Genomic DNA, 48001 nt, shown 5'->3' on the forward strand with positions numbered 1-48001 from the left:
GTGCGGGGTTTTTTGCTTTGTACGTGGAAAACATGCCGGATGGCGGCTTCCCCTTATCCGGCCTACAATTGTTAAAACAATTTTAACAATGGTGCCGCTTTGACTCGTCCCTTTGATTATCAACAAGATTTTGCCAATATTAATTTTCGCGAACATCCCGAATGGTATCAGGTTGGCCGGGGTGAGCAGGGCGTATTGATGGTCGAGCCTTATAAAAGCGAAATCCTGCCGCACTGGCGTTATAAAAATGCTGAAGTCGCAGCGCGTTCGGCAGAAGAGATCTACGCCCTTTTTGAAGAATACCGCAGGAAAAACGATTTTGTCGGCATGGATATGGCGCGTAAATTCATACAGATGGGATACACCCGTGCCCGGCGATACGCCAATCATAAAGGCGGTAAAAAGTATGATGAGAAGCGCCAGGTCAAACCCCTCGATCACGATCCAGTAAAAGCAGAAGCCGCTGCGGTGTTCAAAACGTGGTGGGATAAAATTCGTGCTGATGAAGATTATTTGCAGCGAAAAAAGGCTCACCAGCAAGCGTGGGGATAATTACTACGTCCGCTAATAATTCGATACCTGATCGAGTTCACAAAATCCAATGAAACATATTGGAAACATTTTATTTACCTAACGATTCGTTTTAAATCCGGTTTTACTGTTTGTGGGCAATGGCCCGCAATGTGAGACAGGGGATTTTAAAATGACAGAAACCGTAGCCAGTGCAGATACGGATAACACAAGTTTAGCAGGCAAGGATACTCGCCGTCGGGTTTGGGCAATCGTTGGAGCTTCATCGGGGAACCTTGTAGAGTGGTTTGATTTTTACGTCTATTCATTTTGTTCACTCTACTTTGCACATATCTTCTTCCCGTCAGGGAACACCACAACGCAGCTTCTGCAAACCGCAGGCGTTTTTGCCGCCGGGTTCCTGATGCGTCCCATTGGCGGATGGCTGTTCGGCAGGATCGCGGACAGGAAAGGGCGCAAGACATCCATGCTCATCTCCGTGTGCATGATGTGCGTCGGCTCGCTGGTGATTGCCTGCCTTCCCGGATATGACACTATCGGAACATGGGCACCGGCGTTGTTGCTGCTGGCACGCCTGTTCCAGGGGCTGTCAGTGGGTGGCGAATATGGCACCAGCGCGACATACATGAGCGAAGTAGCTGTTGAAGGGCGCAAAGGTTTCTATGCATCATTCCAGTATGTAACCCTCATTGGCGGTCAGCTGCTGGCGTTACTGGTTGTGGTGATCCTTCAACAAATCCTTAGCGATGAAGATTTACGCGCCTGGGGCTGGCGCATCCCGTTTGCCCTGGGGGCTGCCCTGGCGGTTGTGGCGCTGTGGTTACGCCGTCAGCTTGATGAAACCTCCCAGCAGGAGGTCAGGGCGCTGAAAGAAGCCGGTTCGATGAAAGGGCTGTGGCGAAACCGCAAAGCGTTTTTGATGGTATTAGGCTTTACCGCCGCAGGCTCGCTAAGCTTCTATACCTTCACCACCTATATGCAAAAATATCTGGTCAACACCACGGGCATGCATGCTAACGTTGCGAGTGTCGTCATGACGGTGGCGTTACTGGTCTTTATGCTCATCCAGCCGATTGTTGGCGCGCTGTCGGACAAAATAGGTCGCCGCACCTCCATGCTGATCTTTGGTGGCATGCTCACCCTGGGGACTGTTCCGCTTTTGACGGCGCTACAGCATACAACCTCTCCGTATGCCGCTTTCGCTTTGATTATGGTGGCACTTATTATTATTAGTTTTTACACGGCAATCAGTGGCATTTTGAAAGCAGAAATGTTTCCCGCACAGGTGAGGGCGCTGGGCGTAGGCCTCTCTTATGCGGTCGCTAACGCCCTGTTCGGCGGTTCGGCAGAGTATGTCGCGCTATCCCTTAAGTCATGGGGCAGTGAATCGACCTTTTTCTGGTATGTCACCATCATGGGGGCGCTGGCGTTTATTGTCTCCCTGATGCTGCATCGTAAAGGAAAAGGGATCCGCCTTTAATAATGCGCCATCTGCCAGACGGCGTAGCCGGTTGTTGCCCCGGCTACGTCCCAGGCAAAATCTTTCCAGCTCCAGCCGCTTCCCGAGGGGCGGCTATCCCAAAGTTCTTTTGATGCCCCCAGGCTGATGGAGAACATCAGCCCCATTGTGGCACTTCGATCCCGGCTATAACCCTGGTGCAGCGCATATTCATTACCCGCAGCGGACAACATTGCAGACGCCAGAAAGTGTTGAGCTTTATCCTGACCCGACCAGTTATCATTAGCCATATGGCTGCAACCGGTCAGGAAAAGAGGGATTATCAGGAAAGGCGTACGCATTAACAGACTCCATAAAAAAGCCCCGTCGATGACAGGGCTCGTGTATTACAGAATGCGGCTGATGAGGCGGTCGATACGGATCCGACGTAGACGGCGAATCAGCTTGCGAACTTTCACCGGATAATCAGCGATGCTTTGCAGATTGCGATAATGACGAACCACTGTGGTATGCGTGCGTATAAGCTCCAGCTCACGATCGCGTTTCGCGGCTAACGCATGCTGAGGATCGTGAATAAGGATGGCGTTTTCCAGATCCAGACGCCAGGCGCGTGGGTTGAGATTATTACCGGTCAGCAGCATCCAATCATCATCCACCCACATTCCTTTGAGGTGATAGCTGTTATCTTCATCTTTCCAGAGACGCACAACCAGCTGGTCCGTGTTCACATAGTACTGTAAACGGCTCAGGAAGCGGCGCAGGTTAATCTCATAGAGATAAGGCAGTGCGCCGATGATCTTGAAAGGTTGATCTTCCGGAATGAAAAAGTCATTTGCCGTTTTATCCCCGACAATAATTTCCACCTTTTTACCATCACGCAGCAGCTGAATGATATTACGCACCAGAACGGCTGGAAGGTTGAAGTACGGGGTGCAGATGGTGAGCTTATGCTCCGCGCACGGCATCAAATGGAAGATGGTCTTGTTCAGCAGGCTGGATTTTCCCAGGCCTACCAGAGGCGTAACGGACAGTTCTTCATTACTGGCATCCCCCTGAAAACGATAAACCGCATCGCGCAGTTCCTGGCGGAAGGAGCGAACGTCGTTTTTGATTTCCGGGCTTTTCGGACGATGAGGATCGTCAAGACGGTGCACACCCCGGCCATGAACCAGGTTTTTATCAACCCAGTTGAACATGATGTCGGCCATCTGCGGATTGCGGATCAGATGGTAGCGATCGTAGCGGTATTTATCGAGCTGATGGAGATACACATCATTCAGGCTGGCACCGCTATAAAGGACGCTGTCATCAATGATAAATCCTTTAAAATGAAGAACGCCAAGCGCTTCACGGGTATTCACCGGTACGCCATACACCGGGATATCAATACCCCGATTTTCCTGGGCCGTGCGGCAATACCAGTCAGCATTGGTATTCGAGGCAGCCGCTCCAATACGGCCGCGCTGAGCACGGTGCCAGTCAACCAGCACGCGAACATCCAGTTCCGGACGCTGACGTTTCGCTTCATAGAGCGCGTTAAGGATCGCACGCCCACCTTCATCTTGTTCAAGATAGAGCGCCACAATACAAATACGTCGCGTAGCGCTGGCAATCTTTTCAAGAAGCGTCTCCCGGAAATGAGCGGGAGCATAAAAGAACTCTACATCATCAACTGACTGAGAAATCTTCGGTAGTTGAGCAAGGTGTTGTTGATGTTTATTACGCTTAAATTTTGACAACATCACAGTGCGTTTCTTCTCTGTTCATTGAAGGGTTGTCTGTACCAGGCAAACAACATAAGCGGACAATGATACCCCAGTGCCGCGAAAAGTGGGTAACATTTCCAGCAGCTTACTCTTGTTTATCCGTCGAAATCAGGCTGAGGGACAGAGAGACAATGCCTTCATCCAGCTGGATATCAACGTCAAAACCGAGCTTCCGCGCCAGGGTCACCATACCCCGATTGTTTGGCATAGTAATGCCATTCAGGCGTGACAATCCGTGATCGCGCGTATAACCAATGAGTTTTTCGAGCAGCCGTCTGCCCAACCCCAAACCCTTAAGATCGGAACGCACCAGTACGGCAAACTCCGCATCCACGTTATCCGGGTCGGAAATGGCACGCGTCACGCCGAGGATCTCCTCTCCCGCTCCGGAACGGCGGACCGCCACAATCGCCATTTCTCGATCGTAGTCGATCTGGGTCATATTGGCTAAATCATCGTGGGTAAATTCATTGATTTCGCTGAAATAGCGATAGTACAAATCTTCCTTCGTCACCTGCGAGATGAACGCCCGCAGCAGCGGCTCGTCTTCCGGCAGGATAGGGCGAAACAGCGCCCGTTCCCCATTTTTCATCTCCACCCACTCTTCCAGATGAAGAGGATAAGGACGAATGGCGAGACGGCTTTCCCGATCACCGATAAAGGGCGCAATATCCAGCGTCACGTCCAGCGCGGTAAATTCATTTCCGGAGGCAAGAAGGGGGTGGATATCCAGGCGCTGGATCTCCGCACAGTCAACAATGAGGTTGGAGACCTTCACCAGAAACTGGCTTAACCCAGCGATATCAAGCGGCCGCAGAGCGCTTCTCCCGCGGATTTTTTTGCTTTTGATGGCCTGAATAATCAAATAACGCGCCAGGTTCATGTTTAGAGGAGGAAGCGCGACAACCGCCTGTTCTTCTGGCCGCCACTCAACGCCGCCTTCACCCAGCATAATGAGCGGACCAAAAACCGGATCGTGTTCGACAACCACGCGTAGCTCCTGCGCACCTGCACGGTTGGCCATGCTCTGCACCAGCAGGCCGTGGATCCGGGCCTGTGGCCACGTCATTTTTACGCGATCGATAATGGCATCCGCGGCCTGTTGTACTTCTGTCGCGGTGCGCAGATACAGCATGACGCCCTGCACATCCGATTTGTGCGGAATATCGGGAGAGCGCAGCTTCAGCGCGACCGGATAACCAATCTGCTCAGCGATATGTACCGCCTCAGCGCTGTCGCCGGCAATCCAGGTGGGCAGGGTTTGCATCCCATAGCTGCCAAGAATGGGTTGCACCTCATGTGTGTCAAGAGAAGCGGCGCCCTCTTCGATGGCCTGCTGCAAAAGCCTGTGCACATCCACCGAATTTGCGGTGAGATTGCCCGGCAGGGCAGGCGTTTCACGCAGCTGCTTCTGGTTGCGGCGGTATTCAACCATATGCATAAACGCGGTAATGGTGCCCTCCGGGGTACGGTAGGTTGGCAACCCGGCTTCACTAAACAGACGCCGTGCCTCCTGGGAGGAGAACTCGCCGCACCAGTTGGTCAGCAGGGTAACGTATTTGCCGCGGGGATGTTTTCGGACTGCCTCAATCAGCGCACGCGCACTTTCGCTGCCTGGCGCAACCGCGCTGGGCGAATGGATAATCATCAGCGCATCAAAGTCCTGGCTATCGAGCAAAATCGTGATCGCCTTAATGTAACGATCGCTGCTGGCATCATCGCGCAAATCGAGGGGATTATCGGGAACAACGCTTCCCGGTAACGCGTCCCGCAGGCGCTGTAGCGTCTCTTCACCCAGCGTGGCCAGCTTGCCGTTGCGTAGCCAGAGCTCGTCCAGCGCCAGGGCGGCGGGAGCGGCACCGTTGCTGACAATCATCAGCTTTTCACCGCGCAGGGGGCGCATGTGGCTTAACGTTTCGACGGCGGAAAAAAGCTCGTGCGTATCCTGTACCCGCAGTAAACCGGCGCGCTGGATCGCTGCATCCCATGCGGGATCCATCCCTGAACGGGAATGTAGCAGGCGCTGAGCCGCAGGGCTGCGCCCGCTTTTGATGACCAGTATCGGTTTATTTCGCGATGCGCTACGTGACGCCGACACAAAACGACGGGCGTCGCTCAGGTGTTCAAGGTAGAGCAGGATAGCGCTGGTTTTGCTGTCACGCGCCAGGAAATCCAGCAGCTCATCGACGTCAATGTCCAGGCTGTCGCCCAAAGCGATGAAGTAGGAAAAACCCATCTCACGCTGCTGCGCCCAGTCGAGGATGGTATTGGATACCGCAGCCGACTGCGAAATAAAGGCCAGTTTGCCTTTGCGGATCGGAACCGGGGAAAAACTGGCATTCAGCCCCTGCCAGGGCGCAAGCAGACCGAGGCTGTTTGGACCAAGAATGCGCATCTGGTAGCGGCTGGCGCAGGCCAGCAGTTCGGGCTGCTGTTCAGGAGGCGAGGAAAGAATAATGCAGGTTTTACAGCCTTTCTGACCGAGCGACTCAAGCAGTTCGAGGTTTCGTTTCGCATGCGTACAGAGCACGGCGAGGTCGGGAACGAAAGGCAGGCTCTGCACATCCGGCCACGCCAGTACCCCCTGTACCGCCTTATAAGCGGGCGTAACGGGCATGACCGGGCCGTTAAACCCGCCAGCCAGCAGGTTACGCATCATCAGATACCCTGCGCGGTCCGGTTTCATCGAGGCGCCAATAACAGCAATGGATTTCGGACGGAGTAGCGCTTCTAACCCTCTCTGGCTCATGCAGGCCTCCTGTGAATGCAAGCGACCTGATGATTTTAAACGCTTTCTGCCTCAGTTGCTGTGACGCTACCCTTATGAACGGTTTTTCCCGCAAGATAACGTTCGCGGAAGCAGGAGAAGTGGGAGCCCAGCGCGCCGGCCGCCTGGGTATCGCCCGCCAGATCCAGTAGCGCAATAGCGACTTCAGCGGTGCAATATTGACCGTCGGCATGCGCTTCACGTAAGCGATAGGCCGAGACGCGCGACAGATCGACGGAAATCACCGGCAGCGCATCAAGATAAGGGCTTTTGCGAAACATCTTTCTCGCTTCGGTCCAGGTGCCGTCGAGCATAATAAACAGCGGCGGCTTACCAGATGGTGGCGCCGTAAGCACCTGACGTTGTTCGCCTGCATATGATGCCGGGAAAACGACCATAGGCTGATAGTCCGGGCTTGCCACCAGGTCGAGCAGAGCCTTAGGTGGCTCAGTGCGCGACCACTGAAACGCTGCGGTGTTAGGCAGAATATCGGCGATCAAACGCCCCGTGTTGCTGGGCTTCATCGGTTCGGTATCGAACATGACCAGACAAAAGCGGCTTTTCGCCTCGCTCGGTACAAGCGTTTCGCACAGACACACTTTCAGCGGTAAAAGGCAGCGCTGGCAGCGGCGAATACGATTGCCTCGGGCCAGAAAAGGGCGGGTGGCGCGCGCAAGGCGCTCGGCGCGTAATTGGAGTACAGCGTTATCAGTCATGGGCGAAAAGGCAGGAAAAACCCCATTTTCGCAGAGGAGAGAACGGGGCACAAGATATGCCCCGCGAATGTTACAGGGATTCGTTTAACCAGCTGTCGAAAGGCGCTTTCGGTACTGCGCCATTGAGCATGTCGATCACTTCACCATTTTTGAAAATCATAATGGTTGGAATGCTGCGAATGCGAAAACGGGCGCTGAGTTCACGTTCCGCTTCGGTATTCACTTTGACAAAACGCATTTTCCCGCTGCGCTCTTCAGCCACGTCTTCGAAGATGGGCGCAAAGTTACGGCAGGGGCCGCACCACGGTGCCCAGAAATCGACCACAACAGGCAGATCGTCCTTGAGGAGTTTGTCCAGCGTAGCACCCGTCGCGTTAATGACATCGCCATCAAATAATTCGTGGCCACAACGCCCGCATTTCGCACCGTCATCCATCCGATCGTCCGGAATGCGGTTTACAGCCTGACAGTTGGCACATACGGTATTCATAACTAACCTCTGATAGAGCCGTGGAACAACGGCAGAACGTCGATAATGTTTCTGATATGTTACATATTATCAGTGAGCCTGTATGAAACGACAACGCGTTTTATTCAATGGGAACAATAGTCACAGGCTTTTGTACGAAATTATGGCTATGAGCTTGCACATCGGGTAATCTGCGCGCTTCGCGCAGCGCTGGTGGAGAAAAGCATGAACGACGAAATGAAAAACAAAAGCGGCAAGGTCAAAGTGATGTATGTCCGCAGTGATGATGACTCTGATAAACGCACCCAAAATCCGCGTACCGGAAAAGGTGGCGGGCGTCCGGCGTCTTCTCGTGCAGACGGTGGCCGTCGCCCCGCCCGCGATGACAGAAATAACCGCGGCGATGACCGCAAACGTGATGACCGTAAGCGTGACGATCGCAAACGCGATGATGTTGTCCGTGACGGTGGATCGCCATGGCGTACCGTTTCTCGCGCGCCCGGTGAAGAGGCGACCGAAAAAGCCGATCACGGCGGTATCAGCGGAAAAAGCTTTATCGATCCGGAAGTGCTGCGTCGTCAGCGTGCGGAAGAGACCCGTGTCTACGGTGAGAACGCCTGTCAGGCCCTGTTCCAGAGCCGCCCGGAGTGTATCGTTCGTGCATGGTTTATTCAGAGCGTGACCCCGCGCTTCAAAGAAGCGCTGCGCTGGATGGCGGCGAACCGTAAAGCCTATCACGTGGTTGACGATGCCGAGCTGACAAAAGCGTCCGGGACTGAACACCACGGCGGCGTCTGCTTCCTGATCAAAAAACGTAACGGCACTACCGTGCAGCAGTGGGTCAGCCAGGCGGATGCCGATGACTGCGTGCTGGCGCTGGAAGATGTGGGTAACCCGCATAACCTGGGCGCTATGATGCGTAGCTGCGCGCACTTTGGCGTGAAAGGCGTTCTGTTGCAGGATGCCGCGCTGCTGGAATCCGGTGCGGCGATTCGTACCGCGGAAGGCGGTGCAGAGCATGTTCAGCCGATCACCGGCGACAGCGTGCTGGAAGCCCTGGAGCAGTTCCGTAAAGCGGGCTACACCATTGTCACCACCTCAAGCCGTGCCGCTACGCCGCTGTTTAAAGCGACGCTGCCGCGCAAAATGGTGCTGGTGTTAGGTCAGGAGCGTGATGGTCTGTCTGATGCGGCACTCTCCAGCGCTGACCTGAGCGTCTCTATCGACGGCACAGGCAACGTTGAAAGCCTGAACGTATCCGTTGCGACCGGCGTGCTGCTGGCGGAATGGTGGCGTCAGAACAAGGCATAAGCCTTTTATGTGCCGGGCCCGACCCGGCACATTCAAACCCTACTCGCTCTCTGCCGGTAACACAGGCATCCAGTCAATCGGCTTTTCGCCACGCTTTTCCAGCCACTCATTCGTCAGAACAAAATGATTACTGCCAAAGAAACCGCGATGCGCAGACAGCGGCGACGGGTGCGGTGCCTTCAGCACGTGATGACGCTGACGATCGATAATCGCCCCTTTCTTTTGGGCATGCGAACCCCAGAGTAAAAACACGACGCCTTCACGATGCTCATTGATCAGGCTGATAACCTTATCGGTAAAGGTTTCCCATCCCAGACTGGCGTGGGAGTGTGCCTGACCCGCCCGGACAGTTAATACGGTATTCAGCAACAGCACGCCCTGGCGCGCCCAGCTTTCCAGATAACCGTGATTAGGGCGGGTGAAACCAGGAATCGTTACTTCCAGCTCTTTATACATATTCAGCAGAGAAGGGGGGATGGCCACGCCCGGACGCACGGAAAATGCCAGTCCGTGAGCCTGCCCGGGGCCGTGGTACGGATCCTGCCCCAGGATAACCACCTTTACATCACTCAGTTCGGTGTAGCGGAAGGCGTTAAACACATCTTTCTGCGGCGGATAAATTGTCTGGCCGGCCTGCCGTTCAGCCGCAACGGTACTGAGGGTGTTAATAAAATAGGGTTGCTGCTTCTCTTCTGCCAGCACGTCATGCCAGGTTAAAGGTGTTGTCATCTCGCTCTCCTGCGAATCTCATTCTGTGTCTAGCTTACCTGCTAAACCCCAATGAGCAAAATTACCCGCGGAAAAGCAGGCTAAGTGTCTCAATTTATGTTGAAAACCAGGCAGGATAAGTTGAATTGGTAAACCTTTAAAATTGATCTAAAACAAAAAATACAGACCACACTCTTTGTGTGGTTGGTGGTTTTGTTGATTTAAATCAATAAATCACCCGGGTCTGAATGTTATATATACACACAACAAACAATGGTTTTACCAATTGGCCGCAAAAGGCCAGCATCAGTTAATGTAGCCTAAGGGAGGCAACACATGATTACAGGTATCCAGATTACTAAAGCTGCAAATGACGATCTGCTGAACTCTTTCTGGCTGCTGGACAGCGAGAAAAACGAAGCGCGCTGTGTAGTAGCGAAAGCAGGTTTTGCGGAAGACGAAATCGTTCCGGTGAGCAAACTGGGCGAAATTGAATACCGTGAAATTCCAATGCAAGTGCAACCAGAAGTACGCGTGGAAGGCGGTCAGCACCTGAACGTTAACGTCCTGCGTCGCGAAACGCTGATGGATGCCGTTGAGCACCCGGAAAAATACCCGCAGCTGACCATCCGTGTGTCTGGCTATGCGGTGCGTTTCAACTCTCTGACCCCGGAACAGCAGCGCGACGTTATCGCGCGTACCTTTACTGAAAGCCTGTAAAGTTCAGCTTCGGGGGTGGAATAAAAAAGCCGGGAATGTCCCGGCTTTTTTTACTCTTCCGTTTTTGTCTCTGGCGCAGCAGAACTTGGCTTACGGCGCTTACCAATATTTTTGGTATCGCGGTGGCGCTGTTTAACGCGCGGCTTCTCTTTTTCTTTCTCTTTTCTCTCAGCACGTTTCGCGAGCGCTTTCTTGGACGGTTTACCCGTCATTTTTTCACTCGGCGCACGTGTGGTCGGACGAAGCCCGTCAATCACGCGAGCTTTCAGCGGCTCCTCAACGTAGCGGCCAATTTTCTGTAGCAGCAGATGGTCGTGCGCTTCTACCAGAGAGATAGCAATACCTTTGCGGCCCGCACGGCCGGTACGACCAATACGGTGCAGGTAAGTATCACCGCTGCGCGGCATATCAAAGTTGATTACGTGGCTCACGTCCGGGATGTCGATCCCGCGCGCGGCAACATCGGTGGCAACCAGCACATTCACGCGGCCATCGGTCAGGCGCTTAATCCCTTCGGTACGCTTAACCTGCGCCATTTCACCTTCGAGATAGCAGTTGTTGATACCGGCATTGCGCAGCATTTCTGCCAGCTCATGCACGCGCTCACGTTTGCGTACGAAGACGATGGTACGGGTTGCCTCTTCCTGCTTCAGCAGGTGTTTCAACAACTCAACCTTATGCTCAAGGTTATCTGCGCGGTAGTACCACTGGTGGATCTTCTTACGCTCACGGGTCGATGGCGTAGCGGACACTTCCACCGGATCTTCCAGCAGACGTTCGGCGAAATCTTTAATGGCATCCCCTTCAAGGGTTGCCGAGAACAGCATTGTCTGATTACGCCAGCGCGTTTCACCCGCGATGTGTTCGATATCCTGGGCAAAGCCCATGTCCAGCATGCGGTCAGCTTCATCGAGAATCAGCGTTTCCACCGCGCGGCAGTCGAAGTTCTCTTCTTTTATGTATTGCAGCAGACGGCCCGTCGTCGCGACAACGATATCCTGGTTTTCGCTGAACACTTCGGCGTGGTTCATATACGCTACGCCACCGGTGATGGTCGCGATATCCAGATGGGTGTTCGCCGCCAGCTCACGCGCGTGTTCGGCAACCTGCATCGCCAGTTCACGGGTCGGGGTCAGGATCAAAATGCGCGGCGGGCCTGATTTTTTACGCGGAAAGTCGAGCAAATGCTGCAACACAGGCAGCAAGTAGGCTGCTGTCTTCCCCGTGCCGGTTGGCGCAGAACCGAGCACATCGCGGCCCTCAAGCGCAGGCGGAATGGCCGCGGCCTGAATGGCGGTCGGGCGTGTAAAGCCTTTGCTCTCAAGGGCATTGAGCAGGCTTTCATCGAGTTCAAGTTCGGAAAAAGTCGTTACAGTCATGTTCTACCTCTGTGTGGGGCGCTGATTATAGACGTTACGGCTGTAATCTTCATCTGTTTGTATGGATATCGCTTTTCGACCACTTCGCTTTCCCCTATGCTACTCCAGTTTCACTCAGAAGGTTGCCCTGACATGTCTCAACTCAAAGCGCAGTTGCGCCGCGATGGCTTTACGTTTAAACAGTTTTTTGTGGCGCACGATCGTTGTGCGATGAAAGTCGGCACAGACGGTATTTTACTGGGTGCATGGGCGCCTGTCGCAGGTGTAAAACGCATTCTGGATATTGGTACGGGCAGCGGACTTCAGGCGCTGATGCTGGCGCAGCGAACGGAAGAACACGTCACGATCGACGCCGTTGAGCTTGATCCTCAGGCGTCCCGGCAGGCAAGTGAAAACGCTGCCGACTCTCCGTGGGCAGATCGCATCAGGGTAGAATGCGCCGATGTCCTGACCTGGGCGCCGGAGCAAACCGCGCGTTACGATTTGATTGTCAGCAATCCGCCGTATTTCACGCCAGGCGTGGAATGTGGAACGCCAGAACGCGAGCAGGCACGTTACACCGGCTCGCTCGATCACAAGGCGCTACTGACCAGTGCGGCGGAGCTTATCTCGGAAGAGGGATTTTTCTGCGTGGTCTTGCCTGAAAGCACGGGTAATACCTTCATTGAGATCGCACGGGGGATAGGCTGGAATCTGCGTCTTCGTACCGATATTTCGGATACGGAAGGACGCTTACCGCACCGCGTGTTGCTGGCGCTCTCGCCGAAAGAGGGGGAATGCTTTATCGACAGGATGGTCATTCGTGGGCCAGACCAGCGTTATTCCGAAGATTACACTGCCCTGACCCAGGCCTTTTATCTGTTTATGTGAACCTGCGGCGTCAACACCGACGGGCCGGACATTTCAAGCGGTTCGGGATAGTCCAGCGTATAATGCAGGCCACGGCTCTCTTTGCGCATCATCGCACAGCGCACAATCAGCTCGGCAACCTGCACAAGGTTGCGCAGCTCCAGCAGATTATTAGAAACGCGGAAGTTGGCGTAATATTCATCAATTTCCTGCTGCAACATCATGATGCGGCGTAACGCGCGTTCCAGACGCTTTGTTGTGCGTACAATCCCGACATAATCCCACATGAAAAGCCGCAGCTCGTGCCAGTTATGCTGGATAACCACCAGTTCGTCCGGGTTTTCTACCCGACTTTCATCCCATGCCGGCAAGTGTGTTGTCGGACGTGCATAGGGCATGCGTTTGGTAATATCTTCCGCAGCCGACCACCCATACACCAGACACTCCAGCAGCGAGTTTGAGGCCATGCGATTCGCACCATGCAGGCCGGTGTAGCTGACCTCGCCGATCGCATACAAACCCTCCACGTCGGTACGACCATGATCGTCAACCATCACCCCGCCACAGGTATAGTGTGCGGCAGGTACAATCGGCACCGGATCGCGGGTTAAATCAATACCCAGACTCAGCAGCTTTTCATAAATCATCGGGAAGTGCTGGCGAATAAAGTCTTCCGGTTTATGGCTAATGTCCAGATACATACAGTCGACGCCAAGCCGCTTCATCTCGTGGTCAATGGCGCGGGCCACGATATCCCGCGGGGCAAGTTCACCTCGGGGGTCGAAGTCCGGCATAAACCGGGAACCGTCCGGACGCTTCAGATACGCGCCTTCGCCGCGCAACGCTTCAGTTAACAGGAAGTTACGTGCCTGCGGGTGGAAAAGGGCGGTAGGATGGAACTGATTAAACTCCATATTCGCCACGCGGCAGCCTGCGCGCCAGGCCATGGCGATACCGTCTCCGGAGGCGATATCCGGGTTAGTCGTGTACTGGTAAACCTTGGAGGCGCCGCCAGTCGCCAGCACAACGGCTTTTGCCTGGCAGGTTTCCACCTTCTCTTTATTCCGATTCCACACCCATGCGCCGACAACACGGCGCGTGCCGGGCAGGCCAATCTTATCGGAAATAATCAGGTCGACGGCGTTGCTGCGCTCCAGCACCCGAATATTAGGATGGCTGAGGGCTTTGCTGACCAGCGTGGTTTCAACCGCTTTTCCGGTTGCATCAGCAGCGTGCAGAATACGGCGGTGGCTGTGCCCGCCTTCACGGGTCAGGTGATAGCTCTCTTCACCATTAGGCTGAACATGCGTATCAAACAGCACGCCCTGATCGATAAGCCATTGCACGCAGTGGCGGGCATTGCTGGCGACAAACTCTGCCGCATGCTCATCCACGATCCCGGCGCCGGCAATCAGGGTGTCTTCTACGTGCGAGGCTATACTATCCGTTTCATCAAACACGGCGGCAATACCGCCTTGTGCATAGAAGGTGGAACCTTCGCTCATCGGCCCTTTACTCAGCACGATTACGTTCTGATGTTCCGCCAGGCGCAGCGCGAGGGAGAGGCCAGCAGCACCGCTGCCGATGATCAGTACATCACAATGAAGTTCAGGCGTCGTGTTCATGATGTTTGTTTAATTTACTAAACATGGTGTGGGGAGAATAGCATTGTGATGCGAGATATCGCACGTTTTTTTTGTTGTGTGTTGCAATGACTAAACGGAAGGCCAGAAGTTAAATCTGCGCTAAATGGCCGGAAATATTTTGCGAAGCAGATCGTTAGCTTCAGATTTTGTGGTGAAATAAAGCCTGTGTTGCGTTACTCTTCTGACGATAAAGTTGATGATTCTTGTCAGAAAGCGGGTGCGTATCGTGAACAGACTTATAATGAGAGAAAATGAACGGTCTGCGGCGCGATGAACAAAAACAAAGGCGTTACGGAACTTATTGAAGAACAGACACTCTAATTCGGTGCTTGCTCAAAGTGCAATGTTGTTAGAGTGGCGTTTCGATAACGCGTGGAATTTGGTTTGGGGAGACATTACCTCGGATGAGCGAGCAGTTAACGGACCAGGTCCTGGTTGAACGGGTCCAGAAGGGAGATCAGAAAGCTTTTAACCTACTGGTGGTGCGCTACCAGCATAAGGTAGCGAGTCTGGTTTCCCGCTATGTACCGTCAGGCGATGTTCCTGATGTGGTGCAAGAGTCTTTTATTAAGGCCTATCGCGCGCTGGATTCATTCCGGGGGGATAGTGCTTTTTATACCTGGCTGTATCGTATTGCAGTCAATACGGCTAAGAATTATTTGGTTGCTCAGGGCCGTCGTCCGCCTTCTAGTGATGTCGACGCTATCGACGCAGAAAACTTCGAAAGTGGCGGCGCGCTGAAAGAAATTTCGAACCCTGAGAACTTAATGTTGTCAGAAGAACTGAGACAAATCGTTTTTCGCACGATCGAGTCGCTCCCGGAAGATTTACGCATGGCAATTACGTTACGGGAGCTGGATGGCCTAAGCTATGAAGAGATAGCCGCCATCATGGATTGTCCGGTCGGCACGGTTCGTTCACGAATTTTCCGTGCGCGAGAAGCCATTGATAATAAAGTTCAACCGCTTATCAGGCGTTGACGATAGCGGGATACTGGAAAAGGTATTAGGCATGCAGAAAGAAAAACTTTCCGCTTTAATGGATGGTGAAACGCTGGATAATGAGCTGCTCGATGAGTTGTCTCATTCTCCCGAAATGCAACAGACCTGGGAGAGCTATCATCTTATCCGCGACTCTCTGCGCGGTGATACCAGCGAGGTTCTCCATTTCGATATCTCAGCACGCGTTATGGCGGCCATTGAGAACGAACCTGTTCATCAGACCACGCCGCTGATTCCTGAAGCGCAGCCTGCACCTCACCAATGGCAGAAAATGCCGTTCTGGCACAAGGTGCGTCCATGGGCCAGCCAGCTCACCCAAATGGGGGTCGCTGCGTGCGTATCGCTTGCAGTTATCGTTGGGGTCCAGCACTATAATACTCAGTCTGAAGCCAATCAGCAGCCTGAAGCGCCAGTGTTCAATACGCTGCCGATGATGGGTAAAGCCAGCCCGGTTAGCCTGGGCGTACCGGCAGATGCCTCCGCAAGCGGCGGACAGCAACAGCAGGTACAGGAGCAGCGCCGTCGCATTAATGCGATGTTGCAGGATTACGAGTTGCAGCGCCGTCTGCACTCCGAGCAGCTTCAGTTTGAGCAGGCCCAAACCCAGCAGGCTGCTGTGCAGGTGCCAGGAAACCAAACTTTAGGAACGCAATCGCAGTAATGAAGCAACTTTGGTTCGCCATGTCTTTGATGGCGGGTAGCCTGTTCTTCTCTGCTAACGCCTCGGCTGATGTTTCATCCGGGGCGTTGTTGCAGCAAATGAACCTGGCCAGCCAGTCACTCAATTACGAGTTGGCATTTATCAGCATCAATAAGCAGGGTGTCGAATCGTTACGCTATCGCCACGCCCGCCTTGATAACCAGCCGCTCGCCCAGCTTTTACAGATGGATGGCCCGCGTCGGGAAGTGGTCCAGCGTGGGAACGAAATCAGCTATTTCGAGCCTGGCCTTGAGCCGTTTACGCTCAATGGTGACTACATCGTTGACTCCCTGCCGTCGCTCATTTACACCGATTTTAAACGTCTCGCCCCCTACTATGATTTTATCTCGGTGGGGCGAACGCGTATTGCCGACAGGCTGTGTGAAGTGATCCGCGTTGTCGCGCGGGATGGGACACGTTACAGCTATATCGTCTGGATTGACGCAGAGACGAAGCTGCCGATGCGCGTTGATCTGCTCGATCGCGACGGTGAGACGCTGGAGCAGTTCCGCGTGATCTCCTTCGATGTGAACAGTCAGGTTGGCAACAGCATGCAGAATCTGGCCAAAGCCAGCCTGCCTCCTTTGCTTTCCGTGCCTGCCGGCGATTCTGTCAATTTTAACTGGGTACCATCCTGGATCCCGCAAGGGTTCAGCGAAGTTTCCAGCAGCCGTCGCCAGCTCCCAACCATCGAAACACCGGTTGAGTCGCGACTCTATTCCGATGGGCTGTTTAGCTTCTCGGTGAATATCAATCGCGCTACGGCGAACAGTTCCGAACAGATGCTCCGTACCGGTCGCCGGACGGTCAGCACGACGGTGCGCGATAATGCGGAAATTACCATTGTCGGTGAATTACCGCCGCCAACGGCAAAACGTATTTCAGACAGCATTAAATTCAGGGCTGCGCAATGATTAAAGAGTGGGCCACGGTCGTATCCTGGCAGGATGGCGTAGCGCTTGTCAGCTGTGACGTTAAAGCATCATGCAGCAGCTGCGCTTCGCGAGCCGGTTGCGGCAGCCGCGTGTTGAATAAGCTGGGGCCGCAAACGTCGCACACTATTGCTGTGCCGAGCGATCAGCCGCTGGTGGCAGGGCAAAAAGTGGAGCTGGGCATCGCTGAAGGTAGCCTGCTCACTTCCGCCATGCTGGTTTACCTTTCTCCGCTGGCAGGTCTGTTCGTGATGGGCGGGGTTTTCCAGATGCTGTTCGGCACAGATTTGGCCGCCATGTGCGGGGCCGCTTTGGGCGGCGTGGGCGGGTTCTGGCTTGCTAAAGGCGTTTCCCCAAGGCTTGCCGCCCGGGAAGCGTGGCAGCCCGTTATCCTCAGCGTTGCACTGGCACCCGACCAACTTCGTGTTGAGACGCTCTCTTCTGAGGCCCGGTAATCTGCCGGGCTTTATTATTATTTACATCGCAATAAAGAAAACGCCGTCTCTTCGCGCTATACCTGGCTCTAAGTGCATTTCCAGCTGACGAGGATGTAGTGTAGAATGCTGCGTTTTCGCACTGAAAAACGTCAGGCTAAGAACAGCGGCCTCCAGGAATTCGTAAGGCATAATTATTTAACTATATGAAGAACATACGTAACTTTTCGATCATTGCTCACATCGATAATTGATACCCCGCCAGCCTCCGCAAACCTCCGACAAAAACGCCTCAAGATCCCCATCAAATCAGCATTTCCAAAAATTATACTGTTTGCATGCACAGTCAACCTACGACATCATAAGTCATGGTTTTTGTGTCCACCAGTGCGTCCATATCCTATGATGGACACATAACCTCCCGTTCTGATGGACACACGCAGGGACAAATCATGGCTATTTCAGATAGTTATCTAAAGTCGTGCCTTGGGCGCGAACGAGACAAAGTTGAAGAAAAGGCAGACCGTGATGGTCTGTGGGTACGCATCTCCAAAAAGGGGGCCGTTACTTTTTTCTACCGATTCCGCTTCCTGGGCAAACAGGACAAGATGACGATCGGCAGCTATCCGGAGTTCGGATTAAAAGCCGCGCGCGATGAAGTCGCTAAGTGGGCCGCTATTCTTGCCCGTGGCGAAAACCCACGGATCAGGCAAAGCCTCGACAAAGCCAAGATTAACAGCCAGTACACCTTCGAAGAGCTGTTTCGCGAATGGCATTCAATGGTGTGCGTTCAGAAAGAAACGGCAGGACAGATTTTACGTACATTCGAATTGCACGTTTTCCCCAAGCTTGGTAAATACCCTGCGCATCAGCTCACGCTGCATAACTGGCTCACTGTGCTGGACCGATTGGCCCAGGGTTACAGCGAGATCACCCGGCGCGTAATCAGCAACGGCCGACAGTGTTATTCCTGGGCAGTGAAACGGCAGCTGCTGGAAGTTAACCCGCTGTCAGAAATGTCTGGGCGTGATTTCGGCATCCAGAAACAAATGGGTGAGCGAACCCTGGACCGTAAAGAACTGGCGATTGTCTGGCGAGCCATTGAGGATTCCCGCCTCATTGAGCGAAACAAGATCCTCTATAAATTGTCACTGATATGGGCGTGCAGGGTCGGCGAACTCCGGCAGGCTGAAGTCGCACACTTTGATTTTGAAGAAGGGATCTGGACTGTTCCATGGGAAAACCACAAGACAGGGCGGAAGACAAAGAAACCGATAATTCGACCTATCATCCCGGAAATGCTCCCGCTGATAAAACGGGCCATTGAGCTGGCGCCAGGACGCTTTGTTTTTTCAAAATATGAAGACAAGCCGATGAGTGAAGGCTTTCACATGAGCATCAGCAGCAACCTAGTTAAGTTCATGCTGAAGGCTTATAACGAGCAGGTCCCACACTTTACTATTCATGACCTACGCAGAACTGCGCGAACGAATTTCTCAGAGCTAACCGAGCCGCATATCGCCGAGATAATGCTGGGGCACAAACTGCCTGGTGTGTGGTCGGTGTACGACAAGCACACCTATGTGGAGGAAATGAGAGTGGCATATGGTAAGTGGTGGGCCCGACTTATGAGCATCGTCGAGCCCGACATTCTGGAGTTCACGCCGCGTCAGGTCGGGTGAGACGGCCTTTATCATCACGGGTTAGATTCAGGTGAGACATCGGCTTACGGGTTGAACGTGACATCTCTTTAATCTGCCAGGCAGTGACTTTAGTTCTTAGCCATTTATTGGGGCCACCCATGTAAGCGCAATCGGGCTCAGGAAAAGGGTTCTCGTTTGGGGCTCTTTTCCTGTAGCGTTCGAGCGTACGTGAGGAAATACACAGCTGCCCGCAGATGTCTTTAGTGCTCATCAGCTCAAATTTATTGGTTGCTTTGCTCATCTTCGTTCTCCAAGGGCCCCAACCGGGGCCGTTTGATAATTCTTTATCAGGACGCCTGGCCGGGAAGGGCACGCAAGCGGCGCATGCCGGTCATTGCCGTGGCCACATAGCTCGCCTTGCGGTTCACCACCTCCACCCAGACCTTCACGCCTTCAACCTTCACCGTATACGTCTCTTTCATCTTGCTGCGCCCATAGTCGCCGTATCTTTGCTGGTGGGCAGTCAGTGCGATGTCGCATGCCTGTCGCGCGATAGGAGACTGCTGATTACCGCGGTTAATCAGTTTCATGCTTCACCGCCTTCATTCTTCTCGGCTTCAACCGCCATCTGCTCAAGCCGTCGCGATAACTCGGCAGCCAGTGTCTGGAATTCTTCCTCGGTCGCCACCGGGATCGGCACAAAGCGAATCCCTATGTGCGCCAGGTGGTTGGCGATTTCGAGGCTTGTCCTCAAATCAACTGGTGAGGCTCTGTTCATGCGGCGCGATCCTCTTCCTGGAAGATAATTTCCATTTCCAGCTTCTCGGCCAGGGCATTCTCCGCGCGGGCGCCAGCGGAGTGCTCCCAGCCTTCAAGCATGTAGATAGCATCAGCACAGCGAAGCATTGACAGGCAGATGTCCATATACTCGGCCTGGGTTAATCCATCTGGTAGACGGGCAGGATTCAGAACAATATGGCCTTTCGACCAGAGATGAAAATGCGCATGGTTAAAAGCGGCACGGTTAAAATTAGGTAGGCCGCTCATCGGCCCGGCAATATAAACTTTCACGATTCCACTCCGAAGCGGCGATTAATCCGCCCTGTGTATACGACGAACTCCAGGAGGCTAACTCCCAGAGCTTCAATTTTCTTGTGATGCTTGTTGATGATGGGAGGCACTGTTTCGTTCCAGTTAGGCTTTGGCTTCTTGCGCATGGCCTGCTGGATTTCCTCGGTGCGGCGGCGGCAGGCGGCGCGGATGGCGTTGTCTGTTTCAGATGTCATAACCGCTCCATATAAGCCCGGATAAATTCAGCCGCAGCCTGTGCGTTTATGGCATTACCGTAGCCTTTGAGTCTGCCGACGCGGTTGCTGCTTGCCACTCTTGCCACCCCGGGCTCGACTCGTCCCAGGCGCGCGGCAGCCCCATCAACCAGCGGGAATGTGCCGGGTTCAACTGGACGCCATTTGCCATCTCGACAAAAGAGCCAGTCCGCATCTCTCCAAAAACCGTTAACCTCAAGGGTGCTACTAAACCCTGCTCCGCAGCGTAATCCAGTCTGTCGAACGTCCGATCCTTCCCATCGCTCCTGATTACTGTTTTCCCGCTCCCTTTGTGATCGCTCGCCGTTGGTGTTGGCCACGCTGCCAGCATTACGGTCCCTGGAAGCTTCAAGCACACTTTCGGTGACCCGTCCACATTCTTCCCGCTGTAGCAATGAGTCGATCCGGTTGAGTCGTTCGCCACCGGAGTTTGCCACCCAATAAGCCCGTTCTCTGATGTGCGGCGCACCGATGCCCGCTGACGTAAACGGCACAAGCCCGAAGGCGTATTCCATTCCTTCCAGGTCAGCTTGTACAAGGTCGAACCATGCGTTTGCGTTACCTGCTGCAACCTGTTCGCCAAAGACATGCTGAGGTCTGCGCTCGCTGATGAGGTGGAAGAAGTGTGGCCAAAGGTGCCGCTCGTCAGCAAACCCATCTCCTTTGCCTGCCGCGCTGAAAGGCTGGCACGGACAGGAACCGGTCCAGACTGGTTTATCGTCAGGCCATCCGGCGATCCGCAGGGAATGAGACCAGACGCCAATTCCGGCGAAGAAGTGGCACTGCGTGAATCCTCGCAGATCGTCAGGTGTGACATCTTCAATACTCCTTTCATCAACTTCGCCTGGGGCGATATGGCCGCCTGCGATTAAGTTCCGAAGCCACTGGGCAGCGAACGGGTCGATTTCGTTGTAATAAGCTGCTGGCGTCATGCGGCCTCCGTCTTAACAACATCGATGGCGCAGCCGGGTAGCAGTTCAACCGCGGCGGTGGCGCACTGATTTCCCCAGTGAGCCCAGCCCGGGGCCGCGCTGCGGCTGAACAACTCAATGCGAGGCACATCACCGTAAAGCAGCTCCAGCCGATGGCGCACTTCCCACGGCTTTTCGCTGTGCGCGCCGAGCGGGCTGTAGACAACCTGCTTAATCCCGGCGTGCTTACGTTCCAGCCCGGCGCCGCGGGTAGCAATCAGTAGGTCTTCGGTATTGGCCCGGGTGTGGTTTCCACCGTTCATGCGCGTCTCGGCGTTTAGCAGGTTGAGGAAGTCGTAAAAGTCGGTTACTTCACCCTCGTCCAGCGCCTTGTTGATGCGCAGCTCGGCGTTCTGGTTCAGCTTCACCCAGGTAAAGCCTTTCATTGTGCGAACGGTAAAGCCCCAGGCCTCGGCAAGTTCGATAGCCTCCTGGTTATGTGTGCCGGTGTACCACATCGCCAGCACCGCGTTATCGGCGGCAAGTTCCCACACTGGCAGGCGCTTGATGTCGATGAGCTTCATGGTGGAGTAGTGATCGGCAGCGGCGCCGTTGCTGATGGTGTTGCCGTAAGACCAGGGCGGATCTGCGTAGATAAGAGAGTATTTTCCGGTCATGCATCCTCCTGCTCCGGATCGTTAACATCCCAGCCATTACGCTCAATATTGGTTTGCAGCCGCTTATCTCCGACCTCATCAATGCTGCGGCCGGTAATATCTGCGACTTCGGCGTTTGAGTGTCGCCACAGCAGCGCAAGCTCTTCGGTAGTCCATTCAGGCATGACTTTACCTCCTGACGATCGGGCAAGTGAGTTGCGCTTGCTGCGCACGGAGTAGATAGATCGGCCGGTTGCCGCGGCGATTTCCTCGGGAGAGAACCGGCCAAACAGAAACAACTCTGCTTTGGTCCACTTCCTTAGGTTGGTGTTGGCTGGGAATTTCACATCGAGGCGAGCAGCCTGTGTGTAAACGGCGCGCTCACTTCTCTCCAGTTTTTCGGCAATCAATGAGACGGGCATCTGTCCGGCAACTTCATGCAGGAACAGGTTTTCCCATGGTTGCCAGTGATTTGCTCCAATTGTTACCTCCACTGTTCGCCAAACGTGAAGCCGATCTCCGCCAGCGCCTCGTCCATCTTCTCGATGAACTCCGGCACCATTTCGTTGAAGTCGGACATGTACCGCGGATCCCGCTCAACGACGACGTGGTGAATACCTTCGCGTTTCATGCGCGGGTCGTAGTTGGCAAAGAACCAGGCTTCTTTCCCGGTCACCCACATGCTGTACTGCACCTGGGCCATATACGCAGACTTGATGGCTTCGAAACCGCCAAGGCGGAATTTCATGAAGTCGCGGGAGGTGAACGGGCATTTCAATTCGAGGCCGAAATCGTTACTGCACAGGCCGTCCGGGGAACACGCGGTACGCATGCTCTCGTCACGGAACAAAATCGGAGACTCCGTGACTTTCACGTCAGTGGTGAACTCGAAGAGGGTACGAGCGTCTTCCTCGAACTGCTTGCCCCATGCCAGCGCCTTGGCGTTAACCTCTGGCGCTACGCCGGTGCATACCTCGGCGAGTAGGGTGTGGAAGTAGGACATTTTCATGCCCGTCCATTTGGTGCCAGATCGAGGCTTGGAAATGACGTTGTGAGCGTCAGAGGCAGTAATAACTCCGAGCCTTAATTTGGCCCATGCTTCATCACCTTGCTCTACGGTGGACACATCTATGCCGGTCCGGGCCAGGATAATTTCTGGTGTCATGCTGCCGCCTTCTTCTTGAGGAAGCCTAAGGCCTTAACTGCCTCGGCTTGGGTAAGCTCGGATGAATCGCGAATATCACGACGGAAAATTTGCGAACAGACTGGGAGCAGGTTTTCTTCCCATGTCTTATCCATTGCGATAAGGACGTCGTTAATCTCCTTGATAATTTCGTCCCCTGCTGGGGTTACATCGCGTTCTGGCTGGCGTTCTGCTGAGAAGTTGATACCTTCCTCACCCTCGGTATTAACATGGTCGATGGCGGCATCCAGGCGCTCACGTCGAGGCCAGTATTTTGCTGCCTGCTTCACGACCGTCTTTAGGATCATCTGCTCTTCATCGGTGACCCATGGACACTTCTTGCTGTTGTCAGATTTGTACTTCTTCCATGCTTCAGACCGGTCACGGATGGAGTAGATGGCATCGATGCGCATCGTATGGGTAAGGTAATCACCATCGTCAGTTTTTACCGTTACATACGCCCCTACAATGTCCCCGCGCTGCTCTTCAGTATCAAAGTCGTTGTAGATGTGGATCGGCGGCTTATCGAGCCCCTCGCGGCGGAACTGGTCGTTTCTTCGAACAATAGCCGACTGGCACCACTTAATGGCGCCAGACTGCTGCGCGATGTGCATCAGGCCCATGTAACTGATGTCGAGGCAAATAGCCCCTTTACGCGGAACCAGGTAAGCCAGCTTCTGAGCTGGGTTTAGCGAAATACCGATAGCCGCAACGTTGATGATCGCGTTCTGTGTGCTGGTCTGGTTCTGGAATGCAACTTTCGCGAGGTAGTCGTTGTTCTGAAATAGCTGGATGGCGAACTGACTTTCCTTCGCCCACACCATCCGCTCGTCAGTGGCCGCCTTAATGAAAAGCGGCTCCTGTTGTTTGACGAAATCAACAAGGGTTAAGCTCATAGTCCCTCCTTAAAATGGGCAGATTGGATGAAGGCGATCCCACTCTTCTTCGGCGCGGTCGTAACAGATGCGTGTGACATAGTCGTTATAGGCTTCCTCTGCCTTTTCACCGACTAGTGCCATTTGCGCTTCTTTTGGGAGAAACAGGCTACTCATTTGCAAAGCATATTTCGGGAACATGGCGATCAGTTCTTTCGCTCTGTCGTCGATCCACTTCTCTTTCTCGTCGGTAAGTTGCTGCTCAACCCAGCGCCGATCTTCGATTCGGTCGTAAGTGAGGTATGCGTTCATGGTTGCCTCAGTAATGGATTTTTGCGCAGGGGATCAGGTCATCTTTCAGAGCGGTAAGCACTTCGATAGCCTGCTCGCGGGTTAAGCTGGTTTGGCTGGTGAGCGCGTTAACGATGTTGGTGCCGACCGTTTTGCGGTGCTTCACATCGGCTTCACGTTTTGCCTGCTCATCGGCGATTCGCTTCTCTTCTGCCAGGCGTTTCTCTTCTGCCTGTTTTGCTTTGAGGCGCTCAGCTTCCACTGCCGCAGCTTTTTCTCTTTCCGCCCGCGCTTCTGCTTCCTGCTTCTCGCGTGCCGCACGCTGTTCAGCCTCGATGCGCTGGCGTTCTGCCAGCTCAGCACGGGCTTTCTCTTCGGCTTCACGGCGCGCTGCGGCTTCAATCTCCGCTTTGTGCTTAGCTTCGGCATCGCGGCGGGCCTGCTCTGCCGCCTCCTGCTTCAGCCGCTCGTCACGTTCACGCTGTGCCTGTTCCGCCTGGCGGCGCTGCTCTTCGCGGTCACGGTCGAAATCCTTGTTCATCAACAGAGCCATTTCGTGGTCTGCTTCTAACTTGGCCGCCAACTCCTGATCGAACTTGATGTTCATTTCCAGCGCCTCGGCGTGCAGCGCGTTCATGGCTTCTTCAGCCTTAATGCGTTCCTGCTCGGCCTCCCATTCGGTTAGAGGGCGGCGGGTCGCGTCGCGCAGGTCGTCGCAGGCATCAACGAATCGCTTAATTTCGGCCTCAGCGGGGCGCACAGCTTCTTTCAGGCGTTTTAGGTACTCTCGGCCTGGCTTTTCGATTGCAGTCTTACTGCGGGACACCTGCGCCGCCAGAGAGGCGACACGGTCACGGCCCTTCTTCGTGGACAGGTCCGGCACTTCGTTTACTGCCTGGCGGATTTGCTCGAGATAAGCGTCAAGGCCGCCCGCTACGTAAAGCACTGGCGCCTGCTCCGGCTTGATTTCGATGACTGTTAAGTCCGTTACTTCGCTCATGGTTTCTCCTGAAATTTGGATGTGCAGATCCCGCCCGCATAAGCCAGGCCGATCGGTTGAATAGGGGGTTAGGCTGTTTTTCTATGCCACGGATAACCGATGGCGACCTTCATTTCGTCGTAGGCTGCCATCCACATGGCGCCATCACCGATAAACAGGGCAATGGCTGCTTTACTCTGCGCTGCGCGCAGCAGGTGATGATTGATCATGCCTTCACCTCAACCTGTTTCATGAGGCCAGCGATATTCATCTGTTGGCGGTTCAGCGTCAGCTTGTCGCGCGGTGCCGATACCGACGTCAACTGCCACTCGTTATCGTTGAGCTTTTTGGCGGTGTACTGCTTGCTGTTGTGGGTGACTGTCATGAGGCCTCCCGAGCGAGGAGCATCGCGTCGGCAATGCTGTATGCATCGCTTGCTAAATCACTAAACGCTCCATAGTTGCATTCGCTGCTGATGATTCCCTGCATAGCCTTAGCTGCAAAGTAGTCACGGATCGTCATGTCATCTGTATTGACTGAAACTTCTTCTGGATATGGCTTGTCATCAAACCGGTAAAGCAGGTCGTAATTGCCGGCATCGTCAAAGCTGGTGACTTCGTACGCCCAGCGGTGACCCGCCCATTCAAATGACTGGCCATTTCTGGCGCCGTCGGATCGCGCTTTCAGATAAGCAGCATGGTCATCAGAGTTTTTATAAACCTTCATGGTGTATTTCATAATCATCTCCGCGCTTAAGCCGCGCCGCTGAACGTTAACAAAGACTTCTGCGCTAATGGGCGGTGGATGGCCGCCGGTTGTCATAAATTGGCAGACTCGAAAATCTGCCTATGTATGGCCGATAAAAAACCCGCCGGAGCGGGTTAGTTCGTATTCAATGAAAGAGCCGATGTTCGCGGCCAGTAGTATTTTGGTTTCGCTCTCGACCCAGGCTTTGGGCCAACGCAGACGATGTAACTTTCTTCTTTTCGCGGCAGCGTTGATGCATCGAGTTCATTGCGGAACCGGGAATGCAGAATGCTTTTCCCTGCCGGAATTACCTCAACCACAGTGCCAATCTTTACCTTCTCAGCGCCACCTGCCTGGCTAGACCAAATAACCTCGTCATCTTCCTTGAAGCGCTTAACCTGCTTTAATCCCATTGCCTTACCCTCTGTCGTTACCCGCTGATGCGGGAGAAATGCTTTGGTCGGTGTGGTGTTTCGCACCTTGCTGGCCTATGCGAATGTCTATCCAGCCGCTTCCAGGTCGTTCCGAAGAACACACCACACCCCAAAACATTCCAGTTACGCACCATTGCCGCTCTCCCTGAGCCCGCCGGGCGTCCGACGCATGGTTTACTGTCGCGCCGTTCGACTGACCGAATATCCACTTCGCCGCTGGCTAACTTCGCTCAGCTGTCGATGTTTCGTTTCGATGGGTTGATAATAGCGATGAGTATTGTTTATAGCAATGCGTATTGATATTAAATAATAGCAATTGCTATTAATACATTGATAACTAAAAGAATTTATTTTTCAAATGTGCGTGACGAAGTGCGCTGTGATAGGGTTGCGTTGTTTTTTTTGAAAAGGAGCGCGAGATGAAATACTTGAAAGCTTTATTGTTTATCTTTGGGGTGATGTTGTTCGGGGCGAGCGTGAAGATGGATGTGGGCGGTGATTCACCATTCCTGGCGTTCCTGTGCTATGGATTTTTTGCTGTGTCTATCATGATTGCGTGGTGTGAGATGAGAAAACTGCTGCTTGAGATTAAAGGCTAGGGAAGGGAAGGGAAGTAAAAAACCCGGCACGGTGGCCGGGTGGGGTGTTTAAAGTTTGGCAACCATTTTATCGATCGCTTCCAAACATGATTGTTTGTAAGGTCCATTTACTTTAACTCGGCGGTTCATAACCCTTACGCTTCCGGTCGGTAAAATGGAGAACGGGCAACCCTTAGCAAATGCCACAACCCCGGTGGTTTGAAAATCTTTAATATTTACGATTCCATCATCGACATCATTAAAATCGAATATGTGCGGGTGGCTTATTAGAAGTTGTTGAATATCATTGTCAATGGAATTCAAAACGGCAGCATAGGCGGATGCTGGACCCATATATTGAGTCAATCTATTTTTTGCAATCATATGCACTTTCGGAAGCGGCCTGTCAACGGCATTAAGCTTGTTAGCGAACGCATATGATGCATAGATGTCAGAAGGAAGTTTCAAACCGTAGATCAATGAAAAAGCGTTCTGTATAGCCCTTCTGGATGAATCATCAGCCATCACGGGAAGGATGAGCTTATCAATCGCAGCAAGAGCGATTTGAGTGTAGATTGAGAAACTTGGGTTGCAATCGACAAACAAAACATCATATTCGTCCCTGATCCCATCAATTAAATCATTTATCCAGTCAATGATACTTACCCAAGCGTTAGTCCCAGGTATTTGCTGGTTCGCCAATGTATTAATTGCATTTGCCTGAAGCTCAAGCAAAGGATCACCGCAAATTAATGAAATGTTGCTCGGTATATGGTCATTAAATGACTTTGGATGCGTAAGGTAGTCATGACTGTCGAAGTTAGGTTTCTGATATGGCGTCGGGAGGCGCATTTGGAAATATCCGCCTAAAGTGCATCTACTTGCCAGGTCATGCCTGGTGAGAAGATTGATACTGCCATTACCAATCAGCCCGCCAAGGAAAAGCTCTGAAAGATTAGCCTGTGGGCAAACATCAATAACTAACACCCTCTCTAATGGGTTGGTCTCTGCATATCTGCAAATAGCTTGGAAAGATAAACTAGTCTTGCCGGTGCCGCCTTTGTTATTCCAAATTGCATACTTCTTCATAACGCCCCCGCTGGTTAACGATGTCATTAATGGTCAACCTAATGACCAATGGTAAACGATTAACCAATGGTGACACCGTTAACCACAAAGGTCAATCTTTTGGTAAACCGTTTACCAGTGGTTACATCGGTAACCAACAAAAAGGCCGCATTTCTGCGACCTCATTGTTGGATTAGTTCCTACCAGCTATGCGCCGACCAGAACACCTTGCCGATCAGTCGGAAGTCAAAGTTTGTTATACGCAATAGACTCATGGATCAGCGCTTTACCCATGATGTACAGCTGATCCTGATTATCTTCCGTCACATACCAGTCTTTGTATGCCGGGTTATCTGAAAGCACGGCTAATTGTAACCCCTGCATTTGCAGGCGCTTAACATGGAAGTGTTGCCCGAAGACAAACGCATACACCCCATCAACTTTGAAACTTCTTACTGATACGTCGAAGAACAGGCGATCACCAGACTGGATTGTCGGGCACATGCTGTCGCCGTCAACTGTCATTACCTTCACATCATGCTGAGGGCGATTTCCGAAGAGGGAACGCGCATGCTCAGTTGTGAACTCGATAGCGTGCAGAACCTCAACAAATTCAGAAATCATAAATGAGCCGGGCCCAGCACTTACGGTCAGATCGAGAACATCCACCCTGAAAACATCTTGAACGATATTGGAAGGCGAAGCAGGTGTAGGTTGCTGCCCATCACTTCGCATCGGTCCAACTCCGGTTGAGAGCCACTCAGATCGAACGCCAAGCGCATTGGCTATCTCAACGATTTTAGTAGAGCCACGGGCATTGCCACTGGTCAGCCTCCAGATAGTGGGCTGAGCAACTCCAGACGCCTTAGCCAAAGCGCCCTGAGACATGCCAGATAGTTCCATCGCCTGATTCAGGCGTTCTGCAAGAGTTTCTTTTTTCATGAGTTTAAATTTATACGCTTGCGTATTGATGGTCAAAACACGTTTAGCTATTGCCTAAATCAATACGCATTGCTATTATCAATTCACACCAATACTCATAGGAATTGGAATATGACGAACAAAACCATCCAGCGCGCCATTGATATCGCTGGTAGCCAGAAGAAATTAGCCGACCTTTGCGGTGTGGCGCAGCCGACGGTATGGCGCTGGTTGCACGGCGGCGGCATTGATGCCCGCTACGTAATGAAGATTGTCACAGCAACCAACGGCAAGCTTAAACCAGCAGATATCCGTCCAGATCTCGCCCAGCTCCTTGGGGCAAATAACACAGCCGCTTAACGGCGGCCCTAACCACGAAAGGGAAAGCAATGCATTCACTTGCGTATCAACACAATACCGGAATACATCCGGGAGCGATGATAAACCGCGCTCAACCTAAGGCAGCGCCGGACCACGAAAAGATCCGCGATGCGGTCCGGGCATGGTCGTCGGCGCTGGACAATCAGGACGTCGTTTCGGCGCTGATCATCAACGAATACCGGGAGCAGGGCGGGGCCGCTATCAGCTTTCCGGAAGACATCAGCCGGGCGCGCCAGAAGCTGTTCCGCTTCCTTGACAACCGTTTCGACTCCGAACAGTACCGCGAGAACGTGCGCCAGCTGACACCCGCAATCATGGCGGTCCTGCCTGTTGAGTATCGCCACCGCCTTCTCCCAGAAGACAGCTTTATGTCCCGCTTAGCGCGACTTGAGAAGGAAACGAGCGAGGCGAAAGTGGCCGTTGCGATGAACGCTCCGCGTCACCAGAAGATCAAGGAAATCAGTGAGGGGATTGTAGAGATGTTCCGTGTCGACCCGGATCTGACCGCGCCGCTGATGGCTATGGTCACTTCGATGTTGGGGGTTATGTGATGGGAAGTTTCAAAAATGGCGAAAGCCAGTCTGCGCGAACAGAACTGGCCTTCAGATGCAAATCGTGTGCACTCATTGCAGGAGGAATAATGGCAAAAAATCCACGCTATTACCATACCGCTGTACATAAAAACATAACCCGCGACCGCTTCATCCGCTCGGTTAATCCGATTGTGGCCGAGAAGATGCGCGCCATCCTGGAAGAACTGAAACGCAAGGAGAGCGGTCGTGGATAACCTCGCAAAAGTAATACCTTTCAGACCGTCTGTAACGGTCGTGGAGCGTCAGGTGGCAGATATCGATGATGGGTATACCCGCATCGCTAACGAGCTGCTGGAAGCGGTTATGGCTGCTGATTTAACGGCTCGCCAGCTGAAGGTCGTTCTGGCGGTGATCCGCAAAACCTACGGGTTCGGGAAAAAGTTTGACCGCATTACCAATACCCAGATTTCGGCGATGACCGGTATTCACCATACGCATGTCTGCAAGGCCAAGAACGAGATGATTGCAATGAACATCATCGTTACCAATGGCATGGCGATCGGGGTGAATAAGGTGATTTCTGACTGGAATTTCAGCATTAGCCAAAATGGCAAATCATTAGCCGAAACAGCTAATGAAACATTAGCCAAGTCAGCTAATACCCATAAGCCAACTCAGCTAAACACAAAAGAAACTATTCAAAAGAAAGAAAGAAAAGATCCCCCTAAATCCCCCCAGGGGGAAAACTCACTCGCTCAGGAGGTGATGGATTACTTCAACGAGCTAACGGGTAGTCGTTGTGCTGCGCTGGCACCTTTCGAGAAAGCTCTCTCCACGGTGAAGAGCAAAGACCAGTGCTACACCGCTGAAGAGCTGAAACTCGTTATCCGCTGGGCCCATGTGAACTGGGGTCACAGCTTCAAGCCAGAGAACCTGTGCCGTATGACCCGCTTTGATGGATACCTGTCAGACGCCCTGATATGGGCAGATGGTCATGGAAGCAACCCGAAAGCCTGTCCGCACGAAGAGATCATCAAGCTCTGGAATGAAAAATTCCCTTCGAAGGCCGTTTCACTGCATGAGTGGAACCGCCGCCGTCCGGCCTATCGAGACCTGGAAGCTGTGTGGAACGGCAAAACCACCCAGGGCAACTGGCGAGAACTGAAGCACATGGGAATGGCCTTCGAGCTGATTAGCAAGTCTTCCCTGTTCGGCACCAGAGGCGATCAGCCATGGCTGACTCTCGACTGGATACTGAATCCGAAGAACTGGGGATCTGTCTACGAGCAGGCCATCAACGAGCACCGTGAGCGCAAGGGAGTGAAAGCATGAGCCGTTTTATTGATTTATACGTTGAGCAGGCCGTCATCGGCGGAATAATGCTTGCAGCAGGTCGCCCAGAGGGTGCGGACATGGCTACCGATGCGATTGAGGGGCTGACTGAGGACCACTTCACAGCAACGCCTCACAAGGTGGCTCTGCGGTCCTATAAGCGCCTTAACGAATCCGGTTCGAAGATAGACCTGCTTACGCTGACCAGCGACCTTGAGCGACTCGGGGTGCTTGAGAGTGCGGGCGGATTCGCTTACCTGGCTGAATGCAGCAAAAACACACCGTCGTTCGCGAACCTTGCCTCGTACTGCGAAAAGTTGCGGGAAATGCATCTCGGCCGCCGGATGACCCTGGCGCTACAGGTAGGGATCCAGAAGCTGTCCGAACCATCCAGTGAGGGTATCGCTGACATCATCGGCAACATACAGGCGGATATCTCTGGCATCGAGCACAACACCGACTACGGCACCGAGCACATCACCACCGGGATCGACATGTCCCTCGAGACTATCCAGTCGATTATCAGCGGTGATATCTGGAAGCACAAAACCGAGCTGGGCATGGCGACCATCGACAGCGCATTCGGCGGGTTCAACAACACCGATTTCATCGTTGTCGGCGGGCGCCCTGGCATGGGGAAAACTATGTTCAGCACCACCGTGACCGAGACAGTCGGCCTGAAAAACAAAAAGCCGGTGCTGTTCTTCAGTCTCGAGATGCCAGTGGAACAAATCTCTGAGCGAGTCGCGTTCCACCGGGCCCGGGTGAGCAAAGAGGATTTACTCAGCAAGCAGAGCGGCGTGATGGATGGTGCCTGGGGAAAGGTCGGCCACTGCATGAAGGATTTCATCGAAGCCCCGATCTATATCAACGACAAGCCATCCCTCAGCGTTCATCAGGTGCGAGCGGAAGCCAGGCGAATGAGCAAGAAACTGGGTGGACTTGGTGTGGTCATTGTCGATTACCTCCAGAAGATGCGCATGTCTGACCCTGAGAACATGAACCGCAGCGTAGGGGAGATCGCCACCGGCCTGAAGAACCTGGCGAAAGAGTTGCGTTGCCCGGTCATCGCACTGGCTCAGCTTAACCGTAAGGTCGAAGAACGTGCTAATAAGCGCCCGGTCGCAGCTGACCTCCGCGAGTCCGGTGTTATCGAGCAGGAAGCCGATGTGATTTTCATGATCTACCGGGATGAGAAATACAACCCGAACACCGAACTGAAAGGCATCACCGAAATCATCTGTGTGAAGTCCCGGCATGCGCCGGGGGCAGAAAAGACCTACCACTTCAGCAGCCGCTACTCCGGCCTGGACCCGGTAGATTTCACCTACAGCGGCCAGATGCAACAGGAGTCTGACTATGAGTGCTAAGACGATGAAAGGCAAACAGGCAATTCTGCGTTATCTCGAAACGCACAGGACATTTACCGCGAAGGATGTGGCCACAGAGTGCGGCATGACCATCAACTGCATCACGAAGAACGCTATCGATCTGGAGCGGGCCCGCAAGATTGTGCGCGTGAGCAAGGTCTGGCGAACGGTGACTTATCGCCTGGCTACGCCGGAAGAGCAGGCTGGTACCGCGCGCAGCTGCACCAACGGAATATTTCAGGAGTGCCGCAACAGCGCGGCTATGAAGCGAGTATTGATGGTTTTGGGGAGGGTAGGGGTATGACACGCATCCGTAACTTTGGCTGGAATCGCCTGAAGCTGGCCACCCTGTCATACGACGAACTCAATCAGCTTGAGGAGCAGGTGAAACTCGAACACGCCTGCAAAGACGGCATCCACATGTACGACAAAGCAGGTCGTGACAAGCTCGATGCTCTGAGTTGGGCCGTATACAACAAGCAGAAGCGGGAGGCCGCCCAATGAGCAACATCGACAAACTGAAATCAGCCGCAGCGAAAGCGGTCGATAACTTCGACCCGAATATGTTCGTTGAAACTCGCGACGTGCTGGCGCTGCTGGATGAGCTGGAAGCCAAAGACAAGCAGATCGACGATCTGAAAGCAACGGCGGCACATTCCAATGCTGGATGGACGGAGGCGCATAGACAGGAAGCCAGGGCTGAAGCCGCAGAGAAACGGATTGCTGACCAGTGCGGAATCATCGCATCGGCGAGGAAGTTCATCAGCGAGTACGCTGGTCTTGGTGATGTTGGCGCTGCTGAGTTCATAAAAATAATCGACCGCGCCGCAGTCGGTAAAGGAGAGGCATCATGAACACTCTTACCAAAGAATGGCTACTGAAGACCATCGCGGAGCTCGAAGAAGAGCGAGATGCTGTGCCTGGCATCGTAAACGAAGATGCTGCGATGTCTCTGGCGGCGATGAAGATTGCGCTGGCATCGCTCGAAGCGGAGGCTGTTGGCGAGGTTGTCCTCGGTGAGTATGACGATTGCGGATGCCACCCGGATGCGAAGGTGGTGTGCATAGCCGCTGATGGACAGGCTGATTGGGAGAATTTCAAAGATGGCACTCGGTTATACACCGCCCCGCCAGCGCCGGTATCTGTGCCCGATGGCGTGCTTAAAAGCCTCTTACCTGATGCTGAGAAGTCCGAGTTCTGGTTTGAGCATGATGGAAAAATCTTGTTTGAAGGTGTGAAGTTTAACAATGCAGTGTTTGACGCCTGCCGCGCCGTCATGCTTCAGGGTGCCGATGGCAACTCTCCTGTGATTCCGGATGGTTGGGTGGCTTGCAGTGATCGGATGCCGGAGCAGTTTAAGGCCATCCTGGCATTCAATGAGTATGGAGAAGTTTGGTCTGGTGCGTATGACAGGTACTGGAATTTCTATTGCGATAATCTGTTAGTAGAGCATGTCACGCACTGGATGCCACTGCCAAATCCTCCTAAGGAGTAATTTATGAAATTCTTACCAGTTGTTGGCTGGGAGGGAATCTACCAGGTTAATGATGGTGGAGATGTACTAAGCATACCTAGGGTAATTTTGAGGAGAGATGGCTCTAAACAGCGATTTAAAGGAAAGAAACTAAAACCGTTTTTAAACGAGGCAGGCTATCTCGTTGTCAGGTTGAGTGATGCCTCAAATGGCCGAAGGGAAGTTGCAAGAGTGCATAGGTTAGTAGCAGAGGCGTTTATACCGAATCCAAATGCCAAGCCAGAGGTTAACCATATCGATGGGGATAAATCCAACCCATCCTTAAGCAATCTTGAGTGGGTTACACCCCATGAAAATAGGCTACACGCCTTGAATACAGGGCTAAGAAATCGGTCACACCTTCCAGCATACAAAGGGGAGATGCAGGCTAATTCGAAATTAAACGATGCAAGTATAATGGAAATAAGATCGCTTAGATGGTCTGGGGTTTCATACGGAGTGCTATCTAAACGATATGGAGTTTCTAAAAGAACCATTATCAGGGTTGTTACTGGAGAATCATGGTCTCACTTACCAATGCCAGAAGCACCGCAGCAGGAGGCATGATGTACGACAATTACACCATCAACCGCTGCGACGCCATGGAGTGGCTTGCAGGGCATTACCCAACCTTCCCGGACAGGATGCCAGATGTGCCGCTTAAGGCCGACTGGTGTAGCGCCAGCCTGTTCAGAGGGTGGAGTTTCGTTATCTTGCTCGATGGTTCACTGGTCTTTGCTGACTGCCTGTCACCTCCCATCCGGGCAGAAGACATGGCTGGCTTCAAACTGCCTGAGTTGACATAGCTACCATACAAGCGATATGGGAATCCCCATATCGAGAGCCATGGCCTCTTCGGAGGCCTTTTTCTCGCATTGATAATTCAGAATCAACCAGCCATAATATCAGTGCCGTCGGAGTTGAACGCCCGACGGTAAGACTTCTGCGCATTTAAGGGGACTTAAATGCGACCACAATCTGAACTCCTCACCCTGTCACAGATGCTTAACGGCACCTGCGATTTTCTGCATTCTGCGGTTTCCGTTAAGGAGGCCGTATGACTCTGCCAGTAGACGGCATCAAACTCCATCGCGGCAACTTCGCGGCCATAGGACAGCAAATTCAGCCATTGCTGGATGCAGGCCAGTGCTTCCGCCTTCAGGTCAAGCCGTGGCGCGAGAAGCGCAGCCTGTCTCAAAACGCACTCTTTCATCTTTGGATGGGAGAAATCAGCGAATACCTCATCAAATCCGGGCGTACCGACGCAACGCCGGAATGGGTTAAGCGCAACCTCAAAAAGACGTACCTCGGCTGCGAAGAAGTCACCTATACCGACTTCATTACCGGTGCGAAAGAAACCTCATGGGAGCCTCGACACACCTCCCTCCTCGACACTGGAGAGATGCATATCTTCATGTGCAAGGTCGAAGCCTGGTGCGCCCAGTTCGGCCTGGCGCTGACAATCCCGAACGGTTGCGAGTACCAGCAGCTGCGCGATAAGCAGGAGGCCTGATGTCAACTCCACTTTCCCGCGTCATCACAAACGAAATATTCCGCGTTCCGGCACGCCGCAAGCGCAAGCCCGCGGTTAAGCCGTCCGAAATCCCGACACTGAAGGGCTACACCGCCCGCCCGGTGGATCAGAAATGGCTGCGTCTCGCGGCGAGGAGAAAATCCGCATGAGCATGTATCAACGCATTAATGGCGGTGACTGGCGCAATATCTTCGTCGTCGGGGATCTGCATGGGTGCTACACGCTGCTGATGAATGAGCTCGAAAAAGTTTCGTTCGACCCTGCGCGTGATTTGCTGATCTCGGTTGGTGACCTTGTTGACCGCGGCGCGGAAAACGTCGAATGCCTGGATCTGATTACTATGCCGTGGTTCCGTGCTGTGCGCGGAAACCATGAGCAGATGATGATTGATGGGCTGTCGGATTATGGAAACGTCAATCACTGGCTGGTGAATGGTGGCGGCTGGTTCTTCAATCTCGACTATGACAAAGAAGTGCTGGCTAAGGCTCTGGTTCACAAAGCAGCTGAGCTGCCACTAGTCATCGAGCTGGTTACCGCTGAGCGTAAAATCGTTATCTGCCACGCTGACTACCCGCATAACGAATATGCGTTCGATAAGCCCGTCCCGAAAGATATGGTCATCTGGAATCGTGAGAGGGTTAGCGACGCTCAGGACGGCATTGTCTCGCCGATATCCGGTGCCGATCTGTTTATCTTCGGGCACACCCCAGCGCGCCAGCCCCTGAAGTATGCCAACCAGATGTACATCGATACCGGTGCCGTGTTCTGCGGAAACCTCACGTTGGTACAGGTCCAAGGTGGTGACCATGAGTAAAACCTACCGCAGCAAGAAGTGGCTCGCCGCAGTCGGCCAGATTGAGCAATGCGTCCTGTGCGGAGCCTGGGGCGTGCAGGTGGCACACCGCAACGAGGGAAAGGGTATCGGAATGAAAACAGACGACTGCGCCACCGCCGCTATCTGTGTCACCTGCCATTCAGAGATTGATAACGGGAAGGGGCTGAGTCGTGACGAGCGCCGCCAGTTAATGGATCGCGCCATCGTCCTGACCATTATCCAGATTGCCCGTCGTGGCTTGGTGGTGCCTGCATGAAAATCTACGACATCACACCAATCGGCAAGCCTCGCATGACTCAGCGTGATCGATGGCATAAACGGCCAGCAACAGCAGCGTACTGGGCATACAAAGAACAGGTCCGGTTGCTTGGCATCCGTCTGCCTGAGTCCGGATATCACATCACGTTCGTCATCCCCATGCCGAAGAGCTGGAGTAAGACAAAGCGGGCGCAATATGTCGGCCAGCCTCACCAACAAAAGCCTGACAAAGACAATCTGGAAAAAGCTCTGCTGGATGCAGTGTTTGACGAGGATAGCCATGTCTGGGACGGACGGGTAACCAAAATCTGGGGAGAAACCGGGCAAATTATCATCGGGGAGGCCACATGAAGCCAGAAACGCTTGAGGTACTCCGCGCGCGCTGGCAGCGCCTTCGCATCTACCGCTTCCGGGGATCGGTGCTGGTGGATTACCGCATCCTTCGTAATTTTGTTCGCATCTATCATTCAGCAGGAGCCGCATAATGAACCTCGAAAACACCGTGAAATACCACTTCGCCAAGTCGACGCTTATTAGCGACTCTCCGCGCGCCACTGCTTCAGATTCACTGACCGGGACGGATGTTATGGCGGCCATGGGCATGACCCAAGAACGCGCTGGCATGGGATACAGTGCCTTCCTCGGAAAGATGGGTATCAGTTACAACGACCGGGCGAGGGCGATCGAGCTTCTAGCAGAGTATGCACTGACAAAATGCGATAGCGTAGCGGCGCTGCGCAAGCTTGACGACAGTGTTAAGCCGCTGGTGATGCACCAGTTGGCCGCCTTCGCTTTTGAAGATTATTCTCGCAGCGCCGCCAGCGTGAAACAGTGTGACTGCTGCTCGGGTCAGGGATTCATTGAGGCTGATGTTTTCACGATGAAATCGCACTACACCATGAAGCTTCCACAGTGGGCAAAAGACCTTAAGCAGTCGCCTAGTGATTTCGAAGTTAAACGCCAGGTGAAAGAGGTGGTGCGGGTTCTGTGTTCGGCCTGCAAAGGTAAGAAAGTTGTCAGTTGCGCCTGTAAAGACTGCCACGGGCGCGGTAAAGCAGTGAATCAGGTCCTCACTGAAAAGCAGGGCGTGCCGGTTCTGGCCGACTGTAAGCGTTGCGGCGGACGTGGATATGAGCGTATCCCCTCGACTGAGGCATATGCGGCTGTTTGCCGTATTACCGATGCGATATCTGTTGCCACTTGGGAAAAGTCCGTTAAGCGGTTCTATGACCAGCTGATCACAAAATTCGACATTGAAGAAGCTTGGGCGGAGGCGCAACTCAAGCAGATAACAAGATAGCGCTCAAGAAAATAGCCCATTAATTCATAGTGGGCTATTTACATTTCCGGAATCTGTGTTAATTTCTCTCTAACGATGGGTTACTGCATTCGTTGAGTAGTAACACAAACAAGCCCTGCGGTTTACACCGTGGGGCTTTTGCATTTCTGGAGGGGAAGAAAATGCACATTTAGGCGGGTAGGCCGTAACCGAAAGGTAATGCAGCAGTCATGATGCTGCCCCGAGTCTCCGCGTAGAGAGCCAGACGCAGGTCCGAACTGCGACATACCGCTGGTGAGGGTTAATCGAGGAAAGGGTATGCCGGTAAAGCAGCGCGAACGCCAGACGCGCACCGGTCATGAGCGGCGATGAAGCGACAGCAACTCAAGGGCATGAGCGTGGCCACTCCGGGAAGTGGCAAAGAATTTTTAGAGCCTCGCATATGCGGGGCTTTTTTATTTCCCCTCAAATTTACTGAGAGGATTCACAGCAATATGAGGGGGGCCGATGTCCGATCCATTTTCCGGCACGGGGCTGGCCGGTTTAGCTTTGACCGGAGCCAGTGTCTACGGTCTATTGACCGGAACTGACTACGGTGTAGTTTTTGGTGCATTTGCGGGCGCCGTATTTTACATAGCGACAGCGGCTGACCTGAGTGTGTTACGTCGCCTGGCATACTTCTTCGTGTCGTATATCGTCGGCATTCTTTGTTCGGGGCTGTTGGGTTCAAAACTCACATCCTGGACGGGGTACACCGAGAAGCCACTGGATGCTATCGGTGCCGTAATAGCTTCTGCGTTAGCCGTTCAAATCCTTACGTTCCTGAACAAGCAGGACATCGGCTCGCTGGTGGCGCTGATAACGCGCCGGGGAGGTTCAGGTGGTACTAAATGACCCAACAGCAACTATCAACGCGCTGCTCTGCGCCGGAGTTGTGATTACTCTGATGTTTTATCGCCGTGGTGATTCGCGGCATCGGCCATGGATTTCTCGTTTAGCCTGGCTGATTACCGTCACTTATAGCGCTGTACCGCTGGCGTACCTGTGTGGGATTTACCCGCATTCATCATGGGCCACCATTGCGGCCAATATCATATTCCTTTCAGTGCTGGTGGCCGTCAAAGGCAACGTTGCACGTCTGGTTGATCATCTGAGGCACTAATGAACCAAACACAATTTCAGAAGGCGGCTGGTATCAGCGCCGGGTTAGCTGTGCGCTGGTTTCCGCATATCGACGCCGCCATGAAGGAATACGGCATCACAGCACCGCTTGACCAGGCCATGTTTATTGCCCAGATGGGGCATGAAAGCACCAGATTTACCCGGCTGGTGGAAAACCTGAATTATGCGGCTGAAAACCTGGTACCGACGTTCGGCAGCCACCGCATCACTCCACAGCAGGCCGCCGCGCTTGGCAGAACGGCAGCGCACCCGGCTAATCAGAAAGCAATCGCTAATCTGGTATACGGTGGAGAGTGGGGTAAAGAACACCTGGGCAATCAGTTTGCCGGTGATGGCTGGAAATATCGCGGTCGCGGGCTGAAACAGGTTACCGGCCTGAGCAACTACCGCAGTTGTGGCCACGCGTTGAAACTGGATCTTGTTACCCACCCGGAGTTGCTTGAACAGGATGAATACGCCGCGCGCTCAGCCGCATGGTTCTATTCGTCCCGCGGTTGCCTGCTTCATTCCGGCGATGTTGAGCGCGTTACGCTGCTTATTAACGGTGGACGTAATGGTCTTGATAAACGCCGCGCGCTGTTTAACCTGGCGAAATCCGTTCTGGTGTGAGGTGAGTGTGGGTATCGAAACGATAATCGGGCTGGCCGCGTTGGTAATTTCCGCTATCGCTGGCGCTTTTGGCCTGGGCCATATACGCGGCACCAGCAAAGCGGAAGCGAAAGCCGACCAGCAGCGCACCGAAGATAACGCAGCGGCAACGGTCACAGCAGCCGAACGCCGGGTAGAAGCCACGAAAGAGGCCAGCAATGTACAGCAAACTGTTAACCATATGCCTGGCGACGATGTTGATCGCGAGCTGCGGGACAACTGGACCCGTAAGGGTTGAAGTAGTGGACACGGCTTGCGACTGGGTTAAACCCATCTACGGAACGGACCACGACTGGGATGTGCTGGACCGCCAGACGAAGCGCGACATCCTGGCGCATAACAAAGCGTGGCAGGCGAATTGCGATACAAAATAGAACCTCATCCATGAGGCTCTGACACAGTCTCTCCTCTGGACTTTAACCGTAGCAAAAGCGTTCATTCTTCGCTGGTGGGCTTGATAATGCCGTAGCGCTTTAAAAGCCACAACTGTATTGCCAGGCAAACGGTTTTAACGATTTGGTTGATTGCTGGCGCGATGGCAATTGCAAATGAATTATCCAAGTCTAAGAACATGTTACCTCCTGTAGAAAACGAGGCAGGCTAATTCCTGCATCCATAGTGGTCTCTAAATCCTTTCGGCGTTTGATATATAATTATTTACTTTATTAATTAATCTCTTACGGCTAGTATTTCCTTTTGCTTATGAGGGGACCGAAATGGACGCTAATGAGTTTTTTGAGAGAGTAGAGAATGCCAACCCGAAGGCGAAGTGGAATGTAACCACTAGTGATCTGGGAGTTGAACTGAGCTGGGAATGGGAAATTACTCAGGATGGTTGCAAATACCACGACTATCTAATCCCGAGTGAAGCCATGAAAGATGATGAGCTGATAAAGCGACATCTTGAAATATGCTCGAATGAGATGAATAGAAAATAACCGCCTAAGGGCGGTTTTTTATTGGAGTGAGTAATGGCAAAACCGGACTGGGGCGAGCTTCAGCAACGGTTCCTGTCCGAACATGCCGCAACCGGCGTATCACCAAAGGAATGGTGTGAAGCGCAGGGACTGAACTACGCTACCGCCCGTCGATATATCAAAAAACCTTCTGCGCAAACTGCGCAAAAATCTGCGCAGAAAAAAGTGCGCACTGCGCAGAAAGAACAAAGCGCAAATGAGCTGATGGATGATGATGGACTTACCGCTCAGCAACGCTTATTTGTTGCGGAGTACCTAAAGGATGGTAACGCCACACAAGCAGCTATCAGGGCGGGTTATAGCAAAAAATCCGCTGAACAGATCGGTTATCAACTCCTTCAGAAAACTTCAGTTGCCCAGGCTATTGCACAACAGCAGAAAGCCTCCATTGAGCGCACGCTTGGCGGTGCCGATGAAGTCCTCGCGCAGATGTGGCAGCTTGCCACCTTCGATGCAAACCAGCTATCGCAGTATCGCCGCGGCGCGTGTCGTTACTGCTGGGGCTTCGGTCACCAGTACCAGTGGCGCGATATGGTGGAATTCGAAGAGAAGCTCGCTGAGGCTGTAGCGAAAAAAGGTAAAGAGCCAAATGATAGGGGCGGCTATGGCTACGATCACACCCGAGAGCCTAACCCTGGCTGTCCGCGCTGCAACGGCGATGGTATTGGCCAGCCGTATTTCGCCGACACCCGGAAACTCTCCCCTGTTGCTGCTCTGGCTTATTCCGGTGTGAAGCTGGGAAAGAATGGCGTCGAGATAACCGCTATCAGCCGTGAGCGAATGTTTGAAGCGGTAATGAAGCGGCTCGGCCTGGCGGATAGCGAGTTCGCTCAGCGTCTCCAGCAAATCGAAATCGACCGCCGGCAGCTGGAGGTTGAGAAACTCCGCAAAGAACTGGCCGGTGATGGTGATGGTGATGAACCGACCCCAGTGCAGATCAATATCAACGTAGTGGACGCGAGGGCGGAAGATGGGGATCAGCCCGACACTTAACATTCCTCAGGCGCGTTTCCTCGCGATGCAGCACAAATTCAAAGCCTACGTTGCCGGGTTCGGTTCCGGTAAGACGTGGGTTGGTTGTGGCGGCATCTGTAAGGGGATGTGGGAGCACCCTAAAATCAACCAGGGTTATTTCGCGCCGACGTACCCGCAGATCCGTGACATCTTCTACCCGACGATTGAAGAGGTGGCTTTTGACTGGGGGCTGAGCGTCAAAATCAATGAGGGGAACAAAGAGGTTCACTTCTACGAGGGGCGACGGTACCGCGGGACAACCATCTGCCGCTCGATGGAAAAGCCTGGCTCGATAGTCGGCTTTAAAATCGGTAATGCGATGGTGGATGAACTGGACGTCATGGCGGCTGCCAAAGCGCAGCAGGCCTGGCGAAAAATCATCGCCCGTATGCGTTACAAAGTCGACGGGTTGCGTAACGGCATCGATGTAACGACTACGCCGGAGGGCTTCAAGTTCGTCTACCAGCAGTTCGTGAAGGCGGTACGTGAAAAGCCTGAGCTTTCTGCTCTGTATGGGCTGATTCAAGCCAGCACGTTCGACAACGCGAAGAACCTGCCCCCGGATTACATTCCCTCGCTGATGAACTCCTACCCGCCGGAGCTAATTAAGGCGTACCTGAGGGGGCGTTTTACAAACCTGACCAGCGGAACAATTTATCATCAGTTCGATCGCCACCTGAATAACTGTACCGATGAAGAGCAGGCCGGCGAGCCGCTCTATATCGGCATGGACTTTAACGTTGGCAAGATGGCAGCCATCGTTCACGTTCTTCGGAACGGCCAGCCCAGAGCGGTACGCGAGTTGATAAAGGTTTATGACACACCGGCCATGATTAAGCGCATTCAGGAAGAATTCTGGCGCTACGAGGGCGGACGCTACGTGTCTTCCAGGCAGATTTATATCTTTCCGGATGCCTCTGGTGATTCGCGCAAATCGAATAACGCCAGCGCTACGGATATCGCCCAGCTCAAACAGGCCGGGTTCAGCGTGGTGGTAAACGCAGCCAACCCGCCAGTGAAGGATCGCATTAACTCCATGAACGCCATGTTCTGCAATGGCAACGGCGAGCGCCGCTACAAAGTGAATGTTGCTCGCTGCCCGGTTTATACCGACAGCCTTGAGCAGCAGGTATGGGCGGCAAACGGCGAACCGGATAAATCAGCCGACAACGATCACCCAAATGATGCTGGTGGCTATTACATCGTGAAGCAATTCCCGATCATCAAGCCGACCGGAAAAGTCACTCAACTACGGATTTAACTCCATGCCTGACATCTCAACACCCAATCTGGACTATGGGAACATGGTCGAGGCGTGGGATATCAACGATGCCCTGATGGGCGGCACGCTCTATATGCGACAGCTGGGCGAGCAATATCTACCGCGCTGGCCGAAAGAAGACAAAGAGGACTACAAAAAACGCCTCGCCGTGGCCACGCTTCTGCCAGCCTACGAAGAGACCATTAAGCAAAACATCGGGCGTGTATTCGCCGAGCCCATTAAGCTTGCCGAGAATGTGCCGGATCAGCTGCGAGAGTATGCGAAAAACTTCGACCTTGAGGGGACGCGCCTGGACGTGTGGGCGCAGGCATTTTTCGGTCTGGCGATGCAGTATGGACTCTCCCACGCGCTGGTGGATTATCCCAGGGTGGACACCGAAAAGGTGAAAACCAAAGCTGAAGAGAAAGCTACCGGCGCGCGCCCCTATGTCACCATGCTTAATCCACGCCAGGTAATTGGCTGGAAGTCGAAAATGGTGGACGGCAAAGTGGTGCTGACTGCGCTGCGTATCAAAGAGGTTGTGGTCGAAGACGGCGACGACTTCGGGCAGACCAAGGTCGAGCAAATACGGTACCTGACACCTGGAAAGGTGGAAATTTACCGCAAGGCCAAAGATGCTGACGGTGCCGCGAAATGGGCGCTATTCGAGGGGTGGCAGACATCCCGCCAGGATATCACTCTGGTCACGCTCTACACCAAACGCACCGGGTTTATGTGTGGTTCACCTCCATTGCTCAACATGGCTCTGCTGAATATCAAGCACTGGCAGAGTCAAAGCGAGCAGGACAACATCCTGCACGTCGCCAGAGTGCCGTTGCTCACGGTGTTCGGGCTGGAGGAGGGGCAAGAACTTGTGATTGGCTCATCCTCTGCCACTTCATTCTCCGATCGGCAAAGGCAGGGCCTGGAATACGTCGAGCACACAGGTTCCTCCATCGGTGCCGGCAAAGAGTCGCTGGCAGAGCTGGTGGAGCAGATGCGACAGGCGGGTGCGAAGCTGCTGCGCACCGAAAACACCTCAACTAAATCGGTAGACCAGACCTCTGAAGAGAAAATGCAGGAGCAGTCACCGCTCTACACCATGGCGACAAGCCTGGAAGATGCGATCGACAATATCCTGCAAATCATGGCTGAGTACATCGGTGAAGCGGAAGGCGGCAACGTTGACGTGCGCACCGAGCTTGATGTCGAGTCGAAAGAGTTTAATCCACCAGCGGCGATGGCCATTCAGTCGCTGCGTCAAGGCGGTGACCTTCGCCGTATCGATGCAATCAAAGCCCTGCAAAAACTCAACCTTATTGATGCCGACGCGGATCCCGATGTGGTTCTGAGCGAGTTGCTTGCTGAGTCAGCATCTCTGACTGAACCGCCACCGGGCGAGGTGTGATATGGCTCGCTCGGTAAACGACAGGTTGCAGGACGAGACCATAGCTCACGGACTTTACGTGACGCGCTACGGGACGGGCGTAGCCCGACGAATGGTGGCGCTGCTTAACAGGATGGATGCTGATCTGGCTGCCCGGCTGCTGGTGCTGCTGGAGGGTAAGCGTGCCGACACCTACAGCGCGCGCCGCCTTGCATCGCTACTGGCTGGTGTGCGGGATCTAAACCAGCAGGCCTACGAACCGGTCAATGCTGCTCTGATGCGTGAACTGACGCGTTACGCTGATTATGAGACCGGGTATCAGTTTGACCTGTTCAGCAGCCTCATTCCCGGTCAGGTGCTTAAGCACGTCCCGCTGCAAAGCATTGTCCCGGAACAGGTCTATGCTGCTGCGGTGGCGCAGCCGTTCCAGGGGAGGTTGCTGAAAGAGTGGGGCAAGAAACTCGAATCGGATCGGCTGGAAAAAATTACCAGTGCCGTGCGCACCGGATTTCTTCAGGGGGAAACCGTCGAGCAAATTGTGAAGCGGGTCGCCGGCACGCCGCAACTTAAACGCCAGGACGGGGTTATCAATGCCTCACGTCGAGACCTTGCGGTAGTAACCCGCACGGCGGTGAACCATATGGCCGCTACAGCGCGCCAGGAGTTCGCCCAAGCCAACAGCGATATCGTGAAGGCGAAACAGTGGTCTTCGACTCTGGACACCCACACCAGCCAGTGGTGCATCATCCGCGACCGCAAACTCTACTCGCTCGATGGCAAGCCGCTGGGCCATGCAATCCCATATCTGCGCGGGCCCGGCAAAATTCATTTCTGCTGTCGCTCATGCGAAATTCTGATCACTAAATCGTGGGAGGAATTGCAGATAGCCTCTGGCGAACTGAGCAGCGCCACACGCGCTTCGATGGATGGACAGGTGCCATCGCATACCAGCTATGCCGAATGGCTCGTCAGGCAACCGTACGCACGGCAGGAGCAGGTGCTGGGCGTTACTCGCGCGCGGATGCTGCGTGACGGCAAAATCACCGTGCCTGAGATGTTCAATGATGCCGGGGAGTTTCTGACCCTGGACGAACTGCGCCGCGTGGATGCGTCGGCGTTTGAGGAATAGGGTATGCGTAACGAAGATTTTCACTACGTTGGAGATGGTCGTGGAAGGCGAAGGGTGTTCGTTAATGGCAATGAGATAAAGAGCTGTGTATGGGCTGATGTCAAACGTGGTATCGCCTGTATTCATCCACACCCGTTACGGATCCACAAGCGAAAGCGGGGTGAAATTTACTCCCGCAAGCTGCGCGGTCACATAACCATCGAATTTATCTAACAGGCTGCCTCCGGGCAGCTTTTTTTATGCCTGCCGCTGAGCGGATGCGACGCGGTGCCCGGGTCGGATGACCCATTACGTATGGCCGGAAGGCTGGAGCAAAAACAATGAAACTGAAACTTGATGCTAACGGAAATGTGGTCGTTGAAAACGGTATGCCTGTGTACATCCATGATGATGGCAAAGAGATCCCGTTTGATGCGGTCGCAGCGATGACCAAAATCACCTCCCTGAATGGTGAGGCGAAAACTCACCGTGAAGCGAAGGAAGCGGCGGAAGCCAACCTCGCGAAATTCTCTGGCATCAGTGACCCGGCCAAGGCGCTCGAAGCCCTGGAGATGATGACCAAAATCGACCAGAAGAAGCTGATCGATGCTGGCGCTGTCGACCAGGTAAAAGCTGAGATCACCAAGGTCTTCCAGCAGCAGCTGGACGAAGCGAACGGAAAAACTCAGCAACTGGAAAGCCAACTGTACGACGAGATGATTGGCGGGCGCTTCGGTGGCTCCAAATTCATCTCCGAGAAGATGGCGATCCCGAGCGAGTTCGTGCGTTCGTACTTCGGGCAGAACTTCAAAATCGAAGACGGCAAGGTAGTGGCTTACGACGGCCAGGGCAATAAGGTGTTCTCCCGCACCAAACCCGGCGAGCTGGCCAGCTTCGATGAAGCGCTGGAATCTCTGGTCGAGTCGCACCCGCAGAAAGACTACATCCTCAAAGCGTCCGGCAACAGCGGCGGTGGTTCTCACCAGTCGCAGCATCAGGCTGGGCAGAAAACCATGAAACGCGCTGCTTTTGACGCCCTGCCACCAGCTGAACAACAGGCTGCGATTGGCGGCGGCACGAGCATCGTTGATTAATCGAAAGGAAAAATAAATGTCCAACACTTTGACTGGCCTGATCCCGACCATCTACACGGCACTGAACCGCGTATCCCGTGAGCAGGTGGGCTTTATCCCGGCGGTGGCCCGTAACGCTAAAGCCGATGCCGCGGCCAAAGACCAAACCGTGACCGCACCGGTAGCACCAAAAACCACCACCGTTGATATCACTCCGGCGGCAACCGCGCCAAACGGCGGTGATCAGAACATTGGTACCGTGGACGTGAAAATCACCAAATCCAAAATGGCCCCGGTCAAATGGAATGGTGAAGAGCAGCTTGCCATCGGACCATCAGGCACTTATGACGTTGTCCTGGCTGACCAGTTTTCTCAGGCGTTCCGCGCACTGAGCAACGAAATGGATGCTGACCTGGCATCGCTGGCTTATAAGTCTTCCCGCGCTGTTGGTGCTCCAAAAGATACACCGTTCAGTGTCAAAGACGACCTGTCTGATGCGGCGAACGCTCGTCAGGTGCTGACTGATAACGGCGCACCAACCACTGACCTGCGCATGGTACTGGGCGGCGAAGCGATGGCGTCAATCCGTGGTAAACAGTCCGTACTGTTCAAAGCGAACGAAGCCGGTACCGATCAGCTGCTGCGTGAAGGCATCATTGGTCGTGTGATGGGCTTTAACCTGCACGAATCCGCCAACATCAAGCGCACCGCGAAAAGCACGGCGGCGGGCTATAAGGTCAATGGCGAGAAGAAAGAGGGCGACATCATTATTGCTATCTCTGCTGGTACTGGCGGTATTGCTGCCGGGACCGCAGTGAAGTTCGATGGCGATGACAACCAGTACATGGTCGTAGCGGCAACCTCTTCGACTATCACCATCGGCGCACCTGGCCTGCGTCAGGATCTGGCAGATCAGGCGACTGTCACTGTGCTGAGCGAGTTCGTGCCAAACGTTGCCTTTGACCGTAACGCATTCCTGCTGGCTTGCCGTACCCCGGCCATGCCAAAAGGCGGCGATACCGCTGATGACGTGATGAACGTAACCGATCCGGTCTCTGGTATTACCTTCCAGATCGCGCTGTACCGCCAGTACCGTCAGGTGCGTTACGAGGTTGGTGTGGCGTGGGGTGTGGCCTCCGTTCAGCCTGAACATTCCACCATCATCATGGGTTAACCCAGGGGGCTTCGGCCCCTTTGTATTTCAGGAGGCCCGATGGCCGGATTAACAAAAGAGCAGCGCGCGCAGCGTGAAGCGGAAAAGCTTGCAGCTCAGCAGGCCGCTGATAATAACCCTGCCCAGCAGGAACAGCAGCAGGA

Annotated in this window: 69 protein-coding genes; 42 read left to right on the top strand and 27 right to left on the bottom strand. The window is 53.6% G+C overall.

Features of this window, described 5'->3' with window-relative positions:
• Positions 1-99 precede the first annotated feature (99 nt).
• Together INF61_RS20110 and INF61_RS20115 are read left to right on the top strand one after the other, a co-directional pair.
• Complete coding sequence (locus INF61_RS20110) at positions 100-552, top strand: DUF4385 domain-containing protein (RefSeq protein WP_039270055.1); 453 nt, start codon at positions 100-102, stop codon at positions 550-552.
• 151 nt (positions 553-703) lie between these two features.
• Positions 704-2011 (top strand): MFS family transporter, encoded by a 1308-nt coding sequence (locus INF61_RS20115; RefSeq protein ID WP_017383558.1) that lies wholly within the window; start codon positions 704-706, stop codon positions 2009-2011.
• Here the strand turns inward: INF61_RS20115 and INF61_RS20120 are convergent.
• The 5 genes from INF61_RS20120 to trxC all read right to left on the bottom strand — a co-directional run bounded on the left by INF61_RS20120 (position 2008) and on the right by trxC (position 7729).
• The gene (locus INF61_RS20120; protein ID WP_003860739.1) at positions 2008-2331 is read right to left on the bottom strand and encodes a YfiM family lipoprotein; all 324 of its coding nucleotides are present in this window, start codon (positions 2329-2331) and stop codon (positions 2008-2010) included. The genes INF61_RS20115 and INF61_RS20120 overlap by 4 nt on opposite strands.
• Positions 2332-2376: 45 nt before the next feature.
• Positions 2377-3732, bottom strand: a complete 1356-nt coding sequence (gene pssA / locus INF61_RS20125) for a CDP-diacylglycerol--serine O-phosphatidyltransferase (protein WP_193548081.1) — start codon at positions 3730-3732, stop codon at positions 2377-2379.
• A gap of 109 nt (positions 3733-3841) precedes the next feature.
• Positions 3842-6505, bottom strand: a complete 2664-nt coding sequence (pat, locus tag INF61_RS20130; RefSeq protein ID WP_015572131.1) for a protein lysine acetyltransferase — start codon at positions 6503-6505, stop codon at positions 3842-3844.
• 35 nt (positions 6506-6540) lie between these two features.
• The gene (tapT, locus tag INF61_RS20135) at positions 6541-7239 is read right to left on the bottom strand and encodes a tRNA-uridine aminocarboxypropyltransferase (RefSeq protein ID WP_017692866.1); all 699 of its coding nucleotides are present in this window, start codon (positions 7237-7239) and stop codon (positions 6541-6543) included.
• Between the two features lie 70 nt (positions 7240-7309).
• Positions 7310-7729 carry a thioredoxin TrxC gene (gene trxC / locus INF61_RS20140; protein WP_032649129.1) on the bottom strand — a complete coding sequence of 140 codons (420 nt, stop codon included), beginning with the start codon at positions 7727-7729 and terminating at the stop codon, positions 7310-7312.
• A gap of 204 nt (positions 7730-7933) precedes the next feature.
• Between trxC and INF61_RS20145 the strand changes: the two genes are divergently transcribed.
• Entirely contained in the window at positions 7934-9019 is a 1086-nt protein-coding gene (locus INF61_RS20145; RefSeq protein WP_017383555.1) for a tRNA/rRNA methyltransferase, read from the top strand.
• 39 nt (positions 9020-9058) lie between these two features.
• Here INF61_RS20145 and ung read toward each other — a convergent pair whose 3' ends face one another.
• Positions 9059-9748: a uracil-DNA glycosylase gene (ung, locus tag INF61_RS20150; protein WP_032649124.1), complete on the bottom strand. Its 690-nt coding sequence runs from the start codon at positions 9746-9748 to the stop codon at positions 9059-9061.
• 315 nt (positions 9749-10063) lie between these two features.
• On the opposite strand from ung, the gene grcA reads away from it, so the two are divergent.
• Entirely contained in the window at positions 10064-10447 is a 384-nt protein-coding gene (gene grcA / locus INF61_RS20155) for an autonomous glycyl radical cofactor GrcA (protein ID WP_003860727.1), read from the top strand.
• Between the two features lie 50 nt (positions 10448-10497).
• Here the strand turns inward: grcA and srmB are convergent, their stop codons facing one another.
• Positions 10498-11826, bottom strand: a complete 1329-nt coding sequence (gene srmB, locus INF61_RS20160; RefSeq protein ID WP_017383554.1) for an ATP-dependent RNA helicase SrmB — start codon at positions 11824-11826, stop codon at positions 10498-10500.
• Between the two features lie 132 nt (positions 11827-11958).
• Here srmB and INF61_RS20165 point away from each other — a divergent pair, with 132 nt between their 5' ends.
• Positions 11959-12696 (top strand): tRNA1(Val) (adenine(37)-N6)-methyltransferase, encoded by a 738-nt coding sequence (locus INF61_RS20165; RefSeq protein ID WP_032649123.1) that lies wholly within the window; start codon positions 11959-11961, stop codon positions 12694-12696.
• On the opposite strand, the gene nadB is transcribed toward INF61_RS20165, so the two are convergent.
• Entirely contained in the window at positions 12681-14300 is a 1620-nt protein-coding gene (gene nadB / locus INF61_RS20170) for an L-aspartate oxidase (protein WP_045337855.1), read from the bottom strand. The genes INF61_RS20165 and nadB overlap by 16 nt on opposite strands.
• A gap of 425 nt (positions 14301-14725) precedes the next feature.
• Between nadB and rpoE the strand changes: the two genes are divergently transcribed.
• From rpoE to INF61_RS20195, 5 genes are all read left to right on the top strand, one after another.
• Positions 14726-15301 (top strand): RNA polymerase sigma factor RpoE, encoded by a 576-nt coding sequence (gene rpoE / locus INF61_RS20175; protein WP_006176728.1) that lies wholly within the window; start codon positions 14726-14728, stop codon positions 15299-15301.
• A 31-nt stretch (positions 15302-15332) separates the two neighbouring features.
• The gene (rseA, locus tag INF61_RS20180; RefSeq protein WP_015572138.1) at positions 15333-15983 is read left to right on the top strand and encodes an anti-sigma-E factor RseA; all 651 of its coding nucleotides are present in this window, start codon (positions 15333-15335) and stop codon (positions 15981-15983) included.
• On the top strand, positions 15983-16936 hold the full coding sequence (gene rseB / locus INF61_RS20185; protein ID WP_003860717.1) for a sigma-E factor regulatory protein RseB: 954 nt from the start codon (positions 15983-15985) through the stop codon (positions 16934-16936). The genes rseA and rseB overlap by 1 nt, the downstream gene beginning before the upstream one ends.
• Positions 16933-17409 (top strand): SoxR-reducing system protein RseC, encoded by a 477-nt coding sequence (rseC, locus tag INF61_RS20190; RefSeq protein ID WP_006811609.1) that lies wholly within the window; start codon positions 16933-16935, stop codon positions 17407-17409. The genes rseB and rseC overlap by 4 nt, the downstream gene beginning before the upstream one ends.
• Before the next feature lie 431 nt (positions 17410-17840).
• On the top strand, positions 17841-19070 hold the full coding sequence (locus INF61_RS20195) for a site-specific integrase (protein ID WP_048981735.1): 1230 nt from the start codon (positions 17841-17843) through the stop codon (positions 19068-19070).
• On the opposite strand, the gene xis is transcribed toward INF61_RS20195, so the two are convergent.
• From xis to INF61_RS20275, 16 genes are all read right to left on the bottom strand, one after another.
• On the bottom strand, positions 19048-19332 hold the full coding sequence (xis, locus tag INF61_RS20200; protein WP_022651668.1) for an excisionase Xis: 285 nt from the start codon (positions 19330-19332) through the stop codon (positions 19048-19050). The two genes, INF61_RS20195 and xis, sit on opposite strands and share 23 nt — an antisense overlap.
• Before the next feature lie 46 nt (positions 19333-19378).
• On the bottom strand, positions 19379-19621 hold the full coding sequence (locus INF61_RS20205; protein WP_057057841.1) for a DUF4060 family protein: 243 nt from the start codon (positions 19619-19621) through the stop codon (positions 19379-19381).
• Positions 19618-19809 carry a DUF1382 family protein gene (locus tag INF61_RS20210; protein WP_063946825.1) on the bottom strand — a complete coding sequence of 64 codons (192 nt, stop codon included), beginning with the start codon at positions 19807-19809 and terminating at the stop codon, positions 19618-19620. Before INF61_RS20210 ends, INF61_RS20205 begins: the two co-directional genes overlap by 4 nt.
• The gene (locus tag INF61_RS20215) at positions 19806-20102 is read right to left on the bottom strand and encodes a DUF4406 domain-containing protein (protein ID WP_001514150.1); all 297 of its coding nucleotides are present in this window, start codon (positions 20100-20102) and stop codon (positions 19806-19808) included. Before INF61_RS20215 ends, INF61_RS20210 begins: the two co-directional genes overlap by 4 nt.
• Positions 20099-20317, bottom strand: coding sequence for a hypothetical protein (locus tag INF61_RS20220; RefSeq protein WP_063946824.1), 219 nt, complete (start codon positions 20315-20317; stop codon positions 20099-20101). The genes INF61_RS20215 and INF61_RS20220 overlap by 4 nt, the downstream gene beginning before the upstream one ends.
• Complete coding sequence (locus tag INF61_RS20225; RefSeq protein WP_193548053.1) at positions 20314-21288, bottom strand: DNA cytosine methyltransferase; 975 nt, start codon at positions 21286-21288, stop codon at positions 20314-20316. The genes INF61_RS20220 and INF61_RS20225 overlap by 4 nt, the downstream gene beginning before the upstream one ends.
• A complete protein-coding gene (locus tag INF61_RS20230; RefSeq protein WP_193548054.1) occupies positions 21285-21944 on the bottom strand; it encodes an MT-A70 family methyltransferase in 660 nt (219 codons plus the stop codon). Before INF61_RS20230 ends, INF61_RS20225 begins: the two co-directional genes overlap by 4 nt.
• Positions 21941-22417: a hypothetical protein gene (locus INF61_RS22950; protein ID WP_227413527.1), complete on the bottom strand. Its 477-nt coding sequence runs from the start codon at positions 22415-22417 to the stop codon at positions 21941-21943. Before INF61_RS22950 ends, INF61_RS20230 begins: the two co-directional genes overlap by 4 nt.
• Positions 22408-23088, bottom strand: coding sequence for a lambda exonuclease family protein (locus tag INF61_RS20240; RefSeq protein ID WP_193548055.1), 681 nt, complete (start codon positions 23086-23088; stop codon positions 22408-22410). Before INF61_RS20240 ends, INF61_RS22950 begins: the two co-directional genes overlap by 10 nt.
• Positions 23085-24002 carry a recombinase RecT gene (locus INF61_RS20245; RefSeq protein WP_000059964.1) on the bottom strand — a complete coding sequence of 306 codons (918 nt, stop codon included), beginning with the start codon at positions 24000-24002 and terminating at the stop codon, positions 23085-23087. The genes INF61_RS20240 and INF61_RS20245 overlap by 4 nt, the downstream gene beginning before the upstream one ends.
• A 9-nt stretch (positions 24003-24011) precedes the next feature.
• Positions 24012-24293 carry a host nuclease inhibitor GamL gene (gene gamL, locus INF61_RS20250; protein WP_047357431.1) on the bottom strand — a complete coding sequence of 94 codons (282 nt, stop codon included), beginning with the start codon at positions 24291-24293 and terminating at the stop codon, positions 24012-24014.
• A gap of 7 nt (positions 24294-24300) precedes the next feature.
• Entirely contained in the window at positions 24301-25272 is a 972-nt protein-coding gene (locus INF61_RS20255) for a hypothetical protein (RefSeq protein ID WP_063946820.1), read from the bottom strand.
• Between the two features lie 68 nt (positions 25273-25340).
• Positions 25341-25481 (bottom strand): host cell division inhibitory peptide Kil, encoded by a 141-nt coding sequence (locus INF61_RS20260; RefSeq protein WP_023327239.1) that lies wholly within the window; start codon positions 25479-25481, stop codon positions 25341-25343.
• Entirely contained in the window at positions 25478-25636 is a 159-nt protein-coding gene (locus tag INF61_RS20265; protein WP_063946819.1) for a hypothetical protein, read from the bottom strand. The genes INF61_RS20260 and INF61_RS20265 overlap by 4 nt, the downstream gene beginning before the upstream one ends.
• Positions 25633-25989 (bottom strand): hypothetical protein, encoded by a 357-nt coding sequence (locus tag INF61_RS20270; protein ID WP_063946818.1) that lies wholly within the window; start codon positions 25987-25989, stop codon positions 25633-25635. Before INF61_RS20270 ends, INF61_RS20265 begins: the two co-directional genes overlap by 4 nt.
• A gap of 143 nt (positions 25990-26132) precedes the next feature.
• Positions 26133-26411 carry a hypothetical protein gene (locus INF61_RS20275; RefSeq protein WP_058655845.1) on the bottom strand — a complete coding sequence of 93 codons (279 nt, stop codon included), beginning with the start codon at positions 26409-26411 and terminating at the stop codon, positions 26133-26135.
• Between the two features lie 440 nt (positions 26412-26851).
• Here INF61_RS20275 and INF61_RS20280 point away from each other — a divergent pair, with 440 nt between their 5' ends.
• Entirely contained in the window at positions 26852-27031 is a 180-nt protein-coding gene (locus INF61_RS20280) for a hypothetical protein (RefSeq protein WP_193548056.1), read from the top strand.
• Positions 27032-27079: 48 nt separating this feature from the next.
• Here the strand turns inward: INF61_RS20280 and INF61_RS20285 are convergent, their stop codons facing one another.
• Both INF61_RS20285 and INF61_RS20290 read right to left on the bottom strand, forming a co-directional pair.
• A complete protein-coding gene (locus INF61_RS20285) occupies positions 27080-28099 on the bottom strand; it encodes an AAA family ATPase (protein ID WP_193548057.1) in 1020 nt (339 codons plus the stop codon).
• Between the two features lie 225 nt (positions 28100-28324).
• Positions 28325-29020, bottom strand: a complete 696-nt coding sequence (locus INF61_RS20290) for a helix-turn-helix transcriptional regulator (protein ID WP_193548058.1) — start codon at positions 29018-29020, stop codon at positions 28325-28327.
• A 111-nt stretch (positions 29021-29131) separates the two neighbouring features.
• On the opposite strand from INF61_RS20290, the gene INF61_RS20295 reads away from it, so the two are divergent.
• From INF61_RS20295 to INF61_RS23045, 23 genes are all read left to right on the top strand, one after another.
• Entirely contained in the window at positions 29132-29359 is a 228-nt protein-coding gene (locus INF61_RS20295; protein WP_045348771.1) for a helix-turn-helix domain-containing protein, read from the top strand.
• A 29-nt stretch (positions 29360-29388) separates the two neighbouring features.
• Entirely contained in the window at positions 29389-29931 is a 543-nt protein-coding gene (locus INF61_RS20300; protein WP_193548059.1) for a toxin YdaT domain-containing protein, read from the top strand.
• An 89-nt stretch (positions 29932-30020) separates the two neighbouring features.
• Positions 30021-30167 carry a hypothetical protein gene (locus INF61_RS20305; protein WP_015571544.1) on the top strand — a complete coding sequence of 49 codons (147 nt, stop codon included), beginning with the start codon at positions 30021-30023 and terminating at the stop codon, positions 30165-30167.
• Positions 30160-31245, top strand: a complete 1086-nt coding sequence (locus tag INF61_RS20310) for a replication protein (RefSeq protein ID WP_063845048.1) — start codon at positions 30160-30162, stop codon at positions 31243-31245. The genes INF61_RS20305 and INF61_RS20310 overlap by 8 nt, the downstream gene beginning before the upstream one ends.
• Positions 31242-32615, top strand: coding sequence for a replicative DNA helicase (locus INF61_RS20315; RefSeq protein WP_063845047.1), 1374 nt, complete (start codon positions 31242-31244; stop codon positions 32613-32615). The genes INF61_RS20310 and INF61_RS20315 overlap by 4 nt, the downstream gene beginning before the upstream one ends.
• 4 nt (positions 32616-32619) lie before the next feature.
• On the top strand, positions 32620-32919 hold the full coding sequence (locus INF61_RS20320) for a hypothetical protein (protein WP_058655460.1): 300 nt from the start codon (positions 32620-32622) through the stop codon (positions 32917-32919).
• Positions 32916-33119 (top strand): hypothetical protein, encoded by a 204-nt coding sequence (locus INF61_RS20325; RefSeq protein WP_045332625.1) that lies wholly within the window; start codon positions 32916-32918, stop codon positions 33117-33119. The genes INF61_RS20320 and INF61_RS20325 overlap by 4 nt, the downstream gene beginning before the upstream one ends.
• A complete protein-coding gene (locus tag INF61_RS20330; protein WP_181522280.1) occupies positions 33116-33469 on the top strand; it encodes a hypothetical protein in 354 nt (117 codons plus the stop codon). Before INF61_RS20325 ends, INF61_RS20330 begins: the two co-directional genes overlap by 4 nt.
• Positions 33466-34110: a DUF551 domain-containing protein gene (locus tag INF61_RS20335; RefSeq protein WP_193548060.1), complete on the top strand. Its 645-nt coding sequence runs from the start codon at positions 33466-33468 to the stop codon at positions 34108-34110. The genes INF61_RS20330 and INF61_RS20335 overlap by 4 nt, the downstream gene beginning before the upstream one ends.
• Positions 34111-34113: 3 nt before the next feature.
• The gene (locus tag INF61_RS20340; protein ID WP_058663667.1) at positions 34114-34695 is read left to right on the top strand and encodes an NUMOD4 domain-containing protein; all 582 of its coding nucleotides are present in this window, start codon (positions 34114-34116) and stop codon (positions 34693-34695) included.
• Entirely contained in the window at positions 34692-34934 is a 243-nt protein-coding gene (locus INF61_RS20345; RefSeq protein WP_126680751.1) for a hypothetical protein, read from the top strand. Before INF61_RS20340 ends, INF61_RS20345 begins: the two co-directional genes overlap by 4 nt.
• 251 nt (positions 34935-35185) lie before the next feature.
• Positions 35186-35641 (top strand): YbcN family protein, encoded by a 456-nt coding sequence (locus INF61_RS20350; protein WP_058647155.1) that lies wholly within the window; start codon positions 35186-35188, stop codon positions 35639-35641.
• Positions 35641-35811 carry a NinE family protein gene (locus INF61_RS20355; RefSeq protein ID WP_063863320.1) on the top strand — a complete coding sequence of 57 codons (171 nt, stop codon included), beginning with the start codon at positions 35641-35643 and terminating at the stop codon, positions 35809-35811. The genes INF61_RS20350 and INF61_RS20355 overlap by 1 nt, the downstream gene beginning before the upstream one ends.
• Positions 35808-36476 (top strand): serine/threonine protein phosphatase, encoded by a 669-nt coding sequence (locus tag INF61_RS20360; protein ID WP_058685338.1) that lies wholly within the window; start codon positions 35808-35810, stop codon positions 36474-36476. Before INF61_RS20355 ends, INF61_RS20360 begins: the two co-directional genes overlap by 4 nt.
• Positions 36469-36753: a hypothetical protein gene (locus INF61_RS20365; protein WP_000048136.1), complete on the top strand. Its 285-nt coding sequence runs from the start codon at positions 36469-36471 to the stop codon at positions 36751-36753. The genes INF61_RS20360 and INF61_RS20365 overlap by 8 nt, the downstream gene beginning before the upstream one ends.
• The gene (locus INF61_RS20370) at positions 36750-37106 is read left to right on the top strand and encodes a RusA family crossover junction endodeoxyribonuclease (protein WP_193548061.1); all 357 of its coding nucleotides are present in this window, start codon (positions 36750-36752) and stop codon (positions 37104-37106) included. The genes INF61_RS20365 and INF61_RS20370 overlap by 4 nt, the downstream gene beginning before the upstream one ends.
• Positions 37103-37240, top strand: coding sequence for a YlcG family protein (locus INF61_RS20375; protein ID WP_039270104.1), 138 nt, complete (start codon positions 37103-37105; stop codon positions 37238-37240). Before INF61_RS20370 ends, INF61_RS20375 begins: the two co-directional genes overlap by 4 nt.
• Positions 37240-38055 (top strand): antitermination protein, encoded by an 816-nt coding sequence (locus INF61_RS20380; RefSeq protein WP_193548062.1) that lies wholly within the window; start codon positions 37240-37242, stop codon positions 38053-38055. The genes INF61_RS20375 and INF61_RS20380 overlap by 1 nt, the downstream gene beginning before the upstream one ends.
• A 486-nt stretch (positions 38056-38541) precedes the next feature.
• The gene (locus tag INF61_RS20385; protein WP_015570936.1) at positions 38542-38928 is read left to right on the top strand and encodes a phage holin family protein; all 387 of its coding nucleotides are present in this window, start codon (positions 38542-38544) and stop codon (positions 38926-38928) included.
• Positions 38915-39196: a phage holin family protein gene (locus INF61_RS20390; RefSeq protein ID WP_022651286.1), complete on the top strand. Its 282-nt coding sequence runs from the start codon at positions 38915-38917 to the stop codon at positions 39194-39196. Before INF61_RS20385 ends, INF61_RS20390 begins: the two co-directional genes overlap by 14 nt.
• A complete protein-coding gene (locus INF61_RS20395) occupies positions 39196-39825 on the top strand; it encodes a glycoside hydrolase family 19 protein (RefSeq protein WP_193548063.1) in 630 nt (209 codons plus the stop codon). The genes INF61_RS20390 and INF61_RS20395 overlap by 1 nt, the downstream gene beginning before the upstream one ends.
• Before the next feature lie 7 nt (positions 39826-39832).
• Positions 39833-40102 carry a hypothetical protein gene (locus tag INF61_RS20400; RefSeq protein ID WP_023296246.1) on the top strand — a complete coding sequence of 90 codons (270 nt, stop codon included), beginning with the start codon at positions 39833-39835 and terminating at the stop codon, positions 40100-40102.
• Between the two features lie 4 nt (positions 40103-40106).
• Positions 40107-40238, top strand: a complete 132-nt coding sequence (locus INF61_RS23045; RefSeq protein ID WP_255510130.1) for a hypothetical protein — start codon at positions 40107-40109, stop codon at positions 40236-40238.
• A 61-nt stretch (positions 40239-40299) separates the two neighbouring features.
• Here INF61_RS23045 and INF61_RS20410 read toward each other — a convergent pair whose 3' ends face one another.
• Positions 40300-40437, bottom strand: a complete 138-nt coding sequence (locus tag INF61_RS20410) for a hypothetical protein (RefSeq protein ID WP_193548065.1) — start codon at positions 40435-40437, stop codon at positions 40300-40302.
• A gap of 143 nt (positions 40438-40580) precedes the next feature.
• Between INF61_RS20410 and INF61_RS20415 the strand changes: the two genes are divergently transcribed.
• From INF61_RS20415 to INF61_RS20450, 8 genes are all read left to right on the top strand, one after another.
• Entirely contained in the window at positions 40581-40802 is a 222-nt protein-coding gene (locus INF61_RS20415) for a hypothetical protein (protein ID WP_193548066.1), read from the top strand.
• 33 nt (positions 40803-40835) lie between these two features.
• Positions 40836-41834 carry a terminase small subunit gene (locus INF61_RS20420; protein ID WP_193548067.1) on the top strand — a complete coding sequence of 333 codons (999 nt, stop codon included), beginning with the start codon at positions 40836-40838 and terminating at the stop codon, positions 41832-41834.
• On the top strand, positions 41812-43116 hold the full coding sequence (locus tag INF61_RS20425) for a terminase large subunit domain-containing protein (protein WP_193548068.1): 1305 nt from the start codon (positions 41812-41814) through the stop codon (positions 43114-43116). Before INF61_RS20420 ends, INF61_RS20425 begins: the two co-directional genes overlap by 23 nt.
• A 4-nt stretch (positions 43117-43120) precedes the next feature.
• On the top strand, positions 43121-44524 hold the full coding sequence (locus INF61_RS20430) for a DUF4055 domain-containing protein (RefSeq protein WP_193548069.1): 1404 nt from the start codon (positions 43121-43123) through the stop codon (positions 44522-44524).
• A gap of 1 nt (position 44525) precedes the next feature.
• Entirely contained in the window at positions 44526-45632 is a 1107-nt protein-coding gene (locus INF61_RS20435; protein WP_193548070.1) for a phage minor head protein, read from the top strand.
• A 3-nt stretch (positions 45633-45635) separates the two neighbouring features.
• Complete coding sequence (locus INF61_RS20440; RefSeq protein ID WP_063862894.1) at positions 45636-45845, top strand: hypothetical protein; 210 nt, start codon at positions 45636-45638, stop codon at positions 45843-45845.
• Between the two features lie 107 nt (positions 45846-45952).
• Complete coding sequence (locus INF61_RS20445) at positions 45953-46705, top strand: DUF6651 domain-containing protein (RefSeq protein WP_044704667.1); 753 nt, start codon at positions 45953-45955, stop codon at positions 46703-46705.
• Between the two features lie 16 nt (positions 46706-46721).
• Positions 46722-47858, top strand: a complete 1137-nt coding sequence (locus INF61_RS20450) for a P22 phage major capsid protein family protein (RefSeq protein ID WP_193548071.1) — start codon at positions 46722-46724, stop codon at positions 47856-47858.
• Positions 47859-48001: the final 143 nt, after the last annotated feature.

The organism is Enterobacter cloacae complex sp. P18RS (genome assembly GCF_014982105.1).
In the GTDB taxonomy this organism is placed as follows: domain Bacteria; phylum Pseudomonadota; class Gammaproteobacteria; order Enterobacterales; family Enterobacteriaceae; genus Enterobacter; species Enterobacter hormaechei_C.

Coding starts and splice junctions, on each gene's coding strand:
- INF61_RS20270 (WP_063946818.1), bottom strand. CDS start 25,989: ATGAAATACACCATGAAGGTTTATAAAAACTCTGATGACCATGCTGCT.
- INF61_RS20290 (WP_193548058.1), bottom strand. CDS start 29,020: ATGAAAAAAGAAACTCTTGCAGAACGCCTGAATCAGGCGATGGAACTA.
- INF61_RS20430 (WP_193548069.1), top strand. CDS start 43,121: ATGCCTGACATCTCAACACCCAATCTGGACTATGGGAACATGGTCGAG.
- INF61_RS20350 (WP_058647155.1), top strand. CDS start 35,186: ATGACTCTGCCAGTAGACGGCATCAAACTCCATCGCGGCAACTTCGCG.
- INF61_RS20355 (WP_063863320.1), top strand. CDS start 35,641: ATGTCAACTCCACTTTCCCGCGTCATCACAAACGAAATATTCCGCGTT.
- INF61_RS20420 (WP_193548067.1), top strand. CDS start 40,836: ATGGCAAAACCGGACTGGGGCGAGCTTCAGCAACGGTTCCTGTCCGAA.
- INF61_RS20280 (WP_193548056.1), top strand. CDS start 26,852: ATGAAATACTTGAAAGCTTTATTGTTTATCTTTGGGGTGATGTTGTTC.
- INF61_RS20445 (WP_044704667.1), top strand. CDS start 45,953: ATGAAACTGAAACTTGATGCTAACGGAAATGTGGTCGTTGAAAACGGT.
- gamL (WP_047357431.1), bottom strand. CDS start 24,293: ATGAACGCATACCTCACTTACGACCGAATCGAAGATCGGCGCTGGGTT.
- INF61_RS20205 (WP_057057841.1), bottom strand. CDS start 19,621: ATGAAACTGATTAACCGCGGTAATCAGCAGTCTCCTATCGCGCGACAG.
- srmB (WP_017383554.1), bottom strand. CDS start 11,826: ATGACTGTAACGACTTTTTCCGAACTTGAACTCGATGAAAGCCTGCTC.
- INF61_RS20435 (WP_193548070.1), top strand. CDS start 44,526: ATGGCTCGCTCGGTAAACGACAGGTTGCAGGACGAGACCATAGCTCAC.
- INF61_RS20120 (WP_003860739.1), bottom strand. CDS start 2,331: ATGCGTACGCCTTTCCTGATAATCCCTCTTTTCCTGACCGGTTGCAGC.
- INF61_RS20365 (WP_000048136.1), top strand. CDS start 36,469: ATGAGTAAAACCTACCGCAGCAAGAAGTGGCTCGCCGCAGTCGGCCAG.
- INF61_RS20330 (WP_181522280.1), top strand. CDS start 33,116: ATGAGCAACATCGACAAACTGAAATCAGCCGCAGCGAAAGCGGTCGAT.
- xis (WP_022651668.1), bottom strand. CDS start 19,332: ATGAGCAAAGCAACCAATAAATTTGAGCTGATGAGCACTAAAGACATC.
- tapT (WP_017692866.1), bottom strand. CDS start 7,239: ATGACTGATAACGCTGTACTCCAATTACGCGCCGAGCGCCTTGCGCGC.
- rpoE (WP_006176728.1), top strand. CDS start 14,726: ATGAGCGAGCAGTTAACGGACCAGGTCCTGGTTGAACGGGTCCAGAAG.
- INF61_RS20450 (WP_193548071.1), top strand. CDS start 46,722: ATGTCCAACACTTTGACTGGCCTGATCCCGACCATCTACACGGCACTG.
- INF61_RS20410 (WP_193548065.1), bottom strand. CDS start 40,437: ATGTTCTTAGACTTGGATAATTCATTTGCAATTGCCATCGCGCCAGCA.
- trxC (WP_032649129.1), bottom strand. CDS start 7,729: ATGAATACCGTATGTGCCAACTGTCAGGCTGTAAACCGCATTCCGGAC.
- INF61_RS20340 (WP_058663667.1), top strand. CDS start 34,114: ATGAAATTCTTACCAGTTGTTGGCTGGGAGGGAATCTACCAGGTTAAT.
- INF61_RS20305 (WP_015571544.1), top strand. CDS start 30,021: ATGGCAAAAAATCCACGCTATTACCATACCGCTGTACATAAAAACATA.
- INF61_RS20240 (WP_193548055.1), bottom strand. CDS start 23,088: ATGACACCAGAAATTATCCTGGCCCGGACCGGCATAGATGTGTCCACC.
- INF61_RS20425 (WP_193548068.1), top strand. CDS start 41,812: ATGGGGATCAGCCCGACACTTAACATTCCTCAGGCGCGTTTCCTCGCG.
- INF61_RS20225 (WP_193548053.1), bottom strand. CDS start 21,288: ATGACGCCAGCAGCTTATTACAACGAAATCGACCCGTTCGCTGCCCAG.
- INF61_RS20265 (WP_063946819.1), bottom strand. CDS start 25,636: ATGACAGTCACCCACAACAGCAAGCAGTACACCGCCAAAAAGCTCAAC.
- INF61_RS20415 (WP_193548066.1), top strand. CDS start 40,581: ATGGACGCTAATGAGTTTTTTGAGAGAGTAGAGAATGCCAACCCGAAG.
- INF61_RS20195 (WP_048981735.1), top strand. CDS start 17,841: ATGGCTATTTCAGATAGTTATCTAAAGTCGTGCCTTGGGCGCGAACGA.
- INF61_RS20380 (WP_193548062.1), top strand. CDS start 37,240: ATGAACCTCGAAAACACCGTGAAATACCACTTCGCCAAGTCGACGCTT.
- INF61_RS20210 (WP_063946825.1), bottom strand. CDS start 19,809: ATGAACAGAGCCTCACCAGTTGATTTGAGGACAAGCCTCGAAATCGCC.
- INF61_RS20165 (WP_032649123.1), top strand. CDS start 11,959: ATGTCTCAACTCAAAGCGCAGTTGCGCCGCGATGGCTTTACGTTTAAA.
- INF61_RS20325 (WP_045332625.1), top strand. CDS start 32,916: ATGACACGCATCCGTAACTTTGGCTGGAATCGCCTGAAGCTGGCCACC.
- INF61_RS20345 (WP_126680751.1), top strand. CDS start 34,692: ATGATGTACGACAATTACACCATCAACCGCTGCGACGCCATGGAGTGG.
- INF61_RS20285 (WP_193548057.1), bottom strand. CDS start 28,099: ATGAAGAAGTATGCAATTTGGAATAACAAAGGCGGCACCGGCAAGACT.
- INF61_RS20395 (WP_193548063.1), top strand. CDS start 39,196: ATGAACCAAACACAATTTCAGAAGGCGGCTGGTATCAGCGCCGGGTTA.
- grcA (WP_003860727.1), top strand. CDS start 10,064: ATGATTACAGGTATCCAGATTACTAAAGCTGCAAATGACGATCTGCTG.
- INF61_RS20255 (WP_063946820.1), bottom strand. CDS start 25,272: ATGAGCGAAGTAACGGACTTAACAGTCATCGAAATCAAGCCGGAGCAG.
- INF61_RS20220 (WP_063946824.1), bottom strand. CDS start 20,317: ATGACATCTGAAACAGACAACGCCATCCGCGCCGCCTGCCGCCGCCGC.
- INF61_RS20370 (WP_193548061.1), top strand. CDS start 36,750: ATGAAAATCTACGACATCACACCAATCGGCAAGCCTCGCATGACTCAG.
- INF61_RS20230 (WP_193548054.1), bottom strand. CDS start 21,944: ATGACCGGAAAATACTCTCTTATCTACGCAGATCCGCCCTGGTCTTAC.
- INF61_RS20320 (WP_058655460.1), top strand. CDS start 32,620: ATGAAAGGCAAACAGGCAATTCTGCGTTATCTCGAAACGCACAGGACA.
- INF61_RS20115 (WP_017383558.1), top strand. CDS start 704: ATGACAGAAACCGTAGCCAGTGCAGATACGGATAACACAAGTTTAGCA.
- pssA (WP_193548081.1), bottom strand. CDS start 3,732: ATGTTGTCAAAATTTAAGCGTAATAAACATCAACAACACCTTGCTCAA.
- INF61_RS20300 (WP_193548059.1), top strand. CDS start 29,389: ATGCATTCACTTGCGTATCAACACAATACCGGAATACATCCGGGAGCG.
- pat (WP_015572131.1), bottom strand. CDS start 6,505: ATGAGCCAGAGAGGGTTAGAAGCGCTACTCCGTCCGAAATCCATTGCT.
- rseB (WP_003860717.1), top strand. CDS start 15,983: ATGAAGCAACTTTGGTTCGCCATGTCTTTGATGGCGGGTAGCCTGTTC.
- INF61_RS20315 (WP_063845047.1), top strand. CDS start 31,242: ATGAGCCGTTTTATTGATTTATACGTTGAGCAGGCCGTCATCGGCGGA.
- INF61_RS20335 (WP_193548060.1), top strand. CDS start 33,466: ATGAACACTCTTACCAAAGAATGGCTACTGAAGACCATCGCGGAGCTC.
- INF61_RS20275 (WP_058655845.1), bottom strand. CDS start 26,411: ATGGGATTAAAGCAGGTTAAGCGCTTCAAGGAAGATGACGAGGTTATT.
- INF61_RS20145 (WP_017383555.1), top strand. CDS start 7,934: ATGAACGACGAAATGAAAAACAAAAGCGGCAAGGTCAAAGTGATGTAT.
- ung (WP_032649124.1), bottom strand. CDS start 9,748: ATGACAACACCTTTAACCTGGCATGACGTGCTGGCAGAAGAGAAGCAG.
- rseC (WP_006811609.1), top strand. CDS start 16,933: ATGATTAAAGAGTGGGCCACGGTCGTATCCTGGCAGGATGGCGTAGCG.
- INF61_RS20375 (WP_039270104.1), top strand. CDS start 37,103: ATGAAGCCAGAAACGCTTGAGGTACTCCGCGCGCGCTGGCAGCGCCTT.
- INF61_RS20295 (WP_045348771.1), top strand. CDS start 29,132: ATGACGAACAAAACCATCCAGCGCGCCATTGATATCGCTGGTAGCCAG.
- INF61_RS20245 (WP_000059964.1), bottom strand. CDS start 24,002: ATGAGCTTAACCCTTGTTGATTTCGTCAAACAACAGGAGCCGCTTTTC.
- INF61_RS20260 (WP_023327239.1), bottom strand. CDS start 25,481: ATGATCAATCATCACCTGCTGCGCGCAGCGCAGAGTAAAGCAGCCATT.
- INF61_RS20440 (WP_063862894.1), top strand. CDS start 45,636: ATGCGTAACGAAGATTTTCACTACGTTGGAGATGGTCGTGGAAGGCGA.
- rseA (WP_015572138.1), top strand. CDS start 15,333: ATGCAGAAAGAAAAACTTTCCGCTTTAATGGATGGTGAAACGCTGGAT.
- INF61_RS20385 (WP_015570936.1), top strand. CDS start 38,542: ATGTCCGATCCATTTTCCGGCACGGGGCTGGCCGGTTTAGCTTTGACC.
- nadB (WP_045337855.1), bottom strand. CDS start 14,300: ATGAACACGACGCCTGAACTTCATTGTGATGTACTGATCATCGGCAGC.
- INF61_RS20360 (WP_058685338.1), top strand. CDS start 35,808: ATGAGCATGTATCAACGCATTAATGGCGGTGACTGGCGCAATATCTTC.